General features: G+C 59.5%; 49 protein-coding genes (2 of these 49 running past the window's edge). 43 read left to right on the forward strand and 6 right to left on the reverse strand.

The features are described 5' to 3' along the window. The 9 genes from argS to ROTMU0001_RS01695 all read left to right on the forward strand — a co-directional run. Nucleotides 1-1,092 carry the 3' portion of an arginine--tRNA ligase gene (gene argS / locus ROTMU0001_RS01655; protein ID WP_005506491.1) on the forward strand. 573 nt of this gene lie to the left of the window's left edge, so only the last 1,092 of its 1,665 coding nucleotides appear in the window; its start codon lies off the left edge, out of view; its stop codon occupies nucleotides 1,090-1,092. An 82-nt stretch (nucleotides 1,093-1,174) separates the two neighbouring features. After that, complete coding sequence (locus ROTMU0001_RS01660) at nucleotides 1,175-2,695, forward strand: diaminopimelate decarboxylase family protein (protein ID WP_005507786.1); 1,521 nt, start codon at nucleotides 1,175-1,177, stop codon at nucleotides 2,693-2,695. Nucleotides 2,696-2,997: 302 nt separating this feature from the next. Further along, nucleotides 2,998-4,287 (forward strand): homoserine dehydrogenase, encoded by a 1,290-nt coding sequence (locus tag ROTMU0001_RS01665; protein ID WP_005507787.1) that lies wholly within the window; start codon nucleotides 2,998-3,000, stop codon nucleotides 4,285-4,287. A gap of 157 nt (nucleotides 4,288-4,444) precedes the next feature. Further along, complete coding sequence (gene thrC, locus ROTMU0001_RS01670) at nucleotides 4,445-5,545, forward strand: threonine synthase (RefSeq protein ID WP_005507788.1); 1,101 nt, start codon at nucleotides 4,445-4,447, stop codon at nucleotides 5,543-5,545. A gap of 122 nt (nucleotides 5,546-5,667) precedes the next feature. Continuing rightward, on the forward strand, nucleotides 5,668-6,636 hold the full coding sequence (gene thrB / locus ROTMU0001_RS01675; RefSeq protein ID WP_005507789.1) for a homoserine kinase: 969 nt from the start codon (nucleotides 5,668-5,670) through the stop codon (nucleotides 6,634-6,636). Between the two features lie 511 nt (nucleotides 6,637-7,147). Next, on the forward strand, nucleotides 7,148-9,280 hold the full coding sequence (gene rho / locus ROTMU0001_RS01680) for a transcription termination factor Rho (protein ID WP_005507790.1): 2,133 nt from the start codon (nucleotides 7,148-7,150) through the stop codon (nucleotides 9,278-9,280). A gap of 143 nt (nucleotides 9,281-9,423) precedes the next feature. Beyond that, nucleotides 9,424-10,506 carry a peptide chain release factor 1 gene (gene prfA / locus ROTMU0001_RS01685; protein WP_005507792.1) on the forward strand — a complete coding sequence of 361 codons (1,083 nt, stop codon included), beginning with the start codon at nucleotides 9,424-9,426 and terminating at the stop codon, nucleotides 10,504-10,506. A 134-nt stretch (nucleotides 10,507-10,640) separates the two neighbouring features. Beyond that, nucleotides 10,641-11,549 (forward strand): peptide chain release factor N(5)-glutamine methyltransferase, encoded by a 909-nt coding sequence (prmC, locus tag ROTMU0001_RS01690; RefSeq protein WP_005507794.1) that lies wholly within the window; start codon nucleotides 10,641-10,643, stop codon nucleotides 11,547-11,549. A 169-nt stretch (nucleotides 11,550-11,718) separates the two neighbouring features. Next, nucleotides 11,719-12,906, forward strand: a complete 1,188-nt coding sequence (locus tag ROTMU0001_RS01695; protein ID WP_005507795.1) for an L-threonylcarbamoyladenylate synthase — start codon at nucleotides 11,719-11,721, stop codon at nucleotides 12,904-12,906. A gap of 174 nt (nucleotides 12,907-13,080) precedes the next feature. Here the strand turns inward: ROTMU0001_RS01695 and ROTMU0001_RS01700 are convergent, their stop codons facing one another. After that, on the reverse strand, nucleotides 13,081-14,082 hold the full coding sequence (locus ROTMU0001_RS01700) for an NAD-dependent epimerase/dehydratase family protein (RefSeq protein WP_005507796.1): 1,002 nt from the start codon (nucleotides 14,080-14,082) through the stop codon (nucleotides 13,081-13,083). Nucleotides 14,083-14,511: 429 nt separating this feature from the next. Here ROTMU0001_RS01700 and ROTMU0001_RS01705 point away from each other — a divergent pair, with 429 nt between their 5' ends. The 13 genes from ROTMU0001_RS01705 (at nucleotide 14,512) to ROTMU0001_RS01765 (ending at nucleotide 28,117) form a co-directional block, all read left to right on the forward strand. Continuing rightward, nucleotides 14,512-16,476: a glycosyltransferase family 2 protein gene (locus tag ROTMU0001_RS01705; RefSeq protein ID WP_005507797.1), complete on the forward strand. Its 1,965-nt coding sequence runs from the start codon at nucleotides 14,512-14,514 to the stop codon at nucleotides 16,474-16,476. Next, complete coding sequence (locus ROTMU0001_RS01710; protein ID WP_005507798.1) at nucleotides 16,476-18,434, forward strand: polysaccharide biosynthesis protein; 1,959 nt, start codon at nucleotides 16,476-16,478, stop codon at nucleotides 18,432-18,434. The genes ROTMU0001_RS01705 and ROTMU0001_RS01710 overlap by 1 nt, the downstream gene beginning before the upstream one ends. A 253-nt stretch (nucleotides 18,435-18,687) precedes the next feature. After that, nucleotides 18,688-19,974 (forward strand): MraY family glycosyltransferase, encoded by a 1,287-nt coding sequence (locus ROTMU0001_RS01715; RefSeq protein WP_005507802.1) that lies wholly within the window; start codon nucleotides 18,688-18,690, stop codon nucleotides 19,972-19,974. Further along, on the forward strand, nucleotides 19,974-20,546 hold the full coding sequence (locus tag ROTMU0001_RS08940) for a hypothetical protein (RefSeq protein WP_052293944.1): 573 nt from the start codon (nucleotides 19,974-19,976) through the stop codon (nucleotides 20,544-20,546). Before ROTMU0001_RS01715 ends, ROTMU0001_RS08940 begins: the two co-directional genes overlap by 1 nt. Before the next feature lie 28 nt (nucleotides 20,547-20,574). Beyond that, complete coding sequence (locus ROTMU0001_RS01725) at nucleotides 20,575-20,835, forward strand: hypothetical protein (protein ID WP_005506464.1); 261 nt, start codon at nucleotides 20,575-20,577, stop codon at nucleotides 20,833-20,835. 112 nt (nucleotides 20,836-20,947) lie between these two features. After that, entirely contained in the window at nucleotides 20,948-21,739 is a 792-nt protein-coding gene (atpB, locus tag ROTMU0001_RS01730; protein WP_005507804.1) for a F0F1 ATP synthase subunit A, read from the forward strand. Nucleotides 21,740-21,882: 143 nt separating this feature from the next. Beyond that, entirely contained in the window at nucleotides 21,883-22,086 is a 204-nt protein-coding gene (gene atpE, locus ROTMU0001_RS01735; protein ID WP_005506461.1) for an ATP synthase F0 subunit C, read from the forward strand. Nucleotides 22,087-22,137: 51 nt separating this feature from the next. Continuing rightward, nucleotides 22,138-22,695, forward strand: a complete 558-nt coding sequence (locus ROTMU0001_RS01740) for a F0F1 ATP synthase subunit B (protein WP_005506460.1) — start codon at nucleotides 22,138-22,140, stop codon at nucleotides 22,693-22,695. Then, nucleotides 22,695-23,507, forward strand: coding sequence for a F0F1 ATP synthase subunit delta (locus tag ROTMU0001_RS01745; RefSeq protein ID WP_005507806.1), 813 nt, complete (start codon nucleotides 22,695-22,697; stop codon nucleotides 23,505-23,507). Before ROTMU0001_RS01740 ends, ROTMU0001_RS01745 begins: the two co-directional genes overlap by 1 nt. 187 nt (nucleotides 23,508-23,694) lie before the next feature. Continuing rightward, nucleotides 23,695-25,320 (forward strand): F0F1 ATP synthase subunit alpha, encoded by a 1,626-nt coding sequence (gene atpA / locus ROTMU0001_RS01750; protein ID WP_005507807.1) that lies wholly within the window; start codon nucleotides 23,695-23,697, stop codon nucleotides 25,318-25,320. 75 nt (nucleotides 25,321-25,395) lie between these two features. Beyond that, complete coding sequence (locus ROTMU0001_RS01755; RefSeq protein WP_005507808.1) at nucleotides 25,396-26,337, forward strand: F0F1 ATP synthase subunit gamma; 942 nt, start codon at nucleotides 25,396-25,398, stop codon at nucleotides 26,335-26,337. A 56-nt stretch (nucleotides 26,338-26,393) separates the two neighbouring features. Next, on the forward strand, nucleotides 26,394-27,857 hold the full coding sequence (gene atpD / locus ROTMU0001_RS01760; protein WP_005507810.1) for a F0F1 ATP synthase subunit beta: 1,464 nt from the start codon (nucleotides 26,394-26,396) through the stop codon (nucleotides 27,855-27,857). Nucleotides 27,858-27,859: 2 nt separating this feature from the next. Next, nucleotides 27,860-28,117, forward strand: a complete 258-nt coding sequence (locus tag ROTMU0001_RS01765) for a hypothetical protein (RefSeq protein ID WP_005507812.1) — start codon at nucleotides 27,860-27,862, stop codon at nucleotides 28,115-28,117. 200 nt (nucleotides 28,118-28,317) lie between these two features. Here the strand turns inward: ROTMU0001_RS01765 and nucS are convergent, their stop codons facing one another. Both nucS and ROTMU0001_RS01775 read right to left on the reverse strand, forming a co-directional pair. Further along, a complete protein-coding gene (gene nucS, locus ROTMU0001_RS01770; RefSeq protein ID WP_005506450.1) occupies nucleotides 28,318-29,031 on the reverse strand; it encodes an endonuclease NucS in 714 nt (237 codons plus the stop codon). A 56-nt stretch (nucleotides 29,032-29,087) separates the two neighbouring features. Beyond that, on the reverse strand, nucleotides 29,088-29,495 hold the full coding sequence (locus tag ROTMU0001_RS01775; RefSeq protein WP_044142111.1) for a hypothetical protein: 408 nt from the start codon (nucleotides 29,493-29,495) through the stop codon (nucleotides 29,088-29,090). Nucleotides 29,496-29,639: 144 nt separating this feature from the next. Here ROTMU0001_RS01775 and ROTMU0001_RS01780 point away from each other — a divergent pair, with 144 nt between their 5' ends. The 3 genes from ROTMU0001_RS01780 to ROTMU0001_RS01785 all read left to right on the forward strand — a co-directional run bounded on the left by ROTMU0001_RS01780 (nucleotide 29,640) and on the right by ROTMU0001_RS01785 (nucleotide 31,377). Further along, nucleotides 29,640-30,104, forward strand: coding sequence for a hypothetical protein (locus tag ROTMU0001_RS01780; protein ID WP_044142118.1), 465 nt, complete (start codon nucleotides 29,640-29,642; stop codon nucleotides 30,102-30,104). 43 nt (nucleotides 30,105-30,147) lie between these two features. Continuing rightward, on the forward strand, nucleotides 30,148-30,474 hold the full coding sequence (locus ROTMU0001_RS08995) for an ATP/GTP-binding protein (protein WP_080548151.1): 327 nt from the start codon (nucleotides 30,148-30,150) through the stop codon (nucleotides 30,472-30,474). 84 nt (nucleotides 30,475-30,558) lie between these two features. Next, entirely contained in the window at nucleotides 30,559-31,377 is an 819-nt protein-coding gene (locus ROTMU0001_RS01785; RefSeq protein WP_005507816.1) for an alpha/beta hydrolase, read from the forward strand. Nucleotides 31,378-31,548: 171 nt separating this feature from the next. Here ROTMU0001_RS01785 and ROTMU0001_RS01790 read toward each other — a convergent pair whose 3' ends face one another. Further along, entirely contained in the window at nucleotides 31,549-32,835 is a 1,287-nt protein-coding gene (locus ROTMU0001_RS01790) for an AI-2E family transporter (RefSeq protein ID WP_005506447.1), read from the reverse strand. Between the two features lie 294 nt (nucleotides 32,836-33,129). On the opposite strand from ROTMU0001_RS01790, the gene ROTMU0001_RS01795 reads away from it, so the two are divergent. From ROTMU0001_RS01795 to ROTMU0001_RS01830, 8 genes are all read left to right on the forward strand, one after another. Then, complete coding sequence (locus ROTMU0001_RS01795; protein WP_005507817.1) at nucleotides 33,130-34,146, forward strand: co-chaperone YbbN; 1,017 nt, start codon at nucleotides 33,130-33,132, stop codon at nucleotides 34,144-34,146. A 271-nt stretch (nucleotides 34,147-34,417) separates the two neighbouring features. Next, entirely contained in the window at nucleotides 34,418-35,416 is a 999-nt protein-coding gene (locus ROTMU0001_RS01800) for an ABC transporter ATP-binding protein (RefSeq protein WP_005507818.1), read from the forward strand. Then, on the forward strand, nucleotides 35,392-37,068 hold the full coding sequence (locus ROTMU0001_RS01805; RefSeq protein ID WP_005507819.1) for a hypothetical protein: 1,677 nt from the start codon (nucleotides 35,392-35,394) through the stop codon (nucleotides 37,066-37,068). Before ROTMU0001_RS01800 ends, ROTMU0001_RS01805 begins: the two co-directional genes overlap by 25 nt. A 295-nt stretch (nucleotides 37,069-37,363) precedes the next feature. After that, entirely contained in the window at nucleotides 37,364-37,663 is a 300-nt protein-coding gene (locus tag ROTMU0001_RS01810) for a DUF3039 domain-containing protein (protein ID WP_005506434.1), read from the forward strand. A gap of 330 nt (nucleotides 37,664-37,993) precedes the next feature. Further along, nucleotides 37,994-39,781, forward strand: a complete 1,788-nt coding sequence (locus ROTMU0001_RS01815) for a DEAD/DEAH box helicase (RefSeq protein WP_005507820.1) — start codon at nucleotides 37,994-37,996, stop codon at nucleotides 39,779-39,781. 319 nt (nucleotides 39,782-40,100) lie between these two features. Beyond that, complete coding sequence (locus tag ROTMU0001_RS09000) at nucleotides 40,101-41,546, forward strand: hypothetical protein (RefSeq protein WP_005507821.1); 1,446 nt, start codon at nucleotides 40,101-40,103, stop codon at nucleotides 41,544-41,546. Nucleotides 41,547-41,996: 450 nt separating this feature from the next. Continuing rightward, nucleotides 41,997-43,388: a hypothetical protein gene (locus ROTMU0001_RS01825; protein WP_005507822.1), complete on the forward strand. Its 1,392-nt coding sequence runs from the start codon at nucleotides 41,997-41,999 to the stop codon at nucleotides 43,386-43,388. Nucleotides 43,389-43,435: 47 nt separating this feature from the next. Continuing rightward, entirely contained in the window at nucleotides 43,436-43,648 is a 213-nt protein-coding gene (locus ROTMU0001_RS01830) for a hypothetical protein (RefSeq protein WP_155115029.1), read from the forward strand. A gap of 173 nt (nucleotides 43,649-43,821) precedes the next feature. On the opposite strand, the gene ROTMU0001_RS01835 is transcribed toward ROTMU0001_RS01830, so the two are convergent. Continuing rightward, entirely contained in the window at nucleotides 43,822-44,448 is a 627-nt protein-coding gene (locus tag ROTMU0001_RS01835; protein WP_005507823.1) for an isochorismatase family protein, read from the reverse strand. 74 nt (nucleotides 44,449-44,522) lie between these two features. Then, nucleotides 44,523-45,821 (reverse strand): nicotinate phosphoribosyltransferase, encoded by a 1,299-nt coding sequence (locus ROTMU0001_RS01840; protein ID WP_005507824.1) that lies wholly within the window; start codon nucleotides 45,819-45,821, stop codon nucleotides 44,523-44,525. A 195-nt stretch (nucleotides 45,822-46,016) separates the two neighbouring features. On the opposite strand from ROTMU0001_RS01840, the gene clpS reads away from it, so the two are divergent. The 10 genes from clpS to cydB form a co-directional block, all read left to right on the forward strand. Next, nucleotides 46,017-46,337, forward strand: coding sequence for an ATP-dependent Clp protease adapter ClpS (gene clpS / locus ROTMU0001_RS01845; protein WP_005507825.1), 321 nt, complete (start codon nucleotides 46,017-46,019; stop codon nucleotides 46,335-46,337). Next, nucleotides 46,337-46,963, forward strand: coding sequence for a DUF2017 domain-containing protein (locus ROTMU0001_RS01850; protein WP_005507826.1), 627 nt, complete (start codon nucleotides 46,337-46,339; stop codon nucleotides 46,961-46,963). The genes clpS and ROTMU0001_RS01850 overlap by 1 nt, the downstream gene beginning before the upstream one ends. Before the next feature lie 154 nt (nucleotides 46,964-47,117). Further along, nucleotides 47,118-48,170, forward strand: coding sequence for a glutamate racemase (gene murI / locus ROTMU0001_RS01855; RefSeq protein ID WP_005507827.1), 1,053 nt, complete (start codon nucleotides 47,118-47,120; stop codon nucleotides 48,168-48,170). Continuing rightward, on the forward strand, nucleotides 48,161-49,054 hold the full coding sequence (locus tag ROTMU0001_RS01860) for an MBL fold metallo-hydrolase (protein ID WP_005507828.1): 894 nt from the start codon (nucleotides 48,161-48,163) through the stop codon (nucleotides 49,052-49,054). The genes murI and ROTMU0001_RS01860 overlap by 10 nt, the downstream gene beginning before the upstream one ends. A gap of 142 nt (nucleotides 49,055-49,196) precedes the next feature. Beyond that, complete coding sequence (gene rph / locus ROTMU0001_RS01865; protein WP_005507829.1) at nucleotides 49,197-49,928, forward strand: ribonuclease PH; 732 nt, start codon at nucleotides 49,197-49,199, stop codon at nucleotides 49,926-49,928. A gap of 38 nt (nucleotides 49,929-49,966) precedes the next feature. After that, entirely contained in the window at nucleotides 49,967-50,623 is a 657-nt protein-coding gene (locus ROTMU0001_RS01870) for a non-canonical purine NTP pyrophosphatase (RefSeq protein ID WP_005507830.1), read from the forward strand. 309 nt (nucleotides 50,624-50,932) lie between these two features. Then, nucleotides 50,933-52,162: an RDD family protein gene (locus ROTMU0001_RS01875; RefSeq protein ID WP_005507831.1), complete on the forward strand. Its 1,230-nt coding sequence runs from the start codon at nucleotides 50,933-50,935 to the stop codon at nucleotides 52,160-52,162. 355 nt (nucleotides 52,163-52,517) lie between these two features. Beyond that, nucleotides 52,518-54,620 carry a DNA gyrase/topoisomerase IV subunit B gene (locus tag ROTMU0001_RS01880; protein WP_005507832.1) on the forward strand — a complete coding sequence of 701 codons (2,103 nt, stop codon included), beginning with the start codon at nucleotides 52,518-52,520 and terminating at the stop codon, nucleotides 54,618-54,620. A 490-nt stretch (nucleotides 54,621-55,110) separates the two neighbouring features. Further along, nucleotides 55,111-56,682, forward strand: coding sequence for a cytochrome ubiquinol oxidase subunit I (locus ROTMU0001_RS01885; protein WP_005507833.1), 1,572 nt, complete (start codon nucleotides 55,111-55,113; stop codon nucleotides 56,680-56,682). 21 nt (nucleotides 56,683-56,703) lie between these two features. Then, on the forward strand, nucleotides 56,704-57,671 hold the 5' portion of the coding sequence (gene cydB, locus ROTMU0001_RS01890) for a cytochrome d ubiquinol oxidase subunit II (RefSeq protein WP_005507834.1). The gene runs 103 nt beyond the window's last position; the window shows 968 of its 1,071 coding nt (coding positions 1-968); the start codon lies at nucleotides 56,704-56,706; the stop codon falls past the right edge of the window.

Genomic DNA, 57,671 nt, shown 5'->3' on the forward strand with positions numbered 1-57,671 from the left:
ACCCCCGAGGACGGCTACGCTGGCGCGTACATTGTTGACATTAAGGACCAGATTCTGGCTCAGCGCCCCGACGCGCTTGAGGCTGAGAACCCCGAAGAGATTTTCCGCGAAATCGGTACTCACCTGATGTTCGATCAGATTAAGGAGTCCCTGGCGGCATTCGGCACCCACTTCGACGTGTTCTTCCACGAGAACTCCGTGTTCGAAGGCGGCAAGGTGGACGCCCTGCTTGAGACCATGCGCGAGAACGGTCAGCTCTTCGAGGCTGACGGCGCCTGGTGGATGCGCACCACCGACTACGGCGACGACAAGGACCGCGTGGTCATTAAGTCTGACGGCAACCACGCCTACGTGGCGGGCGATATCGCCTACTACCAGGACAAGATGACCCGTGCAGTAAACCCCGCCGACGTGGCGATCTACATGCTCGGTGCTGACCACAACGGCTACGTGGGCCGTCTGAAGGCTATCGCCCAGATTCTTGGCTACCGCGCCGACCAGATTGAGGTCATGATCGGTCAGCTGGTGAATCTGGTCAAGGACGGCAAGCCCGTCCGCATGTCCAAGCGTGCCGGCACCGTGGTCACCCTCGAGGACCTGGTCGAGGCTGTGGGTGTTGACGCGGCCCGCTACGAGCTGACCCGCTACTCGGTGGACACCCCCATCGACATTGACCTGGGCCTGCTGACCTCCAAGAGCAACGAGAACCCGGTCTACTACGTGCAGTACGCTCACGCACGTACCGCCGCTGTGGCACGTAACGCCGCGGAGGCTGGCGTGAAGGTTGAGGACGGCGTGGACACCTCCCTGCTCGACTCGGCTGCTGACGGCGAGCTGCTGGCTGTACTCGGCCAGTTCCCCGCTGCTGTGCGTGATGCCGCGAAGTTCTACGAGCCGCACCGCGTGAACCGCTACCTGGAGCAGCTCGCTTCGGCCTACCACAGCTGGTACGGCGTCTCCCGCGTGGCCCCCAAGGCTGATGAAGAGGTCACCGACCTGCACCGTACCCGCCTGCTGCTGAACAACGCGGCACAGCAGGTGCTGGCTAACGGCCTGAACCTGCTGGGTGTGAGCGCACCCGAGCGCATGTAATACTCTCGTTTCAACCCCCGACCCGGTGCTACCGGGGCGGGGGTTGAGCGTATGCCGGCAAGATAGCTAAGAAAGAGACACGATGAGCGAAGCCCGCACCCTCTACGCCCCCGAATGGCTCACCTACCCCGAGCACCCCGAAGCCCTGTCCCGCACCATCTGGACTGACTCCTTCACCCGCAATGAGCAGGGCGAGCTCTGCATTGATGGCGTGACCGTCAGCGACCTGGTTGATGAGCACGAAACCCCGCAGTACGTCTTCTCCGAGACGACCTTCCGTACCCGCGCCCGCGCCTACCGCACCGCTTTTGAGCAGGCTTTCGCCGCGCACGGTGCGAAGGTAAGCGTCTACTACGCCGGTAAGTCGTTCCTGTCCACTGCCGTGGCGCGCTGGGCGACCGAGGAGGGCCTGTGCCTGGATACCGCCTCCGGTGGTGAGTTGGCATTGGCTCTGCGCGCACAGGTGCCCGGTGCGAACATCGCCCTGCACGGTAACAACAAGTCGGAGGCTGAGATTGCCCGCGCGATCCGTAACGGCCTGGGCCGCGTGGTGGCTGACTCGGTGGACGAGCTCAAGCTCATTGAGCGCGTGTACGCCGAGCTTGCCGCCGAGCGTGTGGCTGAGGGCGAGGAACCCTACGCTCCGGTTCCGGTGCTGATTCGCATCACCCCCGGCGTGCACGCCTCGACCCACGAGTCCATTGCGACCGCACACGAGGATCAGAAATTCGGCATGTCCCTGCAGCTCGGCACCGCCGCGCTCGCCGGTCTGGAAGAGGCAGAGATGGAGCACTGGGGAGTTGAGGCGACCGACTCTTACGCGGCGCTGGCTGCCGCGATTTTGAACGCGACCGATTCCCTGGATTTCCGCGGTATTCACTGCCATATTGGTTCGCAGATTTTTGAGGCGGAGGGCTTTGAGCAGGCGGCTACTACCGCCCTGGAGTTCATGAACCGTCTCAACCGTGACCTGGGCGTGACCCTGCCGGAGCTGGACCTGGGTGGTGGCTACGGCATCGGCTACACCGAGGCGGATCACCCCCGCTCCATTACCGAGGTGACCGAGTCGATTGCCGCTTCCGTCGCGGCGACCTGCGAGCGCCTGGGCATGGCGATTCCGCATATGTCGTTTGAGCCGGGCCGTTCCATTTCTGGTCCTTCGGGTGCGACCCTGTACACGGTCGGCACCATTAAGAACGTGAGCATTGAGGATGAGAACGGCGAGATTCGTGTGCGCCGCTACGTTTCGGTGGACGGCGGTATGAGCGATAACGCCCGCCCGGTGCTGTACGAATCGGATTATTCGGTGACCCTGGCGAATCGTGCTCCGGCGGGGGAGCAGGTGCTCTCTCGCGTGGTGGGTAAGCACTGCGAGTCTGGCGATGTGGTGGTTCGTTACTGCTACCTGCCGGCTGACCTGCAGGCTGGCGATATTCTGGCGGTTCCGGCGACCGGCGCGTACTGCTATGTGCTGGGTTCGAACTATAACTTCTTGACTCGCCCGCCGGTGATTGCGACCGCTGAGGGTAAGCCTTCTCGCGTGATGATTCGCCGTCAGCGTGAGGAGGATATGTTGGCGCTGGATATGGGTTCGGATATCTAAGAGCCCTGTCTGACATCATGAAAAGCCGTGAAGTTCCCGTTTCTGCAATGGACGCCGTGAGGTGGCGGTTGCGGGCGGGGTCTTCACGGTTTTGTGCGTTCACAACATGGCAGAAGATAAGGTTCACCTCATAACTGTGAGGGATACCTCATCTCAGAGAGTAAAAGTCGCAGCTTGAGGCTGCTGAGCCGTCCCCGCCTCTTGATAAAGTGGTTGTTGAGTGCGTGCTCTGCGCCGCATCCACGCCGTAGCCCGAAGAGATACCGGGGCGAACCCGGAACAGACCGTAGAAAGAGACTATCGTGGCTGAAAAGATCAAAGTAGCACTGCTTGGTGCCGGTAATGTCGGTTCCCAGGCTGCTCGCATCCTGGTCGAGGATAACGCCGTCCTTGAAAAGCGCATTGGCGCCCCCGTGGAGTTGATCGGTATTGCTGTGCGCGATACTAATGCATCCCGCCACTGGAATGCGGACCCCTCGCTGTACACCACCGACGCTGAATCCCTGATTGATGCGGCGGATGTGGTCATCGAGCTGACCGGCGGTATTGAGCCGGCTCGCACCCGCATTCTGCGTGCTCTGAAGGCTGGTAAGTCCGTGGTTTCCGGTAACAAGGCGCTGCTGGCTAAGCACGGCGTGGAGCTGCAGGCTGCCGCTGATGAGTCTGGCGCTCAGCTCTCTTACGAGGCTGCTGTTGCGGGTGCTATCCCGATTCTGCGCCCCCTGCGTGACTCCCTGGCTGGTGACCGTGTGACCCGCGTTCTGGGCATCATGAACGGCACCACCAACTACATTCTTGACCAGATGGACACCACTGGCGCATCCTTCTCGGACGCGCTAGCTGAGGCTCAGAAGCTCGGCTACGCGGAGGCTGACCCGACCGCTGACGTTGAGGGCCACGATGCCGCGTCGAAGGCTGCGATTGTTGCTTCGCTGGCGTTCCACTCTGACTTCACCATCGATGATGTGCACACTGAAGGCATTACCTCCATCACCGCTGATGATGTTGCGGCTGCAGATGCTGATGGTTACGTCATCAAGCTGCTGGCTATTTGCGAGCGTGAGGGTGAGAACGGCGCTAACATTCGTGTGAACCCGACCCTGATTCCGCGTCAGCACCCGCTGGCGGGCGTGCACGGTGCGTTCAACGCTGTGTTCGTTGAGGCGGAGAACGCTGGCGAGCTGATGTTCTACGGTCCCGGTGCGGGTGGCGCTCCGACTGCTTCGGCTGTTCTGGGTGACTTTGTGTCTTTGGCTCGTCGCCTGGTGCTGGGCGGTCCCGGTGTTCCGGAGACTTCTCACGCCCAGTTGCACGCAACTAGCCTGGACAACGTGATTTCTCGCTACTCGGTGGGTGTTCTGGTGGAGGACCGTCTGGGCGTTCTGGCGAATATTACCCGTATCCTTGCCGAGCACGGTATTTCGGTGGATTCGCTGCGCCAGTCCACCCCGAAGGAGGGTGCGGCTCAGATTCGTATGGTGACTCACTCGGCGAAGGATTCTGATCTGCGCCGTGCGATTGCTGTGATTGATGCTCTGGACACTGTGCGTGAGGTGAACTCGGTCATCCGCGTGGAGTCCGAGAAGCACTAAGGCTCAAAAGCATTATCTATGTGCGGCACGCGCCGCTCACTAAACGTGCGATGTTCGCTTGCGGGTGCATCGCTCACTAACTAACCCGCGTACCCGCTACCGCGCCGGACCTATGGGAGGTCCGGCGGGCGGGGCGCCAAGATTGAAGGAGAAGCCAATGGCACACGTGTGGCAGGGCGTTATCAATGAGTACCGTGACCGTCTGCCCTTCGCAGACGATGTGAAGGCTGTGACCCTGGGCGAGGGCGGTACCCCGCTGATTCACGCGCCGGCACTGTCTGCTGAGACCGGTAACACCGTTTACCTGAAGTTTGAGGGTATGAACCCGACCGGTTCGTTTAAGGACCGCGGTATGACCAGCGCGATGACCGCCGCTAAGCGTGACGGTGCGAAGGCTGTTGTGTGTGCTTCGACCGGTAACACTTCCGCGTCGGCTGCTGCGTACGCTCTGCAGGCTGGTATGCGCTGTGCAGTGCTGGTTCCGGACGGCAAGATTTCTATGGGTAAGCTGTCTCAGGCGATTGCTCACGGTGCTGACATCATTCAGATTGACGGCAACTTCGATAACTGCCTGGAGATTGCTCGCAAGCTCAGCGAGAACTACCCGGTGTTCCTGGTGAACTCGGTCAACCCTTACCGTATTGAGGGCCAGAAGACCGGTTCGTTCGAGGTCGTTGACACCCTGGGTGACGCTCCCGATTACCACCTGCTGCCGGTTGGCAACGCGGGTAACATCACCGCGTACTGGAAGGGCTACAAGGAGTACTCGGAGCCTTACACCAACCGTGACGGTAAGGTGCTGGAGCCGGTTGCGACCAAGCGTCCGATTATGTGGGGCTTCCAGGCTGCTGGTGCTGCACCGATCGTTGCTGGTCACCCGATTGAGGCTCCTGAGACCATTGCGACCGCGATCCGTATCGGTAACCCCGCGTCGTGGGAGAAGGCTGAAGCTGCTCGTGACGAGTCCGGCGGCGTGATTGAGGCTGTCACCGATGAGGAGATTCTGGAGGCGCACCGCTGGCTGTCTTCCCGCGAGGGTGTCTTCGTGGAGCCGGCTTCGGCTGCCGGTGTTGCGGGTCTGCTGAAGAAGCACCGCGCCGGTGAAGCTCCCGAGGGTAAGACCATCGTCATCACCGTGACCGGTCACGGTCTGAAGGACCCGCAGTGGGCTCTTGAGGCTGTGAACGGCGTGAAGGTTGAGCCGACTAAGGCTCCCTTCGACGTGGTTGCTGTGGCAGATATTCTCGATTTGCACTAGCCTATTCATACTACGTTGTGCACTCCGTCCCGTGTTTGCGGGGCGGGGTGCACCTGCATGACAGCCCTTTTTGTATCTTTCACCTATTCACTCATTACGTCACCGATCGCGAGGTTCTTCTCATGTCTTCCCTGCATATTTCTGATATTCCGGTGGGCGCGTCCGTTAAGGTTCGCGTTCCCGCTACGAGCGCTAACCTGGGTCCCGGCTATGACAGCATGGGTTTGGGTCTTGGCTTCTATGATGAGCTGGTTGTTGAGCGTATTGAGTCCGGTCTGGAGTTTGAGCTCAGTGGTGAGGGTAGCGCGGATGTTCCTCGCGATGAGAGCCACCTGGTTTTGCAGGCGATGAAGGCTGGTTTCGCGGCGGCTGGTTTGGATGAACTGCCCCCGGTGAAGCTGATTGCTGATAATAAGATTCCGCATTCTCGCGGTATGGGTTCTTCGGCGTCGGCTATTGTGGCGGGTGTGGCTGCGGCGAGCGGTCTGCTGCCGGAGGAGCACCGTCTGAGCCGTGAGCAGATGCTACAGGTCGCCTCCGATATGGAGGGCCACCCGGATAACGTGGCTCCGGCGATTTACGGCAACCTGTCGGTGTCTTGGGGTGAGATGGGTAACTGGAAGACCCTGATTATTCCGGTGCATCCTGATGTTCACCCTGTGGTGGCTGTGCCCGATTATGAGGTGTCGACGAAGCTTGCTCGTTCGCTGATTCCTGAGGAGATGCCCCACGTTGAGGCGGTGGCGAACTCCGCTCGTGCGGCGTTGCTGGTGCGCACTCTCTCTGATGCTCCCGAGTACCTTATGGATGCGACCGTGGATTACCTGCATCAGGGGTACCGCGTGACCGCGATGGAGCCGTCCGCTGTGCTGGTTGCGTACCTGCGCAGTCAGGGTTTTGCTGCGGTGATTTCTGGCGCTGGCCCTACTGTTTTGACCTTTGCGCACGGTGACGAGCAGGTGCAGCAGGTGCAGGAGGCTATTGCCGAGTTCGCGGCGACTCACCCCTGTAGCGCTATTGTGGATCGTCGCCTGAACTGGCGGGTTCTTCCTCTTGAAATTGATACTGAAGGTGTTATAGTTACTCAGTAGGACGTTATTAGTTCGTCCTATGTTGAGGTTCGCCCGTCGTTCAATGTAGACCGTCGATACTATCCTTCGTAACGTACTTCCGTTTCCCCTTATGCCTCAGGTGCTTTTGTATCTGGGCGGGAGCCGGCAGGGTTCGGGGGAGTGCCTTTGGATTCCACGTCTTTCTTTGTTTCTGACGCATAGGGGAAGACTTTTCTGGGGGTTCGGTTTCGCGGCGGGTGCCCTTTCAAAGTGACCAATCCATCCTCTTCATCTCGTGTAGATGGTTCTATAGATGATGGTTTGGGCTTGCCCACATTTGTGATAGAGCGCCTTATCTTCCGTGTGTGCTCGCTGTGTCTGAATCAGCGGGTACGGTAAGAGACGCGAACCGCCTCCAGCGCGGTTCGAGGGAGTCGAAGGTGCAGACTGCTGTTTTCTTTCGGCAGTGTCTAAACCTTTGACCGCGCTATAGCGCCCGCCCGATCTTTATTCTGAAGATTTTCAGGGCTTATAACCAAAGGAATTGTAGTTGGCAAAGAATATTGTTGTCACCGATGAGTACGGTACGGCGGCTGCCGCACCGGAACTTGCAAACTTGAAGGTCGCGCAGCTGCGTGTCCTCGCCCAGCAGCTTGGTATCCGCGGCTATTTGAAGTTGAAGAAGGCTGAGCTGGTTCAGGCTCTTGAGGAGCATCAGCGTGGCGGCGCCGTAGCCGCTCCTGCTGAGCCCAAGGCTGAGACTCCCGCTGCTGAGAAGGTTGAGGAGTCTAAGCCTCGCCGTACCCGCCGTACTCGCGCCCAGAAGGATGCCGAGGCGAAGGTGGAGAAGGTTGAGAAGACCGAAAACACGGAGGCTGCTGAGGCTCCCGCCGAGGGCGCTGAGAAGGCTGAAAAGTCTGAGAAGCGTACCCGCTCTTCCCGCCATGAGACTCCCGCTCAGAAGCGTGCGCGCGCTCGCCGCGCCGCTGAGGGCGAGGACGCATCGGCTGAGAAGTCCGAGAAGACTGAGAATAACGAGAAGCCGGAGAAGCGTACCCGCCGCACCCGCACCCGTAAGGAAGAGAAGCCCGCTGAGCTTCCCCCGCTGGATGTGCGTGCTGAGCTGGCTGCTGAGCGTATTGGTGAGCGTTCGGAGCAGGTTGACCTGCCCGGTAACTCGGCTGAGCTGAAGGCTGCTACCGCTGACGGCACCGCGAGCCTGGACAGCCTGAACGCTGCCCTGGACATGACTTTTGGCACCCCTGACGGTGAGAAGAGCTCGAAGCGTACTCGTACCCGTGAGCGTCGCCGCGACCAGGAGGGTGAGCGTACTGAGCGTCGTTCCAAGCGTGACCGCCAGGCGGAGCGTGCAGAGCGCAATGCTGAGCGTAGCGAACGTGCCGAGCGTAAGGCTGCTGAGCGTGCAGAACGCGCAGAGCGTGCCGAGCGCACTGAGCGCCGTTCCAAGCGTGACCGCCAGGCTGAGCGTGCTGAGAAGCAGGCTCGCCGCCGCGAGGAGAACGAGCCTCGTCTGAGCGAAGACGATGTGTTGGCACCGATTTCCGGTGTTCTGGACATCCTTGATAACTACGCTTTCGTGCGTACCACCGGCTACCTGCCCGGCACCAATGACGTGTACGTCTCCCTGGCTCAGGTGAAGAAGTACAACCTGCGTAAGGGCGACCACGTGCTCGGCGCGATTCGCGTGCCGCGCGAGGGTGAGTCGAACAACCGCCAGCGTTTCAACGCCCTGGTTCAGGTTGAGGCGATTAACGGTCAGAGCGTTGAGGAAGCAGCGAACCGCCGCGTGTTCTCGAAGCTGACCCCGCTGTACCCCAAGGAGCGTCTGCGCCTGGAGACCACCCCGAAGAAGCTGGGCACCCGCGTGGTTGACCTGGTGTCCCCGATTGGTAAGGGTCAGCGTGGTCTGATTGTGTCCCCGCCGAAGGCGGGTAAGACCCTCATGCTGCAGTCCATCGCGAACGCGATTACTGTGAACAACCCGGACGTGTACCTGATGATGGTTCTGGTGGATGAGCGTCCTGAAGAAGTGACCGATATGCAGCGCACCGTCAAGGGTGAGGTTATTGCCTCGACCTTCGACCGTCCCGCTGAGGATCACACCACTGTTGCTGAGCTGGCTATTGAGCGTGCGAAGCGTATGGTGGAGCTCGGCTACGATGTGGTCGTGCTGCTGGACTCCATGACCCGCCTGGGCCGCGCATACAACCTGGCGGCTCCCGCATCCGGTCGTATCCTGTCTGGTGGTGTGGATTCTGCCGCACTGTACCCTCCGAAGAAGTTCTTCGGCGCTGCCCGCAACATTGAAGAGGGCGGCTCGCTGACCATCCTGGCTACCGCGCTGGTTGAGACCGGCTCGAAGATGGACGAAGTGATCTTCGAAGAGTTCAAGGGCACCGGTAACATGGAGCTGCGCCTGTCCCGTCAGCTGGCGGATAAGCGTATCTTCCCGGCGGTTGATATTAATGCTTCTGGTACTCGCCGCGAGGAGAACCTGCTCTCCCCGGATGAGATTAAGATTATGTGGGGTCTGCGCCGTGCCCTGGCGGGTATGGAACCCGAGCAGGCTCTGGGTGTTCTGACCAACCAGCTGCGTAAGACTGAAAGCAACGTGGAGTTCCTTCTGACGGTTCAGAAGAACGGTCTGCGTCTGGTCGACTAAGGCTCGTATCTCACGCGCCCCACCTCCTCATTGTGGGTGGGGCGCGTGAGCCGTTCGTTTTGTGCATCCCCGTTGTGAGGGGTGTGAGATGTCTAGTGCCTGCCCGTGCGGCGTAAAGTGCGGGAGATGGAAGAGAGAACAGAATGTTTGAATCTATTCAGGTTCTGCTGGATGAGCACGCTGACCTGCAGAATCAGCTGGCTGACCCCGCCGTGCAGGCGAATCAGGGTAAGGCACGCCGTGTGGGCCGCCGCTACGCGGAGCTGACCGGTATTGTGACTGCGTACAACAAGTACACTTCGCTGAAGGATGACCTTGAGGCTGCTCGCGAGATGGCTGATGAGGATCCGGATTTCGCGGCGGAGATTCCCGGTCTGGAGGAGGAGCTGGAGGTTGCTCAGGAGAAGCTGCGCCGCCTGCTGATTCCGCGTGACCCGGATGATGGCCGTAACGTCATTCTTGAGGTGAAGGCTGGTGCCGGTGGTGACGAGGCGGCTCTGTTCGCTGGTGACCTGCTGCGCATGTACATGCGTTACGCCGAGCACAAGGGCTGGAAGACTGAGATTATTTCTTCGACCAGCACCGATGTTGGCGGTTACAAAGACGCCCAGATTGCTATTAAGGGCTCCTCGAATGAGCCGGCTGAGGGCGTGTGGGCGCATCTGAAGTATGAGGGTGGCGTGCACCGTGTGCAGCGTGTTCCGGCGACTGAGTCTCAGGGCCGTATCCACACTTCTGCCGCTGGTGTTCTGGTGTTCCCCGAAGTGGACGAGCCGGAAGAAATCGAGATTAACCAGAATGACCTGAAGATTGACGTGTACCGTTCTTCGGGCCCCGGTGGTCAGTCGGTGAACACCACCGACTCGGCGGTGCGTATTACCCACCTGCCGACCGGCATTGTGGTGGCGATGCAGAATGAGAAGTCTCAGCTGCAGAACCGTGAAGCTGCGATGCGCGTTCTGCGTGCGCGACTGCTGGCTCACCAGCAGGAGCAGATTGACGCTGAGAACGCGGCACACCGTGCTTCGCAGGTGCGTACCATGGACCGTTCGGAGCGTATCCGTACGTACAACTTCCCGGAGAACCGCATTGCGGATCACCGTACCGGCTACAAGGCGTACAACCTGGATGCCGTACTGAATGGTGACCTGGAGCCTGTGGTTCAGTCCGCTATTGAGATGGACGAGGCGCACCGCCTCGCTCAGGTGGGCCAGGAACAGAAGTAATTCTGTATTTGCCCGTGCCGATTCTTTGAAACGGTATGAGATGTTGGTGAGGGGGCTCGCCGCTACGGCGGTGGAGCCCCTTAGCCATATGCTGTGACAGGTTTTGAGCTGTTGAGAGAGCGTAAGGAGAGCTCATGAAGGTGAATGTGCACGACCCGCGCGGGGAAGAACTCGCGCAGGTACTCGCGCGCGCCACCGCGGCACTGGCGCAGGTGCCCAGCCCCCGCGTCGACGCCGAGCTACTCGCAGCGCACCTGCTCTACGACGGCTCACGCTCACGCCTACAGCACGCCGCGCTCATGGGGGAGCGGCTCACCCCCGAACAGGTCGCAGAGTACGAGGCGCTGGTCGCCCGCCGCGCCTGCCGCGAACCGCTGCAGCACATCACCGGCTCCGCTCCCTTCTACCGCCTAGAACTGGCAGTCGGACCGGGCGTGTTCGTACCCCGCCCCGAGACCGAGCTACTCGTCGAAGAAGCTCTCAAAGTGCTGGCCCCACGCACCAATTCGGCAACCGGTCAGCTGCGCATCGTCGACCTGTGCACCGGCTCCGGGGCTATCGCCGCGGCAATCAAGAGCGAACTGCCGAACGCCCAGGTGTTCGCGGTGGAACTCTCCGAAGACGCCATCCCCTACACCCGCAAGAACCTGGAGCCGCTCGGCGTGCACCTGGTTCAGGGGGATGCCCTCACCGCCCTGCCCGAACTTGCCGGAACCTTCGACGCGGTGCTCTCGAACCCTCCGTACATTCCGCCGGCGAACGTACCCGCTGACCCGGAAGCCGCCCTGCACGACCCGGACATGGCACTGTACGGCGGGGGAGAGGACGGCATGCAGATGCCCTCCGCAATTGCCGCCCGCGCCTTCGAGCTTCTTATCCCCGGCGGCCTGTTCATTATGGAGCACGACGACACCCAGGAAGACGCCGTCGCCGAGCTGTTGGCGCGTGTCGGTTTCGAGGGCTGCTACCCGGTGCGTGACCTGAATAATCGTCCGCGTCATAGCGTCGGTTATAAACCGCGCCCACTAGAGCCTTTAGACTAGTAGATGCACCACCTAGCCCGTGCCGGGCTACGTGAAGGCAACGCGTCCGCCTCCTCAGCCAGCTCAGAGCCGGTGAAATATGGTGAACCCCCGGAAGAGTGCTTCCACATGGCGCGTTGTGGGTGCCGGTGTCTCGCCGCATCCAGAAAAACATGAGAGAATAAGACCCGTGACTGCAAAGCTGTACCCCGTAACGACTGAAACTGAGACCCGCGAGGCCATCGAAGCTGCCCGCGAGGCGCTGAAGGCGCACGACACGATTGTGATGCCCACCGATACCGTCTACGGTATTGCCGCCGATGCTTTCTCGCATCAGGGCGTTGCCAAACTGCTGGCAGATAAGGGCCGCGACCGCACCATGCCGCCGCCCGTGCTGATCTTTGATCTTGCTGCGCTCGCTGGCGTGGTCGACGACGTTCCGGACGATATTTACGATCTGGGTGGTCGCTTCTGGCCCGGCGCGCTGACTATGATTCTTCACGCGTACCCGTCGCTGAGCTGGGATTTGGGCGAGACTCGCGGTACTGTTGCCGTGCGTGTTCCCGATGATGAGTTCGCCCTGAAGCTGCTGACTGAGCACGGTCCGCTGGCGGTGTCGAGCGCGAACAAGACCGGTCAGGAAGCCGCTCTGGACGCACAGACCGCCATGGATTCCCTGGGCGAGGACGTTGCCGTGGTGATTGACGGTGGCGCTCGTCCTAAGCCGCTTGAGTCTGAGCCGAATGAGGACGGCGTGGTTGTGGTGACTGAGCGTGACCCGGCACCGTCCACGATTCTGGATTGCACCTCCTTCCCCTACGTGGTGGTTCGTGAGGGCGCAATTTCTGTGGAGGAGCTGCGCGAGGTCGTTCCGACCATTCTGACTCGTGCGGAGGCTGACGAGCAGGCGGCTCGTAAGGTTGAGGAAGCTGAGGCTGCTTCTTCTGCGTCGTCTGAGTCGACTCCTTCTGAGCGTGCTCTGGATGAGCAGGCTGACCTGGATGAGGCGTACGAGCAGTGGGACAGCACCCACACTGTGAGCGGTGAGCCTGCTCGTCGCGCTTCGGCGCCGGTTGCCGGTTCTGTCGCTGCGTCTCTGCTGGGCGCTACTTCGGCTCTGTCTTCTGCTTTCAGCACTGGCGTGGATCAGGAGCGTTCGCGCGGCTACCGTGACAACACTCCGAAGCCGGTTCGTGCGGATGAGCCCCAGACCCACCCGGTTCCTGCTGATACTGCTCGCGCGCTGGTCTTTGGCGAGTCGAAGATTGAGACTGCCGCTAAGGATGAGGCTAAGTTGGCAGAGGCTAAGACTGAGGCTACCAAGACTGAAGCTGAGGCAAAGACCGAGCAGAAAGACGCCTCGGAGGATCACCTCTAAACCCCTGCGGGTTATAGCGCTCGGGCATAAATCTCGGAGCATAAAAACGTATAGGGAACCCCCGATATATCGTTCAGATATATCGGGGGTTCCCTTGCGTTATGAGCCCTCTAGAGGCGCGCCACTAGGCTGTGTGCTTCAGGCCGTGCACCTCTAGGAGAGTACGCGCGCTACCTAGTTCTTCTCGAAGCGGTGGTCCTTCTTCTTACCCAGCGCGGTGTGGGCATTGCGCAGTACTTCACGCACGCGCGGGGTGGGCAGAAGGTTGTTGTCACGTGCCCAGGAGTCGTCGATGCCCTGGCCAAACCACATGACCTCGACCTTACGCACGGATCCTGCGAACTTGTCATTCATCAGTTCGGAGACGGTGTAGCCCGCCTTGACGGCTGCGCGGCAGAGCCACTCGGGCAGGCGGTGCGGGTGGCGGCGACCAGCATCCACGGATGCGGAGGCGACGGTTGCGCCTTCCCAGGGCTGCAGCACGATGGTGGGTAGCTCGCCGGGGAAGGTGCCGAGCATGACCACGAATTCTGCGAGGGCGTGCACGCTGGAAACCGGGGACTTGCCGGTGCCTGCACCCGCAACGGATGCGAAGGGGGAGGATGCCATCTTGGCGAAGAGTTCGGTGGTGCGTCGGCCGCGGCCCTGCACGCTGGTTGCGCGCAGGATGCACAGTTCGGGTGCGCAGTCGGGGTGCTCTTCGAGGAAGTAGTCCTGCAGGTCGAGCAGCGCTTCTTCGCCGAGTGCCTTGGAGAAGGAGTAGGCGCTGAACGGGTTGGTCTCTTCGGAAGCATCTAGCACGAGGCGCGGGCCCTGCACAGCTGCGGAGGAGAGGTGGATGACGCGGCGCACACCGGTACGCTGTGCAGCGATTGCAATCACTGCGGGTAGCAGGGCGTTTGCGCCGACGAGCGGAGGTAGATCCTGCATATTGGGCGCTGCGAGGCCCGCAGCGTTGACGACGACCTGCGCGCCTGCGAAGGCTTCTGCGAGGGAGTCGATGATGCCTTCAAGCTGGTCTGCTTCGTCGATGATGCTGTCTACGTCGAGGGCTCGGGTTGCGAGTCGAGGTGCCTCAATGGGGTCGACGCTGATACCTTCTGCGTTCAGACGCGCGACGATGGAGGAACCAACGAAGCCGCTGGCGCCAATGACTTTCCACTTGGATTCGGACATCTCTTTTACCTCTCACGAGCCCGCGTACGTTGCGGGGAAAAATGGGGTCATTTCAACTTTCCCATATTTGAACAGTTTATGGGGAATTTGTGGGGTTTTATTCGGCCTCTGGTCGTTTTTTCGCACGGGGTGCACAGCGCAAACACAGGCTGTGAAGCTGATAGCTTGATAGACACCCAAAACTGGGTGTGCCGGTACGTCCGCTATGCGGATAAATCAACTGAATTCGGTTGTTTATTTGTCATAAAGTGCGTCTTTTGGGGTGATGGTTCACTCTCTAGTGGAGACCGCAGGTAGAATGTTTTCTTTGAGTGATATATCCACACGGTTGAATGCCGCGGGCGCGAGAAACACCAGAAGCGCCCTGTACGGTATGGGTGTATCGCGTACCGGCTGATTCAGGCGCATCGCGCCGCGGAGGGAGAACTTATGGCAGAAAAGTACAGCGACGTGACCGCTTTTGCCCAGCCTTCTTCCGATCAGTCTTCTTCTCACGATTCTTTGAACGAGTACCCCCGCACGGTCGCCGTGGTGGTGACTTATAACCGTGAGGACCTGCTGCCGAAGACCCTTGCTGGTATCGCTTCTGGTGAGCGTGTGCCTGCGGCGGTGGTAATCGTTGATAACGCCTCCACGGACGGTACTGCCGAGTATTTGCGCGCCCTCGACTATGAGCTGCCGGTGGATTGCATCCGTCTGGAGAGCAATATGGGCGGCGCTGGCGGTTTCGCGGTGGGTATTGACCGCGCCCTGGAATGCCATAACCCGGATCTGGTATGGGTTATGGATGATGACACCGAGCCGACCGAGAACACCCTGTCGGAAGCGGTTGCCGCCTGGCTGAACTATTCGCCGGTGCCTTCGCAGCGCCCCGCGGTGGTGGCCTCTCGTGTGGTGTGGACGAACGGCGAGGACCACCCGATGAACACTCCGCGCACGATGTTTGCGGCGGGGGAGCAACGTCATGCTCGTGCGCAGGCGGTGGGTGCCCGTCCGATTCGTAGCGCCTCGTTCGTGTCGATTCTGATGGATGCGCAGGCGATTCGCCGCAACGGCGGCCTGCCCATTGCTGAGTTCTTCATTTGGAATGATGACTTCGAGTTTTCGACTCGTCTGATTCATCACCGTGACGGCATTGCGGTTCCTTCCTCCGTGGCTAAGCACCACACGAAGACTTTTGGCACGACGAATGCTGACCCGGGCCCGCGTTTCTATAACGATGTGCGTAATAAGCTGTGGGTCTTTACCCGTTCGCGTACCCTGAACCCGCTGGAGAAGCTGCTGTACGGTGGCTCGTCGGCGCGCCTGTGGATTTCTACTGTTCTGCGCACTGATGACCGCCACACCTACCTGGGGTATTTCCTCAATGGTGTGCGTGATGGCTTGCGCGCGCCTCGCCCTAATGCTCAGGTGCTTGAGGGTGTTTACCCGCTGACCTTCCCCGGCCGCTACGGTGTGCCGGCTACTGCTAGCGCCGTTGAATCTGAGAAGGCGCGCAGTTGCGTGAGCTCTGTACCCGATTTCTCGGTGCTGATGAGCGTGTACGCGAAGGAGAACCCCGCCTATCTGGATCAGGCGTTGGAGTCGAATCTTCTGAACCAGACGGTGCGTCCTTCCGAGCTGGTTTTGGTGAAGGATGGTCCGCTGACCCCCGAGCTGGATGCCGTGGTGGATCGCTGGGTTCAGCATGCCGAGAATCTGGATTGCCCGCCGATTCAGGTGGTGGATCTGGCTCAGAATGTTGGTTTGGCGGAGGCGCTGAATGCCGGTCTGCAGGCGTGTTCGTATGAGCTGGTGGCTCGTGCTGATTCTGATGATCTGTCTGAGCCGACTCGTTTTGCGCGTCTGATTCCTGCCCTGGTGCAGGGTGGCTACACGGTGCTGGGCTCTGCCATGCTTGAGGTGAATGAGAGCAATACTGCGGTGGAGTCGACTCGCGAGGCGATTGTTGATTCCGAGCGTCTGCTGCGCGCGATGGATTCGCGCAACCCGATTTATCACCCGTCCGTGGCGTTCGTGAAGAGCGCCGTGCAACAGCTGGGCGGTTACGAGTTCGTGCCCGGCGCTGAGGATTGGTGGCTGTGGATGCGTCTGCGCGATGCCGGCTACCGTCTCGGCAATATCCCCGAGGCGCTAGTGCGTTACCGTGTGGGTGCGGGCGCGTACACGAAGCGCGGGGGAGTGGACGCCTGGTTGCAGGATGTGGCGATTCAGCGTCGACTGTACACCGGTCACAGTATTTCTAAGCTTCAGTGGGCTCAGAATATGGCGGTGCGTAGTGTGTACCGTTTTGTTCCTGAGCAGGCGCGCCGTTCGGCGTTTCGTGCGTTGTCGTCTTTGACGGCTCGTGCTTCTTCTCGTTCTTCTGGTACCGCATCTGAAGGAGGCATGTAGTGGCTCAGTTGAAACCTCACGCTCATGTGGTGATGCGGAAGGCTGCTCAGCGCGGCACGATGGTGACGGAGGGTGACTCTGGCACGATGCTGGTGAACCGCCTGTATGAGCGTAAGCCGTGGTGGTTGATTGCGCAGGCGCTGATTGATTCGAGCGCCTGGGTTCTGGCGGTTTTGTTCGCGTACATGCTCCGCTATAGTGTGCTGCTCAGTAACGGTTCGGTGTTCGATATTATTCACCCGGCGTCGTTGACGATGACCGCTACGTTGGCTGTGGTGTTGCACCTGGTCATTGGTCTGGCGGGTGTGAAGATTTATAACGGCGTGTATTCGTACGGTTCGTTTGACGAGTCGTGGCGTGCCGGCGCGGCTGCTTTGAGCGCGGGTGCGGCGTTGACTGCTTTCTCCTTTGTGGATGAGCTGTTGGGTCTGCCGCATATGCCGCATAGTGTGCCTGCAATCGCGGCGGCATTTAGCCTGATTATGATGGCGGGCGCCCGCATGGCGAAGCGCGTCTACACTGAGCGTGGTGCGGTGCGTGAGCTGACCGGTGAGCCGGTGATTGTGTACGGTGCCGGTTTTATTGGCGGCATGGTCATGGATTCGATGCTGCACGATGAGGATGCGAAGCTTCGCCCGGTTGCGGTCTTCGATGATGACCAGCTGAAGGCTGGTACGAAGTTCCACGGCATTTCGGTGATTACGACTTACCGCGAGCTGGAGCAGGTGATTCGTGAGTCGGGTACCCGTAAGATTCTGGTGACGATTTCGGATATGTCGGAGGATTACTTCGAGTCCTTCTGCAACCGCATGCGTAAGCTTAAGGTTGAGGTTCAGCGTATTAGTAGCGCGAATGCTCGACTGATGGGTGAGCGTCTGATTACCGCGAGCGATAACGACCTGATGCGCGTGATTCGTGGCGAGATTAACTACGATATTGACCGCGATATTCTGCGTTCGTACCTGCACGGTAAGCGCGTGCTGGTTACGGGCGCGGGCGGTTCGATTGGTTCGGAGCTGTGCCGTCAGATTAGCGAGTTTGGCCCTGAGACTCTCATGATGCTTGATCATGATGAGACTCTGCTGATGGAAACGAAGGTTTCGATTACTCACGAGTCGAGCCTGGACGATGACCGCATCATCCTGGCTGATATTCGTGAGGGTGATAACCTGCTGGAGATTTTCCGTGACCGTCGCCCCGAGGTGGTGTTCCACGCTGCGGCTTTGAAGCACGTGTCGGCGCTGGAGGCGTACCCGCAGGAGGCATGGAAGACGAACTCCTTGGGTACTCTGAACGTGCTGCGTGCCGCAGAGGCGGTGGGCGTGAAGACCTTCGTAAACGTTTCGACCGATAAGGCGGCGGATCCGAAGACTGCGCTGGGTCAGTCCAAGCGCGTGGCGGAGCGTCTGACCGCGTACTTTGGCGAGAAGACCGGCAATACCTACGTGTCGGTTCGTTTCGGTAACGTGTTTGGTTCGCGCGGTTCGATTAAGCCGCTCTTTACGAAGCAGATCCTTTCGGGTGGTCCGATTACTCTGACGGATAAGCGCGCGACCCGTTACTTCATGCTGATTACCGATGCCTGCCTGCTGGTGATGCTTGCCGGTGCGATTGGTCGCCCGGGCGAGGTCATGGTGCTGGATATGGGTCAGCCGGTCAAGATCCTGGACGTTGCGAAGGCGATGCGCCAGGCATATGAGCGGTATGACGTGGAGATCAAGGAGATTGGTCTTCGCAAGGGTGAGAAGCTGGATGAGGCTCTCTTCGGTGGCACCGAGAAACTGGTACCTAGTGAGGAGAACCGGTATATTTCCCGGTCGAGTGCCCCGGCACTTGACCCTGATGAGCTCGATTATGAGCTGTGGATTCAGAACTATCGGGAGCACAGCGGCTATGAGCGTCATGGCCTGGAGCGTGCCCCTGATCCGCGTACTCTGGCGGATGCACAGACGTTCTAATCTTTACGGAAATGACACCGGATGCTGCACTTGCGTGGCGGGTGCGGTATCCGGTGTTTTCTCTTTCTCGGGTGTAGAACATTTCAGGACGCAGAATATGCAGAACGTATGGAGAGAATCTGTAACGTTTAGTCCCGGGCTACTGAAGAGTTCTATAGAATACGAAGTAAACACACACTACGCACACATCGTCCTTTAGCTGCGATTCTGGAGCTTGCGTCCAGGGGAGCGGCGCCAATGCCTTGGAGCTGGTATGACCTCCTTTTCTGAGCTGTTGAGTATTTTTGCTCTTGCTTTTGTTTTGGGTGCCCTTTTGCCGTTTGCGGTGCGCCCAATTTTGCACCGCTACGACATGGTGGATGTTCCTAATGAGCGTTCTTCGCATACTGCTCCGACGTACCGCGGTATGGGTTTGGCAACGGCTGTGGCGACTCTTGTAGCGTTTGTGGCGGCTACCCTGTTCGGCTGGACGTACCGGTCTGCTGAGTCTTTGCAGCTGGCGGTGACGATTGCCGCGGCGATTCTGTGTGCTCTCGCCTTGGGCTGGCTGGAGGATATTCGCGGCGTGAGCATTGTGCGTCGTGCGGGCCTGCAGCTGGTAATTGGTGTGCTGGTGAGCGTGAGCTTTGCGACGGTGCAGGGCACGAACATTCTGCTGCTGATTCTGGGCGCGATTTTTATTGCCGGATACATTAACGTGGCGAACTTTATGGACGGCATTAACGGCATTTCTGGTGCTCACGGTCTGGTGGCTGGTTTGGCGTATGCGCTGACCGGTTGGATGGTGAACCTTCCGTGGCTGGCTTTGGCTGGTGTGGCTGTTGCCGGTGCTTTTGCGGCGTTCCTGCCGTGGAATGTGCGCCCGGGTAAGAACGTGTTTTTGGGCGATGCGGGTTCTTATGTTTTGGGCGCGGCGCTGGGCACGTTGGCTGTGGGTGCGTGGTTTGCGGATGTTCCGTTCCTGCTGGCTTTTGCTCCGCTGATGACTTATCTGGCGGACGCGGGTACGACTCTGTTCCGTCGTTTTATGGCGGGGGAGCAGTGGTACAAACCGCACCGCACTCACACGTATCAGCGTCTGACGGATGTTGGTTTCAGCCACCTTGGTTCGACCGCCGTGGTGACGGGTACGACCATTCTGGTGTGGGTGCTGTTGGCATTTGCGTCTGATCTGTATGCTGCAGGATCTGTGGTGGCGACCGTGGGTGTGGTGCTTGTGGCTCTTGCCGTGCTGGTGGTGTACCTGCGTATGCCGCAGCTCTTTGGTGGAGATGCTCCTACTTCTACGATTGACCTGTCGAAGCGTTTTGCGGCGAAGCCGAAGGACTCGGCGCCGAAGGCAAAGCCGACGGCTTCGGAGCCTGCTACCGGCTCGTTGACCTCGGCGACTGGCGTTCCGGCGACTCCGGAGCGTGTGGAGCCGACCTCGCTGCATCCGGAGCCGATTATGCCGGATTCTGTGAAGGATCGTGCGGGTCTGCACTCTTCTGTTTCCTCTTCTTCGACTCAGTCGAATCAGAACCGTGGGGAGAAACACTAATGGTTTCTGAACGCTCTAAACCTTCGGCTGAGGCTCATGTAGAGCCTCTCTGGAGGCGCGTAGTCGACGTTCTCTGGTATCCGCCTGCTGAACGCAAGAAGCAGCAGAAACACCGCCGAGAGCGTGCTCAAGCAGGTTTAAAGGTATCTTCCTTCGAGAGTCAAGAGCTTTCCTGGAAATTTTTGTTCTACAGAGTATCGACTTACTCTCTGCTGGCTTGGTTGGGCGGTATGATGAGTGCGTACCTGTTTGCGGGCCCCGTGGGCGCGCTAGGAATAACATTGGGCTTTCTGATAATCTATATATGCTTCACTCTGGGCGTATTAGTTATGTTGGTTGCTCCCATTTTCGACTGGGGTGTACCCAAATCGCTGGTGGTGAGCTACCTCGTGAAGATTGCTCTGCTCGGTCTGGTATTGATGTTTGTGCCATTCCCCGAGAATCTGAGGCACGGTTGGACTCTCGCAGGCGCATGTACCGGCGTGATTCTGTGGATTGTTATTGAAACAGTCAGCATCGCACGACTGAGAATTTTGTACTTCGACACCGACTCGGAAGACCATGGTCGGTAACACGATTGGTGTTTGAAAGGAAAAACGTTTGGCCGAAGAGAAGAAGTGGTGGGACGGAGATAAAAAGCTCCGCACCACCGGAGAATTGGTATCTGACGGAGGTCTCTCCGGCGCCGTCATGTCGATTCTCTATCTGATCATCGGTGTAGCGGTGTGGGGAGGCATCGGTTACCTCGGTGACCTGGTCTTCTCCACCACCTGGCTGGTGTGGGTTGGCGTCTTGATTGGCGCTGTCGGAGGTTTGACCCTCGTCTTTACCCACATGACCAGGCAGAATAAAGACCGTTAGGTCATTGAACGCGGACCGCTAGGTCACACATTCATCCATGTAGTTAGCATGTCAGTCGTTTATAGGCAGACATGGGCTCTTGATAGCCACTAGTAGCAAGAAAGGACTTGCTTTGATCGAGAACGGGTTGATCCTCGCGGAAGCCTATGTGCCGCCGACCCCTGAAGACATGCATCTGCCCCCCTTCTTCACCATTGGTGATTTCGCTTTCGGTAAGCAGAACGTACTGATTCTGCTGTCCGTGGTGATTATTGCGGTCTTCTTCCTCACCGCAGCACGTAAGCGTGCCATGGTTCCCGGCAAGACTCAGTTCATTGCTGAATCCGGCTACATGTTTGCTCGTAACTCCCTCGGCAAGGAAACCCTGGGTGTTCAGCACTACAAGCCTTTCGTGCCGATTCTGTTCGCCTCCTTCTTCTTCGTTCTGGTGAACAACCTCTTCGGTTCGATTCCGTTCGTTCAGCTGCCCTCCTTCTCCCACCCCGGTAGCGCCTACGCACTGGCTGGCGTAGCGTACCTGACCTGGGTTGGTGTTGGCATCAAGCGCAAGGGCCTGGGCGGCTTCTTCAAGGACATCACCATGCCTTCGGGTCTGCCGGTGTGGATTTACCCCATCCTGATCCCGATCGAGTTCTTCTCGAACCTGCTGATTCGTCCCGCAACTCACGCACTGCGTCTCTTCGCGACCATGTTCGGTGGTCACCTGGCGCTGATGGTTGCATCCAGCATGGTGACCTACATGGTTGAGACTCTGGGTGGCATCGGCTACCTGGCTGCTATTGCTCCTGGTGCTCTGGGCATGTTCCTGTACTTCCTGGAATTCATGATTCAGTGCATCCAGGCTTATGTGTTCGCTCTGCTGCTGGCTGTGTACCTGCAGGGCTCGGTTTCCGAGGGACACTAAACTCTTTAGTTTTTTAGGTTTTCACGTTCGTCATTGGGCGTGAATAAAGCAACCCACACGTTCACTGTGCGGGCTATTAACTCAAATCAAACTCTGTTCGGTCCGGGTATGTTCCCGGTCGAACACTGTTGAAAGGAAAAATAATGGTTGGTTCCATCACTGCGGTTGGCTACGGTCTGGCAGCTATTGGCGGCGGCATCGGCGTGGGTCTGATCTTCGCGGCATACATGACCAGCGTTGCTCGTCAGCCCGAGTCCCAGAAGACCCTGCAGCCCATGCTGTTCCTGGGCTTCGCACTGGTCGAGGCACTGGCAATTCTGGGCCTGGTTCTCGTCTTCATCAAGTAACCGGCTCTGCCACATCCTAAACGACCCATCCCATAGAACAGGATTCCCTCCATGATTTATCTGGCAAGCGACGGGGGAGCGGAGGCAACTTCGAACCCCCTGATTCCCGACGTCGGGGAAATTGTCATTACCCTCATCGGATTCCTGATCCTCTACTACATCGTTGCTAAGTACGTTGTCCCGGCGTTCGAGAAGATCTACCAGGACCGTAAGGAAGCAATCGAAGGTGGCCTTGCCAAGGCCGAGAAGGCACAGGCAGAGGCTGCAGCGGCTCGCGATGAGTACACCCAGCAGCTCGAAAGCGCTCGACTGGAGGCTCAGAAGATTCGTGAAGAGGCACGCGCAGAGGGCGAGGCAATCATTGCCGACGCTCGCGAGCGTGCAACCGCTGAGGCTCAGCGCATTAGCGATAATGCAGCAAAGGCTATCGAGGCAGAGCGTGCGGCAGCAGCAGTGTCCCTCCGTTCCGAGGTTGGCACTCTTGCTACGACCCTTGCCGGCAAGATTGTGGGCGAAGCCCTCAACGATGATGAGCGATCGGCCCGTGTGGTAGATCGTTTTCTTGCTGACCTTGAAACCGAGAAGCAGAACGCAGGTGCGGCTCGGTAATGGCAGGAGTATCTACTGAATCACTGAGCAAGGTGGAAGAGGTGCTGGAAGCTCACGCTTCCCTGCAGCCCCTGAACCTGGCGAGCGAGCTTTTCGCTGTGGTTGATGTTCTCGACCACAACGGCACCCTGCGCCGTGCTGTCACCGATTCTTCGCGTGATGCAGCAGCACGTCAGGGTATCGCTAACACCGTCTTCGACGGTAAGATCTCTTCGCAGGCTATGGCTGTGCTCACCAATGCGGTGACTCAGCGCTGGTCTGATGATGCAGATCTGGCGAACGCCCTGGAGCGTGCAGCAGTGCTCGCCGTGACCGCATCGGCTCAGTCTCGCGGTGGCGTGGATGCCCTGGACGAGGTGCTCAACGAACTACTCACCTTTGTGCGTACCGTTGATTCCAACGCTCAGGCGCAGGAAGCGCTGTCCGACCATCAGGCAAGCAAAGAAGCAAAGAAGAAGCTCGCCGTGGCGCTCGGTGGCCCCGCCACCACCGCCGAAGGTGTGCTTCTGCTCGAACGAGTTGGCTCCAACCCCCGCGGCCGTCACGCTGCACGGGTAGCCGATGAGTTCGCAGAAATCATCGTCACGCGACAGAACCGTTACATTGCGCGAGTAACTAGCGCGATTGCGCTGTCGCAGGCACAGCTTGAACGTCTCGGTCGCGCGCTCAACGCCGTGTACGGCCGTGAGCTGAAGCTCGACGTTTCGGTGGACCCCGCCGTTCTGGGCGGTCTGCGTGTTCAGGTGGGCGACGAGGTGATCGACGGTACCGTCGAGACCCGCATGTCCGACCTGACTCGTTCCATCGGCTAGCGGCTCAAGCTAGCGACGCTGAACCGTTCGTCGCAACGGTGATTTAGAAGATACCTCGGGTAGCGGGTGCGTGGCTGATGCCTCCTTCGCAGAAGTGGCGGCATTGCCCGCCCGTTCAACCCGAATTGCAAGTTTCGGTTGGTTCCGTTGACGGAACGCAACCACAATGAGAGAGCAGGGACACAAGATGGCCGAACTGACCATCAATGCCGAAGATGTCCGTAATGCGCTGAACGAGTTTGCAGCGTCTTACGAACCCGGCAATGCAGAACGTGTTGAGGTGGGTCGAGTTGTATCGGCCTCCGACGGTATCGCTCGTGTCGAGGGCCTTCCCTCGGTTATGGCGAATGAGCTGCTTCGTTTCGAAGACGGCACCCTCGGCCTCGCACAGAACCTGGATACCCGCAATATTGGTGTGATCGTCCTGGGTGACTTCACCGGTATTGAAGAGGGCCAGGTCGTACACCGCACCGGTGAGGTCCTCTCGGTGCCCGTTGGCGACGCGTACCTCGGTCGCGTTGTTGACCCCCTCGGTAACCCGATCGATGACCTGGGCCCCATTGAGGCTGAAGGTCGCCGCGCACTGGAGCTGCAGGCTCCCGGCGTGACCCAGCGTAAGTCGGTTCACGAGCCGCTGCAGACCGGTCTGAAGGCAATCGACTCGATGATTCCGATTGGTCGCGGTCAGCGTCAGCTGATCATTGGTGACCGCCAGACCGGTAAGACCGCTATCGCGATCGACACCATTCTGAACCAGAAGGACAACTGGGCTTCCGGTGACCCGGACAAGCAGGTTCGATGCATCTACGTGGCTGTTGGCCAGAAGGCATCCACCATCGCAGCTGTCCGCCACACCCTTGAGACTCGCGGCGCGCTGGAGTACACCACCATCGTGGCATCTCCCGCATCCGACGCAGCAGGCTTCAAGTACCTGGCACCCTACACCGGTTCGGCTATCGGCCAGCACTGGATGTACGGTGGCAAGCACGTCCTCATCATCTTCGACGACCTGTCGAAGCAGGCAGAAGCATACCGCGCTGTGTCCCTGCTGCTGCGCCGCCCGCCGGGACGTGAAGCATACCCCGGTGACGTCTTCTACCTGCACTCCCGCCTGCTGGAGCGTTGCGCTAAGCTCTCTGACGACCTGGGTGCAGGCTCGATGACCGGCTTCCCGATCATTGAGACCAAGGCAAACGACGTTTCCGCCTTCATTCCGACCAACGTCATCTCCATTACTGACGGCCAGATCTTCCTGCAGTCCGACCTGTTCAACGCTAACCAGCGTCCGGCAGTCGACGTCGGTATCTCCGTCTCCCGTGTTGGTGGTGCCGCACAGACCAAGGCTATGAAGAAGGTCTCCGGTACCCTGAAGCTGGAGCTGGCACAGTACCGTTCGATGGAAGCGTTCGCAATGTTCGCATCCGACCTGGACGATGCAACCAAGGCACAGCTGACCCGCGGTTCTCGCCTGACCGAGCTGCTGCGTCAGCCGCAGTACACCCCGTACGCAGTTGAAGAGCAGGTTGTCTCCATTTGGGCTGGTACCTCCGGTCACCTCGACGACATTGAGATTTCCGATGTGCTGCGCTTCGAGGCAGGCTTCATCGAGTACCTGCGTCACAAGACCTCGGTACTGACCGATATCGCTTCCTCCGGCAAGCTTGAGGATGACACCGTTGCAGCTCTGAAGTCCGCAGTTACTGACTTCAAGCAGGGTTTCAAGTCTGAGGGTAGCAGCCACCTCGTCGACGCAGGTCACGAGGAGCACAAGGCAGCTCGCGATAGCGACATCACTCAGGAAACCATCGGTTAGCGATTAGTCCTCGCCTTCTCCCCGCCTCAGCTATGAGGCTGGGGCGGGGCAGAAAGCAAGGAGAAAGGAAGCTCTATGGGAGCCCAGATTAGGGTTTACCGACAGAAGATTGCTTCGACGTCGTCTATGAAGAAGATCTTCAAGGCGATGGAGATGATCGCGACCTCCCGCATTAACAAGGCTCGTAACGCTGCTCAGGCAGCCGGCCCTTACGCGAACGCTCTGACCCGCGTGGTGACCGCGGTTGCGACTCAGCACGGCATTAAGCACCCGCTGATTCACAAGCCGCACGAGTTCGGAACCTACGAACACCGCCGCTCCGCAATCCTGGTTGTTACCAGTGACCGCGGTCTGGCAGGTTCGTACTCCTCCGCTATCCTGCGTCGTACCGAATCTCTGATTGAGAGGCTACGCTCTAACGGCCAGGAGGTACAGCTGTACCTGGTTGGCCGTAAGGCAAAGGCTTACTTCGAGTTCCGTGAGCGCCCCTACGCCCGTGCGTGGGAGGGCCACACCGATGCACCTCGCGTCGAAACTGCCGTCGAGATTCGTGACGCGTTGCTCGAAGCCTACGAACTGCCCTTCGAAGAGGGCGGCGTGGACGAACTGCACATCGTGTACACCGAGTTCAAGTCGATGGTTGTTCAGGAACCCAAGATCCTGCGCCTGCTGCCCATCCATGTGGGCGATGCAAAGGCTATGGGCGAGGAAATCGTTCCCGACCAGGAACTGACCAAGGCTGAGTACGAGCAGGCGGCATCCTTCGAGTTCGAGCCCTCCGCTGAGGAAGTGCTCAACGAGCTGCTGCCGCGCTACGTTGCATCCCGTATCTTCTCCTGCCTCCTGCAGGCAGCAGCAAGTGAGCTGGCATCCCGCCAGCGCGCAATGAAGACCGCAGGTGACAACGCTGAGACGCTGATTACCAAGTACACCCGTTTGATGAACAACGCACGTCAGGCGGAAATTACTCAGGAGCTCTCCGAAATCGTGGGCGGCGCAGACGCCCTCGGCTCCTAGTACTTGTACGCCAACGAAGCCATCAACTGTCCAAACTTTCTAAGTAAGTGAGAAATATGACTGCCACCTACAACGAATCGGTCTCCGCACCGACTCAGGGCGCAACGGGTCGTATTGCCCGCGTCATCGGCCCCGTGGTCGACGTCGAGTTCCCCGCCGGTCAGGTCCCTGAGATTTACAACGCTCTGACCACCGAGCTGACCCTCGACGGTCGCACCCGCACCATCACCTTCGAGACCGCACAGCACCTGGGCGACTCGATCGTTCGCGCTATCTCCCTGCAGCAGACTGACGGCCTGGTCCGCGGTCAGGCTGTAGTCGACACCGGCGCACCGATCTCCGTCCCCGTTGGTGACGGCGTGAAGGGCCACATTTTCAACGTTCTCGGTGACGCACTCGACGTGCCGAACTCCGAGATCAAGGCTGACACCTACTGGCCGATCCACCGTGCCGCTCCCGGCTTCGCAGAGCTGGAAGGCTCCACCGAAATGCTGGAGACCGGTATTAAGTCCATCGACCTTCTGACCCCCTACATCAAGGGCGGTAAGATCGGTCTGTTCGGTGGTGCAGGCGTGGGTAAGACCGTGCTGATCCAGGAAATGATTACCCGTGTGGCTCGTAACTTCGGTGGTACCTCCGTGTTCACCGGTGTTGGCGAGCGTACCCGTGAGGGTAACGACCTGTGGGTCGAAATGGAAGAAGCAGGCGTTCTGAAGGACACCGCTCTTGTGTTCGGCCAGATGGATGAGCCCCCGGGAACCCGTCTGCGCGTGGCACTGACCGGTCTGACCATGGCGGAGTACTTCCGCGATGTTCAGAACCAGGACGTGCTGCTGTTCATCGACAACATCTTCCGTTTCACTCAGGCAGGTTCTGAGGTTTCCACCCTGCTGGGCCGCATGCCCTCCGCAGTGGGTTACCAGCCGAACCTGGCGGACGAAATGGGTCTGCTGCAGGAGCGTATTACCTCCACCCGTGGTCACTCCATCACCTCCATGCAGGCAATTTACGTGCCTGCGGATGACTACACCGACCCGGCGCCGGCAACCACCTTCGCGCACCTGGATGCGACCACCGAGCTCTCTCGTGAAATCGCATCGCGCGGTCTGTACCCGGCAATTGACCCGCTGTCCTCCACCTCCCGAATTCTGGACGCACAGTACATCGGTCAGGAGCACTACGACACCGCAATTCGCGTGAAGGCTATTCTGCAGGAAAACAAGGAACTGCAGGACATCATCGCGATTCTGGGTGTGGACGAGCTCTCCGAGGAGCAGAAGATCGTCGTGGCACGTGCACGTCGTATCGAGCAGTTCCTCTCCCAGAACACCTACACTGCAAAGCAGTTCACCGGTGTCGAGGGTTCGACCGTTCCGCTGAAGGACACCATCGAGTCCTTCCAGATGATCTGCAACGGCGATGTCGACCACATCCCCGAGCAGGCGTTCTACAACATTGGTGGTATGGACGACGTTATGCGCCGCTACGAGGAAATCAAGGCACAGACTGGAGCTAAGTAATCATGGCTCTGAAAGTTGAAGTTGTTTCCCGCGAACGCGTCGTGTGGACTGGCGAAGCGAAGTACGTTCGTGCACGCTCCGTCAGCGGTGACCTCGGCATCCTGCCGGGTATGATCCCCACCTGCACGCTGCTGGCACAGGACGGCGAGCTGCTCATTGAACCTGTTGAGGGTGAGCCCATTAAGACCATCCTCAACGCAGGTTTCTTGACCGTCTCGAACGATCACGTGACCATCGCTGCAAAGCACGCAGAGATCTAAAGCCGGTTCCCCGCAAAGGGAATTGACCACTGTGTACACCTCGCCGGTGTTCTTCCCTGAAAGGGGAGGGGCACCGGCGATTGGTGTATCCGGGGGGGCAGGTCGTGTGCGCAGAAAGATCGGTATACGCAGAAAAGGGGCGCCTCCCATGTATCGGGAGGCGCCCCTCAAGCTATCTATAGCCGCCTAGCTAGAGCCGTTTAGAACAGACGGTCAGCTGAATCGTCCACGCCGCGCATCGCGTCGTAGTCCAGGCTCACGCAGCGGATACCGCGGTCCTCAGCTAGGGTACGAGCCTGCGGCTTAATCGTCTGCGCCGCAAACACGCCGCGCACCGGTGCCAGCAGGGGGTCACGGTTGAGTAGCTCCAGGTACCGGGTCAGCTGCTCCACACCGTCAATATCGCCCACACGCTTGAGCTCGACCGCCACGGAGACGCCGTGCGCATCCTTCGCCATGATGTCTACCGGACCGATAGCGGTCGGGTACTCGCGGCGTACCAGCGAATAGCCCTCACCGAGAGTGTGGATCTGCTCGGCGAGCAGACGCTGCAGGTCAGCCTCCACACCGTCCTTGATGAGGCCGGGATCAACACCCAGGTCGGTGGCGTGCTCGTGCTCGATCTTGTAGATACGAATCATGAGGCGGTCATCGCTCTTAGCTGCCTGAACGGTCCACAGCTGCTGAACATCGGATTCCAGGTCCTCACGGATGCTCTGCGGAACGTCCTCACGCTCAGCCACCAGCAGGGAACAGGGAGGGCTCATCCAGTTCAGAGGCTTGTAGGAACCGCCGTCGGAGTGAATGAGGACGGAGCCGTCATTCTTGACCATCAGCAGGCGGGTAGCGCGGGGCAGGTGGGCGCGGAGGCGGCCCTCATAATCTACGGAGCATTCAGCAATGACAATACGCATCCGTCCACTTTACCAGTAGTGGGTCATTGTGCACACGCCGTCTGCGGGTTGGTTATTTATAGTCTCTCCCATGTGTAGGGTAGGCCCACGTGGGAGATACACCCAGTCTTGAAATACTGTACCGCACACTCAAAAGCCTGCTCTTGAGTCACTAATTCGTGTTCCGTGAAGAGGCTCAGCTGCCCACCCACCAGTATCTTAACTGTTGCTGTGTCACTCATCTGTGGGTTTCTGACGTTTAGAATGGTGCCCTCTTCACATCCGGTGAGTACATACCGTTGGGGACCTCCGCCGATCATGAGGTGGTTGTTATCGGGGTCTTTACTGGGATGATACAGGCTGAGCAGGGTGTGGTGGTTGGTGCCCAGACGTTTCAGTAAGGCCAGCAGTTCCCCCGTTGATGCGATGGTGTGCTCTGTATCCTCGCTGCGGTTTCCAACCCAGTGATCAAGAATAGCTTCCATGCGGCATTCTCCTAGGTGCGCTCATCATGATGTGGGTGATACATGAGTATATTTTATAGTGTATGCGGGGGCAGCGTTGTTTCTTTGCCGCTGATAGCCCGGTGAGAAAAACCGAATACTTGAAACAATCAGAAAGTGCAGGCTATGAAAGATTTTGCGTATGGTCAGCCATTAGAAGCAACTGAGGCGGAAAAAGTAGTGCAGCGTCTTATCCGTGTCTTTTTCAGAGGACATATGCTCTGCTCAACACCTAATAGCTCAAACGAAAATACAGTAAGTTTCTCGTATAAGCGACCATTCGGATGCGAAAGCGGCCAGCCTCAGCTGGTTCGCCCCCACCGGCTGGGTGAGCTTTTTCCTCACCAAATGCTTTATGTGCTGCGGCATTATGTGTATGACGGTCTTCAGTTGCCTGTCTTCACTGCTCTCAGCAGCGAGATCCAGCACGATTTAGAAGACGTGGATTCTATTAATTTCTACGAGCACGCCTATATTTTTGATAAAAATTTTTCGCGCTGTTTTTACGTTATGGATTCTTGCAATCTTTACGGCAATACATATGAGGCTATCCTCACCGAGTATGCTCCTTTAGACGAGACCCTGGTATAACCTTTAAAACTGGAATGGGTAGTGGCGCGGTAGAATAGGGCTCATGGCACGTAAGAATCATCCCGGCAGGCGAGCATCCGGCACCACCAGCGATAAGTGGCACCGTCAAGCACCCGCAGGGCGTGATATCAGCAGGATTCTCGACCCTGCGCCCCGATTGGAACGTGACCGATACGGTGACTGGCTGGTGCAATACATTCCCGCCGTCAACGCCCAAAAAACCTACACCTGCCCCGAATGCTACCGCCCGATTCAGCCCAGAACAGCACACCTGGTGGTGTGGCAAGAAAGCCACACGATGGGCCGTAGCCGCGCCATCGACGAGCGCAGGCACTGGCATCAGCATTGCTGGCGCACCCGCCGTAAATAGGCTGAACACTGCACTTGAGGTGCAGCCTAAGACCACATTTTTGACCAAGACCACATTCTCGAATCCATTTCTTGAAGGAACGCAATGAGCAACACCGCCGATATCACCCGCGAGCAGGAATTCGACCCCGCCCGCTACGTCTTCAGCACCGCCGCTGAGCCCACCCCCATTAAGGCACGTACTGTGCTTCCGGCACGCCGCGAGAACTTCACCGTCACCACCGCGGACGGCAAGCGCCTCGTCGGTGAACTCGCCCTGCCCGAAGGCGAAATCAAGGCAACCCTGGTGACCTTCCACCCGCTGCCCACCCACGGCGGCTACATGGACTCGCACGTATACAAGAAGGCGTCCTTCCGCCTGCCGGCGCTGTCGAACATCGCGGTACTGCGTTTCAACACTCGCGGTACCTCCTCGATTCGCGGCACCAGCGAAGGCGTCTTTGACGGCGGCTTTGCCGAGAAGAAGGACTTCGACGCAATCCTGAAGTTTGTACGCGAGCGCGCCCTGCCGAACCCCTGGCTGGTCGGCTGGTCCTTCGGCACCGAGCTGGTGCTCAAGTACGCGCCCGAATACGCTAACGAGTTCACCGGCGCTATTCTGCTCTCCCCGCCGCTGCACCGCGTGCACCCGGCTGAGCTGGACGAGTGGAACAAGATCTCGAACCCGCTGTACGCGCTGGTGCCCGAGCACGACGACTACCTGCAGCCTCCGGCGGCGCGTGAGCGTTTTGCGGCTGTACCGCGCACTCAGGTGATTCCCTTTGAGGGGTGCAAGCACCTGTGGGTGGGCGAGAAGTCCGTGCAGCAGGTCCTCAACACCGTGGTCAGCATCGTGACCGGTGTTCCCACCGAACTGCCCACTGAATACAGCGGCCCGGTGGCAGAAGAAATCACTGAGCTCTAAAGGTTCGGCATAAAAACGCTGCATAAAAATATCAAGGCGGCGGCTTTGGATAGAACATCCAAAGCCGCCGCCTTCGTATCTATACGCGATGCGTGCCCCGCGGGAAGAGTAACGAGAGTGTAGAGAACCTACAACTGTTTACAGCTGGAGGTGACTACAGTTGGGCGGTGACTATAACTGGTCTTGGCGAGGAATGAACACCTCACGCACCAGAATCAGCATGGAAGCCGCCGCCGGAATAGCGATCAGCGCGCCCAGCACGCCCCAGAGCGCGCCACCGGCAGCCACCGAAATAATCGCAACACCGGCAGGGACCGATACAGCGCGAGCCATAATACGCGGAGAAATCAGGTACGCCTCCACCTGCAAGTACAGGAAGTACGCCACCGCAAACCACAACGCAAGGCTCCAGCCCTGGGTCAGCAGAATCAGTGAGGTCAAAATCAGCGCAATCACGCCACCAACCAGCGGAATGAACGCCAGAATCATGACGACCAAAGCCATCAACTGCGGGAAGCTGAAGCCCACAAACAGCATAATAAAGAACGCCACAAAAGCATTCAGAACAGCAACCAGAGCCTGACCCATCACGTAGTTACCCACCGACTCGGTAATCTTGTCGGTAATGTACTTGACACGCACACGCTTAGACGCCGGCGCCAGGCGCACACCCCACGCCTTGATGGTGTCCATTGAAGTGAGGAAGTACAGGGACAGGAACAGCACAATAATCACGCCGGTCACGCTCTGCGCCAGGGTAGAGCCCGCAGAAACCAGGCTCGACATGAAGCTATTGACCTGCGAAGAGGAGAACGTTGTCTCCAAGAACTTCGGGATGTTCTCATTCACCCAGGTGCTGATATTAAAGCGCTGATCAAGCTCGTGGTACCAATCAGAATCAATCGTGTTCTGATAAATACCCGGCGCATACTGGATAAATTTAGAAGCCTGCTCGCTAATAACCGGGCCAATCGTCATGACCAAACCGGTCACGGCGCCAGCAAAACCAGCAAGCACAGCAATCACGCCGATACCGCGCTTAATGCCCCACGACTCCAGGCGGCGCACAATCGGATCCAGACCCAGAGCAATGAAAATAGCGCCGGTCACCCAACCCACCAAAGCACCCACATTATTGAAAATGTAGTAGGCGAAAAGCGCCAAACCCACGCCAACGGTCATGAGGAAACCAAAAGCAACCGGGTTGTGCATCATGGAGGTCTTGCCGTTGCCGACCACCTTCGGTGCGGGAGGCGCATCCTCAGAAGCGGCGGGGACCACCGGAATAGTATCCGTAGGAGGCATGGAAGCGCGGCGGCGGTTAGAACGCACCTGGCTAATGCTTTCGGTCAGCTCGCTGAAGGTCTCCGTTATCTGGTCGGTGAGGGATTCCTTCTTGCGTGGCTCGTCGGACGATGTTGTCTCTTCGTGAGCTGCTGAGGCTTTCTTCTCGCTCATGCTCTTCCTTTCCGGATCATTCCGGGTATTTTTCTCTACTGTGCCATTCTACCGGCTGGTTTACTGTGTTACGGCGTCAACGGTGAATCCCAAAGACAGGGGAGCGCATGTGGGAGAGATAATTGCGGGGCGGTTTCAGGCAATAGCCCAAACGCTATCCCCGGCATGAGCTCAGAGCGTAGGCGACAGAGAACGGGCGCTCGCAACGGTGCGTTGTGGGGATAATAGAGGAAGGAACGCGTGAAGGATCTAGCCCGCACGCAACAATAGATACAGAACGTAAAGGAGCCCAGGATGAGCATTATTTTTGATCCGGCAGACCGCGGCGCATCCCAGAACGCGGCACAGGGTAACGTCGCGCAGGGTGGTGCAGCACAGAACGGGGCAGCGCAGGAGATTCCCGCCTCCGTACGTAACGCCATGGAACTGAACCCCAACGCCGGGGCACAGAACGCAGCGGCACAGTCTGCTGGCGAACAGGGCGGCGAGCAGATCCCCTCCGCTCCCACCTGGCGCTACGAGGTCAACACCCCCGAAGAGTTCCAGAAGTTCGTTCAGCTCTCCAGCCAGGGTGCCGTAATTTTTGCGCTCTACGCGCCGCACTCGCCCTCCTCCCTGCAGATGCTCGAAGGCGTGCAGAAGCTCGTTGACTCCGCCGCAGGTAGCATGATTTGCGCCGCCGTGGACGTCACCAAGCTCCCCGAAGCTGCCCAGGCATTCGGCGTGAGCGGCGTGCCCGCGGGCGTTGCCGTTCTGGCGGGCCGCCCGGCACCGATTTACACCGGCCCGGTCAGCGCAGAAGACCTCGGCGATGTGCTCTCCCAGGTTCTGCAACTCGCGGCACAGTACCAGCTGCCCGGCGGCTTCGACCCGGTCGTTCCCGAAGATGAAAAGCCCCTGCCGCCCCTGCACGCAGAAGCTGTCGCCGCCCTCGACCGCGGCGACCTGGAGGGTGCCCGCGCCGCATACCGCAAGGCAATCACCGAGAACCCCGGCGATAAGGAAGCGAAGCTCGGCCTGGAACAGGTTGAACTGCTCGCCCGCGTGAAGGACCTGGACATGGCAACCGAACGTGCGGCCGCCGCGGCAGACCCCATGAACATTGACGCCGCGTTCAACGTAGCCGACCTGGACCTGGTCGGCGGCCACGTGGAGGACGCGTACAACCGTCTGCTGCGCCTGTTCAGCGCGGTAGGTCCCGACGATAAGGCGCGCGTGCGCGAACGCCTCGTGCAGCTCTTTGACGTGGTGGGTGCATCTGACCCACGCACCGTCAAGGCGCGTGCGGCACTGACCATGGCGCTGTTCTAAAGAGGCTCCCCGGTGTGGCAGGGGAAACTTCCACGAGAGATACCCTCCGGAAGATTTGCTCCGGTATATCCGGGATGATGTGTCACGGGCGGGCCGCCGCCTCGTTCGACCCATAGGGTCGGCGGGGTGGCGGCATCTTCACTGTGGGGCGCCCTGCGAACGGCTTCTCTGCGAATGGTCTTGAACGCCCGGACTGTGAACAAATGACATTTTTGAGTATCTTTCAGGAAAAGGTATTTTGGCTGATGGGGGGGGGTGGTAGGGTGAAAATATGAACACTAGTCACTTTCCCCAGAACCCGAATCCGCAAGAACCAGGTTCAGAACAGAACCCGGTACAAGAGACCGCAGTAGAGGCAACCCCCGCCGCAGCAGTACCTCAAGCTAGAGTCCCCGAATCTGCAGCTCCGGAAGCTACAAACCTCGAGCCTGCAGCTCCGGAAGCTGTAGTTCCCGCATCGGTAGCACCGCAGCTACCCGTCACCCCGCAGGCCGCACCGACCGCTGGCGCCCGCCCCGCCATCGAAATCCGCGGCCTCACCAAGGCATTCGGTCAGAAGGTCGCCGTCGACCGCATCAACCTGGATATCCCCTCCGGATCCTTCTACGGGCTGGTCGGCCGCAACGGTGCCGGTAAAACCACCACCATCTCCATGGTCACCGGCATGCTCATGCCCAGCGAAGGTACCGCATACGTGCGAGGCATCGACATGTGGACCGAACCGCTCAAGGCGAAAGCACACCTGGGTGTGCTGCCCGACGGTGTGCACCTCTTCGACAAGCTCACCGGTGAGCAGCTCATCACCTACTCCGGCTACCTGCACGGAATCGATAAGGAAACTGTCGCCTCCCGCGTCAAGGACCTGCTCGTGGCCATGGACCTGACCGACGCTGCGGGCCGCGCCGTTGCAGACTACTCCGCCGGTATGACAAAGAAGATTGCGCTCGCGGCCGCCCTCGTTCACGCGCCCTCCGTGCTGATTCTGGACGAGCCCTTCGAGGCGGTCGACCCGGTTTCCGCCGCTAATATTCAGGACATTCTGCGTGGCTTCGTTGCCTCCGGCGGAACTGTCATTATCTCCTCGCACGTGATGGACCTTGTCCAGCGCCTGTGTGACCACGTGGCCGTCATGGACTCCGGCCGTATTCTCGCCGCCGGAACCGTCGACGAAGTACGCGCCGGCATGAGCCTTGAAGAACGATTCGTGCAGCTGGTCGGCGGCCGCACCTCCTCGGAAGGATTGTCATGGTTGGGCACCTCGTCTCACTAAAGTGGCAGTATGTGCTCGCTTCCTTCCGCCGTAGCATCTGGGCGCTCATCGGCTTGATTTTTGCGGCGCTCTACGCGGGCGGCATGCTCTTCGGTCTCGGCTCCACATACGTGATTGCTAATTCGAAGGTCCCCGAATACGGTCAGCTCGGAACCCTCCTTGTGGGCACCGTTGTGGCGCTCGCCTGGGCAGTCGTCCCTATCTTCTTCAGCGGACTGGACGGCACCCTGGATGAGAGCCGATTCGTGCTCTTCCCCATCAAGCCCTCCACCCTGCAGAAGGGTCAGTTCCTCGGCGGGTTCGTGGGTATCCCCGGCATCGCGAGCATCATTGCCGTGCTGCTGGGTGCTATCGCGTTTATATCGCAGCCGCTCGCGCTGGTCGTGTACCTCATCTGCTGCGTGCTCGGCCTTGCGAACCTCATGGTGTGGGCGCGTCTCGCCAACCGCCTGGGCATGGTGCTGAACGATAACCCGCGCATCGCCAACACCCTGATGATCGTTGCCGCAATGCTACTGATGAGTGCCGGCTTCATCTTCGGTGGAACGATGATTTACCTGACCAATCATTGGGAAGAAGTGCTGCCCTACCTGCCCTGGCTGGGCGTGACCCCCTTCGGTTCCGCTTTTGCTGTGCCCTACTTTATGGCGACCGGCAATATGGGTGCAGCCCTTGGCTGCCTGGCTCTGACCCTCGTCTACCTGGTTGGTGGATGGTGGCTGTGGGGTAAGAACCTCGCACGCTCCATGGCGAATGTGGGTGGTGGCGCCCACCACGCGAGCGCAGCTGAAGTCGCCGCAGGTGACCTGGGCTTGTTCGCTCGCTTCCCCGCAACTCCTCGCGGTGCCGTAGCGGCACGAACCCTGCACTCATTCCTGAAAGACAACCGTCTGCAGATGCTGACCGCAAGCACCGCCATGATTTACCTGATGCTGACAGTGGCCATGCCGCTGTTCCTGAGCTCGGTAGGCTCCTTCGAAAGTCAGGTCAATTTCAACGGTGTTAACGCGGCTGAAGCCAACCAGATTATCAATAGCGGCGTTATGCAGCTCTTCGGATTCTGGATGTACTTCTGCACCATTTTCACCGGCTACTACATGTGCTACCTCGTCTCCTACGACAACACCGCATTCAGCCTGCACGTGCTCTCCCCGCTGCGCGGTATTGACGACCGTCTTGGTCGTCTCTGGGGCTACAGCATCCTGACGGTTCCGGTCGTGGTGGTGATGGTGTTCGTCGCCTGCGTAGCAAATGGACACCTGGAACTTTTCCCCATCGTGCTGATGCACCAGCTGGGCGTGTTCGCTGCGGCTGCAGGTATTGGATGCGTACTGGATACCTTCATTAGTCCGCCCGTGGCGCCTCCCGGGGCTAACCCGTTCAAGAACCCGAAGAACACTGACGGCTTCGCTAAGCAGCTGCTGCTGATGCTCTCTATAGTTTTGGTGATGCTCAGCGCGCTGCCCGGCGGTATCTCTGTTGTCGTGTACATTTTCCGCACGCAGGATGTGCTGACCCTCGTCTACGGTGGCTTGATTCAGCTGCTGATTGGTGCTGCACTGCTCGTGGGCGGCGTGGCGTGGGGCGGCCACCGCTACGACAAGGTCAGCTCCAAGATGCTGGAACGTGTGGCACGCTTCCAGGCGAACTAACAAGAGTCGAAGCTCCAGCACATCAGGAATAAACGAGAGGGGTTCCGTGTTAGGTACTAAGCCTGGCGCGGAACCCCTTTTCTGTGCCGCACGAATTTCTAGCCCTGAACTTCTAGCGGAAAGAAGCTCACTGCAATACCTAAGAGTCTATGGTTGAGCTGTGGCCTGCCTCCATATTGACCGCCCGTGGGCTCAGTACCTCCCAACTGCTACTAAAATAGAGAAGGCGCCGATCACCCAACCGTGCAGCGGCGCCCCTCACCCTATGTATCCCACCTCATCATCAAGGAGAAACATGAGCTCGATCGAAGGCATCGAAGACCCCTTTGGCCCCGGAACCGCAGGCGGCACCGCCCTGCTCGAACGCGAAGAAACCCAGCTTTCTGAGCCCGGCGACCACGAGCGCTTCTCCCACTACGTACGCAAGGAAAAGATCCTCGAATCGGCGCTGACCGGTGAACCCGTACGCGCCCTCTGCGGCAAAATGTGGGTACCCGGCCGTGACCCGCAGAAATTCCCCGTCTGCCCCCAGTGCAAGGAAATCTACGAAGGCCTCGCACCCGGCAATGACGGCGACAACGGCTCCGGCGAATAATACGCGCCAGGCGACACGCCTCAGACAATACATCTCAGACAATACGCCTGAATAAATACGAATAAATAACACGCCGCAGCAACAAGACTCAACGGTCCAACACCGCTCATGAGACTTTGCTGACGAGCACCAAATTCTTGCACCACAGCCCGGCAACAACCTGCGGATGTGGTGCTAGAATTTAACCTCGCTGTGCCCGGACCGCCAGAGGCTAAGAACACCAGAGCGCTAGGAACACCAGAGTGCCCACCACCTCCATACGGGGGAGAAGCGCCCCTGCGCTGAGTCGGCGGAAGGAATCAGTAGAGGTAGACGAGGAAGAAGGAGAGAATGAGCGCACCCGCAGAGGAACCCACACTATTCGACAGTATGGTGAAGCCGAAGCTCTCCCCGGCATACCCCGACCGCGCCCCCTGGGGTACTTCCGTCAGCCTGCGTGCCTGGCAGGCAGAAGCCATGCAGAAGTACTTCGAAACCAACCCCCGCGACTTCATGGCAGTCGCAACCCCCGGCGCGGGTAAAACCACGTTCGCGCTCACCCTCGCGAAGGAACTATTCAACCGCGGCACGGTCCGCCAGCTCATTGTTGTGGCGCCGACCGACCACCTGAAAAAGCAGTGGGCAGACGCCGCCGCGAAGGTCGGTATTCCCATTGACCCGAACTTCAAGAACGCGGATGTGACCATCAGCCGTCACTACAAGGGTGTGGCGCTGACCTACGCGCAGGTGGCGAATAAGCCGCAGCTGCACGCCCGCAACACCGAGGAAACGAAAACCCTCGTGATTTTTGACGAAATTCACCACGCCGGTGATTCCCTTTCCTGGGGTGACGGCCTGCGTGAAGCGTTCGACGACGCGACTCGCCGCGTGGCGCTGACCGGTACCCCGTTCCGTTCGGACACCTCCCCGATTCCGTTCGTCACCTACGAGGTTGATAATGACGGAATCCGCCGTTCTAAGGCAGATTACTCTTACGGTTACGGCCCAGCGCTGAAGGACCACGTGGTGCGCCCGGTCATCTTCATGGCGTACTCGGGCCAGATGCGTTGGCGTACCTCCGCCGGTGAGGAAATGGCGGCAAACCTCGGCGAAGGTTTCACCAAGGACATTACCTCCCAGGCGTGGCGAACCGCCCTCGACCCCAACGGCGAATGGATCCCGACCGTACTCGCGGCGGCCGATAAGCGCCTGACCGAGGTGCGCCGCACCGTGCCCGACGCCGGTGCGCTTGTCATCGCAACCGACCACGCGGACGCCAAAGCCTACGCCGAACAGATTCAGAAAATCACCGGCGAATACCCCGCCGTGATCCTCTCTGACGACCGTGAAGCCTCCGCAAAAATCGACGAATTCCGTGAAGGCATGCAGCGCTGGATGGTCGCCGTGCGCATGGTGTCCGAAGGCGTGGACGTGCCCCGCCTCGCCGTGGGCGTGTACGCCACCAGCACCAGCACTCCGCTGTTCTTCGCGCAGGCGATCGGCCGTTTCGTGCGTGCCCGCAAGCGCGGCGAAACCGCCTCCGTGTTCCTGCCGTCGGTGCCGCAGCTGATGATGCTTGCCAACGATATGGAAGTAGAACGCGACCACGCCCTCGACCGCGGCGCACCCCAGGAAATCGACCCCATGGTTGAGGGCCTGGACGATCACCTCCTCGAAGAAGCAAACCGCGAGGAACGCGCCTCCGAGCAGCTGGCACGCGGCAAGTTCGAGGCGCTCGGCTCCGAGGCGTCCTTCCACGGTGTGCTGTTCGACGGCGCCGAGTTCGCCTCCGGCAACCTTGCCGTGGGTAGTGAGGAGGAGCAGGACTTCCTGGGTATTCCGGGTCTGCTGGATGCCGAGCAGGTCGGTACGCTGTTGCGAGCGCATCAGCGTGAGCATGCGGCACGCCGCCCGGCGACTGCGGCGCCTTCGGTGGTGGATCACCGCCAGTTGAAGGAGCTACGCAATAAGTTGGCGAAGAATGTGGCGGCGTGGTCGATTCGTTCGGGTCAGCCGCACGGCGTGATTCATAATGAGCTGCGTAAGATTTGTGGCGGCCCGGCGGTCGCGCAGGCTTCTGCTGAGCAGATTCAGGCGCGTATCGATAAGCTGTCGGACTGGTTCGTAGGCCGACGCTAGAACGTGGATAGAACGTAAAGAGAAGCCCCGCGGGTGTGTGCGCGCTCGTGGGGCTTTTCGTGTGCATAAAATGCAAAAATGTTGGGTTTGCGGCACGATAATCATGGCAGCGCGGAGATAGAACGTGTAGCCTAGTGGGGGTAAGTTCTTTAGAAAACACGGCATGGTCGCCGGGCTCAGGGAACTTTCCATTGATGCGCAGCATGTAGGTCTATGCTGGGTCATCAAAACTTTAAGAAACACCATGCAACCAACCCAGGATGGCGCGCCCCGGGATAGTGCGCACTGGGACGGTTGCACCAACCATTGAAGGACAGTGATGTCTCATATTTCTCGCCGTAAGGTCGTGAAGGGTGCCGCCTGGGCAACCCCTGTCATTGCGGCCTCTTCAGTAGTGCCAGCTTACGCTGCGTCTCCTGAATGTACTACTTTTTCAGACACGCCTTTTATCTCTATCAACGGCGATAATACCCGCCGTGTGGAAGAACAAGAATACGTTCACCGCCGCTACTCAGGTGTAAAGCTTCGATTTGAGTTGATTGGCGGCGCTGGGGCCACACTTCACGGAAAGAGCACTCGAGGGGGATCGGGCGCGAAAGTTACCGGAATCATAGATCTTGACACTCCAGCTATTGTCGAAGTTGTCGCGGGCGGCGGTGGTATGTTTGGGCTCCGCGGTTATGGACATGGTAAAGAGGAGGATTACAGCGAATATCGACTTGATGGTATTCAAGGTGGGGCAGGTTTCGGAGACGGAGGTAGTGTTCCCAGTGTAAGAATTCCTCAAGATATTATGCGTGAGGTCGAATCCCGCTGGGCAGAGGCTGGGCAGTGGGATAACAGTTACAATCCTCAGCTCCCCATGGACGAACTTCACGGTTGCCCTGGCGGCGGTTCGTCTGCTCTTCTCGTCAATGGGGAGGTCATCGCGGTTGCAGGTGGCGGCGGAGGCGGAGCTTTCATCGCGAAAACGTATACCACCCCACCTAACGCGCACCATTTCCCCGGTACTGTAAATGTTCGTATGATTGGTCCGGAAGACCTCACGAGTGGTCCTTCATATAGCGCGGGTGGATCAGCTGAACGAGCACGTGGGGATGATGCCACGGCCGGTCGTATGTACTACGCTCAGGACTCGCGTATTCACCTAAACGTTGAAGGCGGTAAGGGTGGAGGCAACGGCATCGGTGGTGCCGGTGGCATCAAGCCCACGGTGTTGAAGGGCACCCCTAACAGGGTCTTTAGCTTTAGCAGTCAGAATAACCAGGTCATTTATAGTTCTTCGACTGCAGGCAATCCTGGTACCGGTGGACTACAAGGCAAAGGTGGAGATGGCGTAGTTTCTATAAGCTACCAGCTTGATAACAACGAGCCAGAAGACGGATACCAGAAGAGTAACTTGGAAGTTATTGAAACCCCCGATGGTGACCGATACGAGATTGGGTACGAGGACGTAGCCCCCTACTTTAACGGCGCGCAGATTATTGTGTCCGGTGCTGGTGGCGGTGGCTACGGCGGTGGCGGCTCCGGTGCTGCCCTCTCACAGTCATGCATTACGATTGCCCAGAAATGGAATAACAACCCGAAGGGTATTCGACAGAGTGTGGGATATACATTGATAGCTGGTGCTGGAGGTGCAGGAGGGTCCTACCTTGCCCCAAATGTTATAGAAGGGGAAATTTCCAGCGCTAACAACGACCATGATGGACATCAGTTCGCATCTGACGGTAGCGCGGCAGTGTACCTCTGTGATCTTGGCTGGTAGTAATTTAGACGTCTATAACGGGTAGTCTTTGTCTGATGCGAAGCCCCGCGAGTGTGTATGCGCTCGCGGGGCTTTTCGCGTGCTCGTAATATTTGGTCGCATAAGCAGAGATGACCCTCAACTAGAGCCTTATGCCTGTAGGGTAGAAGAGGAGGCGATATCCACCACCGAACGCAATCTTCGGCACGGATACCTCCCCGTTCTTAGACACCGGCCAGAATGAATAAAAGGGCAGTGCTGAGTGCATGAGCGGTGCACATATAGAGAAACACCAGGTCACCGTTTCCCAACCACGCACACCTGAAGCACCACATTTTCCGCTTCACAGCTGAGGCAGCAGTGTAGCACCTGATGAGCCCCGCCTCCGGGGAAGCATCAGCCCGGCACAGCCTGCCGCCCCGCGCGCGGTAGGGGAGCGAGCACCTGAACTAACCACACCGAAGGACATTGATGTCTACTTACATTTCTCGCCGCAGGGTCGTTGCGGGTGCCGCGTGGGCCGCCCCCGTCATTGCCACCTCGGCTGCTGTTCCCGCGTTCGCTGCATCCCTGGACTGCGTCTTTGCTGACAGCCCCCACAAGTTCTTGAGGGGATATAGTGACTATCGTGTAGAAGAGGAATTCACCGTCCCCGCCAACGTGAGTAAGCTTCGCTTCGATATTTTTGGTGGTGGCGGAGTCAGCGACACCGGCCACGAAAGCGGCTCGGGCGCCCGAACCACCGGAATCGTTGAAGTGAAGCCGGGACAGACGGTTCGTATCATTGCGGGCGGCGGTTCTGGGGGAAACTACCACCGCCGGGGCAGGCTTACGACTGACGGGCCCGGACGAGGCGGTCGTGGCTACGGCGACGGCGGCGACGCACCCCGATTCACTATGCCTGCCGAAGTGGTGGCTGAAGTGACCAAACGTTACCCGGGCGCCCTCAACTGGAGGGAACTTGAAGACGGTCCTAAAGGTACCGTTGAGGTTTATGGACACCCCGGCGGCGGCGCCTCGGCACTGCTGATTGACGGCGAAGTTATCGCTGTTGCAGGCGGTGGCGGTGGCGGCGGCGTCACCTACTCCTACACCTCAGCGCCTCATGCTAAGCATTTCCCCGCTGTTCTTGATGCGAGCGTGACGAATTTTTACCACCCGACTGATCCTCCCATTCGCAGCTTTGCGGGTAGCGGTTTGAGCACTCGCGGTGGAGACGCCACCACGGGCACCCAGTTCTACACCCACAGCCTGAACACTAAGGTATCTGTTGACGGCGGTAAGGGCGGAAACAACGGCGCAGGTGGAGCGGGTGCTGCTAAGCCCGAGGTGCCGACCGGTAGCCCCAACCATATCTTTAGCTACGACAGCCAGAATAACCAGGTGCTGTACAGCTCTTCGACCGCAGGTAACGCGGGCGGCTCCGGCTTTAAGGCTAAGGGCGGTAATGGTGCTGTCGCTTATAGCTACCAGCTCGACAATAATGACCCGAAGAACCTTGAAGTGCTGACTCTGCCCGGCGGCGAGCGCATCGAATTCTCTGCCGAGGAGACCGCTGCCGAGTTCAACGGCTACCAGTTCGCAATGTCCGGAGGCGGTGGCGGCGGCTACGGCGGTGGCGGTTCGGGCGCTGCGCTGGCGCTGTCTGCTATTACGACCATTCAGAAGTGGAATAACAACCCTGCGGGCATCCGCCAGAGCGTGAGCTACCTGCAGTTCTCCGGTGCCGGTGGTGCGGGTGGTTCGTACCTGTCGCCGCGCGTTATTGAGGGTGAAATCTCTAACTCTATGAACGCGATGAGGACCGGCATTAACGTCCATGATGGCGAGGCCAAGGTGTACCTCTGCGAGACTAAGGGTTAGTCTAACGCCCTCTCAAGATTGAGGGGTAGAAAAGCCTGCGAGTGTATGTGCTCGCGGGCTTTTTCGCGCCCGGAAACGCCGGCTCCAGCTACGCCATTAGCCCGGTCTGCGGCCTGGAATGGGTACGCGGCGGCTCCGGTGGTGCAGGCGGATCCTACCTGGCGCCGAACGTGCGTAACGGCGCAATCATTGGCACTAAGGAGGCGCCGGCCGGCCCGAACGTGCGCGTGAACGGCATGGCGGAGGTTCGCTTTAAGTAAGCGGCTCAATCTGCTACATAACCGTAGAGGTTTTATGACCTCGGCTGGTTGCAGACACGCTAGGTTATGGGCATGCTAGAGGCGGGGAGCCTGGGATGTACATCCCAGGCTCCCCGCCTCTGTGTATTCAACGCCCGCCTGAAAAGGCGAGTCACCGGCAGAGCTAGTGGAGGTTAGAGAACCTCAACCACCTCGACGCCCTCATCTTCAAGTTCGGCAACCACGTCGTCGAGCTTGTCCTCGTGCACGGGCGCGGTCAGGTCAACCAGAACGCGAGTCTCGTAGCCTGCATCGACCGCATCGCGAGCGGTTGCCGACACGCAATAATCGGTGGCGATACCGACAACATCGACGAACTCGATACCGTGCTCATCCAGCCACTCCGACAGGGGAGTCTGCGGGCCGTCCTCGGACGCATCCGCACCAGGCTCGTGCTCGCCGGTTGCGACCTCATCCTCGGGGGCGAGAAGACCCTCAAAACCCGAGTAGGCTGCCTCGAAGCGGCCCTTGCGGAAGTACGCCTCAATGTAGTCGGTGTCCAGGTTCTCGTGAATCTGCGAGCCTTCGCTCTTGGCGACGCAGTGCACCGGCCAGGAGTCAACGTAGTCGGGGGTGTCAGAGAAGTGCGAGCCCGGATCGATATGCCAGTCCTGGGTGGCGACAATCGCGTCGTAGCGGTGGTGGTTGTTCTCCACGTATTCGCTAATCAGTGCGGCAACGTCCGCACCGCGCTCGGTGGCGAGGGCGCCGCCGGCGCAGAAATCGTTCTGCACGTCAACAATAATCAGTGCCTTAGACATGTCTGTCCTTTACAAGTAGGAATGAGTTTTCACTCTGATTCGCCAGGTGAAAAACAGTATCTCAGAAGGGTGGTTTAGATGAATTCGGTCGGAATGATCGGCTCACCCTCCGAGAGGCGGTGGGCAGCTTCGGGAAGCTCAGCCAGGGATGCTACGTGGCGGGCGGTTGCGCGGCGCACACCTTCCTCACCGGTGAAGCCGGGGAGCAGCTCGCCGTTGCGGACGAAGTCCACCATGAGCGGGCGGGTGCCCTCGAGCAGGTTCGGGTCCTCGTGGGTGCCCAGAACCTCGGCGGTCGCAATGCCCATGCTGTTGAGGCGGCGGGCCGCACGCTTGGCGCCACCGATGGACGCCTTGCCAGCCGACGCCTTAGCGACCGGCTGCATTTCACCGGCGGAGTTCTCACGCTCAACGACCTTGTACACCATGGAGGAGGTCGGCGCGCCGGAACCGGTGACCAGCTTGGTGCCCACGCCGTAGGAGTCCACGGGTGCTGCCGCCAGGGATGCGATGGCGTACTCGTCCAGGTCGCTGGTGACGGTGATCTTGGTGTGGGTGTTGCCGAGCGAGTCGAGCAGTTCACGCACACGTGCCGCGGTGGCGACCAGGTCGCCGGAGTCCAGGCGCACGCCGCCAAGCTCTTCGCCCGCGAGTTCCACGCCGAGGCGGACCGCCTCGTCCACGTTGTAGGTGTCGACGAGCAGGGTGGTGCGGGCGCCGAGGGAACGCAGCTGCGCCTCGAACGCTTCACGTTCGCTGTCGTGCAGCAGGGTGAACGCGTGGGCGCTGGTGCCGATGGTGTGCAGGCCGTAGCGCAGGCCAGCCTCCAGGTTGGAGGTGCCCGCGAAGCCGGCAATCACGGCGGCGCGTGCGGCGGAGACGGCGGCGCGTTCGTGGGCGCGGCGCGAACCCATTTCGAGGCAGGGGCGGTTGCCAGCGGCTGCGCTCATGCGGGAGGCGGCGCTCGCCACGGCGGAGTCAAAGTTCAGGATGGACAGCAGGTAGGTTTCGAGGACGCATGCTTCGGCGAAGGTGCCTTCGACCTGCATGACGGGGGAGTGGGGGAAGAACGCTTCGCCTTCTGCGTAGCCGCGGATGTTGCCGCTGAAGGTGAAGGATTCGAGGTAGGAGAGGGTTTCTTTGTTGACGATGTTGCGGGAGGAGAGGAAGGAGAGTTCTTCGTCGTTGAAGCGGAAGTTAGCGAGGCCTTCGAGGAATCGGCCGGTGCCTGCGAGGACGCCGTAGCGGCGGCCTGCGGGCAGGCGGCGGGTGAAGACTTCGAAGGTGCACTTACGGTTGGCTGCGCCGGAGGCGAGTGCCGCCTGGAGCATGGTCAGTTCGTAGTGGTCGGTGAGAAGGGAAGTAGTAGCCATGTGTTTATTGTAGTGGGGGATTAGGGTATTTTTCCTCTTGAGTCGGCGTGTCAATCACTACATAAAGTATTCTTGACTCTAAGTGCTGTAGTATGACAAATTACCAGCACTCTGTGCGGGAGCAACACCGGAGCTACACAGGGGCAACACATACCCGCCCGTATAATCAAAGGGAACCGGCCGCAAAGGAAACCAATGAACACTACCGCCGTGACCCTCTCCACCGGAACCCTCGAGGACACCGACCTCGACACCGCCCTGGAGAACATCCTCGCCACAGACACCCCCTGGAAAGTCATCGTCTGGAACGACCCCGTCAACCTCATGACCTACGTGTCCTACGTCTTCCGCAGCCATTTTGGCTACTCCCGCGCCCGCGCAGAAGAGCTCATGCTGCAGGTGCACAACAACGGCAAGGCAATCGTCTTCACCGGCTCGCGCGAAGACGCCGAAAAACACACCCAGGCAATGCACGCCTGGGGTCTGCTGGCAACCTTCGAGAAAGTAGAAAACTAATGGCGCGACCCTTCCGCCGCACCCCCGGAGGCTACACCGCCTCCTTCGAACCCGCCGAACGCGACCTGATCCGCGAACTCGCCGAAGACGTGCGCGCGCTACTGCGCCCGGCAGATACCACCGCCGACGGCGGCACCGTCGACCCGCTGGAGGCGCTGGTCGGCATCACCGAAAACCCTACCATCCCCGCTGATAGCGCCGTAGCACGCCTGCTCCCCGCCGCAAGCAGCGACGACGAGGCCGCCACCGAATACCGCCGCTACACCGAACGCGACCTGCGCGAAACCAAACGCGCGAACCTCGCCATGCTCGCCTTCGACATTGAATCCAGCGACCTGCGCCTGAACGAAGAACACGCCCGCGCCTGGGCTGCCGCGCTCGGTGATATTCGCCTGGTGCTCGCCGACCGCCTCTACATTGTGGACGAAGACACCGCAGAAGATATTGCGGCGTTCACCGACCCTTCCGAGATCGAGACCCAAGAAGAGTACATGGCTGTGGTGTACAACTTCGTCTCCTGGGTTCAGGACTCGCTCATGCTCGCCATGCTCGACGGGCTGGACGACGAAGAAACGACCGGCGGAGTATTTGGCGGGGCAAATGGCGGGGAAAAAGAGCAAGAATAGAACGAATTTTTCGAATTACCCCTCAAACTATCGTCATATACAACCACATAATGGTGGTTCTCGACTCATCTAACCGCTCAACGGACTAAAAGGGTAACCTTAGCGAGTTAGCATAGAACGTGGTACCCGACCGATAACGAAGTGTAGGTGACACATGAGTGACAGCATCGACGCAACAAATCCCTACCGTGCCCGCACCCCCTGGGGAAGCCCCGCGCCCGTAGGCCCCACCGCCGCGGCACCCATCGGCGTCTTCGACTCCGGCGTTGGCGGACTCACCGTGGCACGCGCCATCATGGACCAGCTGCCTCACGAACGCATCATCTACGTCGGCGACACCGCCCACGGCCCCTACGGCCCCCTCAAAATCGCAGAAGTACGCGCCAACGCCCTGCGCATCATGGACGAACTCGTCGACTCTGGCGTGAAAATGCTCGTCATCGCCTGCAACACCGCCTCCGCAGCGGTGCTCCGCGACGCCCGCGAACGCTACACCCGCCAGTACGGCATCCCCGTCATCGAGGTGATTCAGCCTGCCGCCCGCCGTGCGCTCGCCGCAACCCGCAACCGCAAGATTGGCGTGATTGCGACGGAGGCGACCGTCACCTCCCGCGCCTACGAGGACACTTTCGCGATCACCCCGAACCTTGAGGTGCACTCGGTGGCGTGCCCGCGCTTCGTGGAGTTCGTGGAGAAGGGCATTACCTCCGGCCCCGAGCTGCTGGAGACCGCCCGCGAGTACCTGCAGCCGCTCAAGGACGCCGGCGTGGACACCCTTGTGCTTGGCTGTACTCACTACCCGCTGCTGGCCGGCGTGATTTCCTACATTATGGGCGAGGACGTCACCCTGGTTTCCTCCGCGGATGAGACCGCGAAGGACGTGTACCGCGAACTGCTCAACCACGCCATTGAAAGCCCGGTCCCCGCGGAAAACCCGCACCACGAATTCCTCGCCACCGGCGAATCTGAGACGTTCTCGCAGCTAGCACGCCGCTTCCTCGGCCCCGAGGTCACCAACGTGCGCCACACCAGCTCCGTGGCGGAACGCTACCCGACCGGCTCGCTGGCGGCACTCACCCCCGAAATGCTTGCGGCACACCGCAGCATCACCCTCGACGAATCGGCAGATCCTGCAGAGGCAGCACACACTGTCGCGGGCACCGAATTTTCTGGCACCACCCCTAAGGACGACACCTCATGCGTCTAACCGTTATCGGTTGCACGGGCTCCTTTCCCGGCCCCGTCTCACCGGCTAGTTGCTACATGCTCACCGCCACGGACTTCGCGGGTCGAACCTGGCGCATCATCATGGACATGGGCAACGGCTCCCTCGGCATGCTCCAGCGCCATATCGATCTGAGCGATATCGACGCGATTCTGATTTCGCACCTGCACCCGGACCACTGCATCGACCTGTCCGGTCTGCACGTGGCGGTCAAGTGGGATCCGCGCGGCTGGCCCAAGGGCCGCATTCCGCTGTACGGTCCCGCCGCGATTAACGAGTACCTTTCAGCGACTCACGGCCTGGACCCGGATCCGGGCATGAGCACCGAGTTCGAGTACCACACCTGGACTGAGGGTGAGCCCGTGCAGATTGGCCCCTTCCGCGTGGAGCCGTTCCGCGTGGTTCACCCCTCGAAGGACCCGTACGCCCTGCGCATCACCTGCAACGACCGCGAGGGCCACACCGTGTTCTCGTACTCGGGCGATACCGACCTGTGCGAGGGCCTGGTCAAGGCTGCGCGCGGCGCTGACCTGTTCCTCTGCGAGGCAGCCTACCAGGAGGGTCGCGACGACGCCCTGCGCGGTATTCACCTGACCGGCAAACGCGCCGGCGAAGCCGCCACGGAGGCGGGCGTGCGTAACCTGCTACTGACCCACTTGCCCGTGTGGAACGACCCGGACATCGCCCGCGCGGAGGCGCGCAGTGCCTTCTCCGGCCCGGTCGGCATTGCCGAAATGGCGGCAAGCTACCGCATCTACCCGCGCCCGACAGAGGCTCACCCGGTCACGTCCACCCTGAACGTGGTGGAGGTGCTTGACCCGCCGCTGAACACCGCGATTGCGCTCCCTAAACCAGAGCTGGACTAGGCGAAGCCCAAGCTGGACTAGACCAAACCCGAGCTAGGCTAAAACAAACTGGACTAGTGCAAACTGCACTCAGCCTCGCCCACTTTTCGACATAGATTCAACAGACAGACACAGATCCCGCAGACAGATTCAAGGAGAACCCATGACTGCAACCCGCGAAGACGGCCGCGCCCTCAACGAACTGCGCCCCATCACCATTACCCGCGGCTGGTCCCGCAATGCTGAGGGTTCCGCCCTCATCGAGTTCGGCAACACCCGCGTGCTGTGCACTGCATCCTTCACCGAGGGTGTGCCGCGCTGGCTCAAGGGCGAAGGTAAGGGCTGGGTGACCGCCGAGTACGCGATGCTGCCGCGCGCCACCAACACCCGTTCTTCGCGCGAGTCGCTGAAGGGCCGCGTGGGCGGCCGCACCCACGAGATTTCTCGCCTGATTGGTCGCTCCCTGCGTGCGGTCATCAACATGGATGAGCTGGGCGAGAACACCATCGTGCTCGACTGTGACGTTCTGCAGGCTGACGGCGGCACCCGCACCGCTTCTATTACCGGCGCGTACGTGGCGCTGGCTGACGCTATTTCCTGGGCGAAGGAGCAGAAGATTCTGCCCGCTAAGGCGAACCCGCTGATTGATTCGGTGTCCGCAATTTCGGTGGGCATTATTGACGGCACCCCCATGCTGGACCTGCCCTACACCGAAGACGTGCGCGCCGAGACCGACATGAACGTGGTCGTCACCGGCAGCGGTAAGTTTGTTGAGGTTCAGGGCACCGCCGAGGGTGTGCCTTTCGACCGCGACGAACTCAACAGCCTGCTCGACCTGGCGCTGGAAGGCACCGCTGAGCTGGCTCAGATTCAGCGTGAAGCACTGGCACACTAACCCGTCCCAGTAACTAGTTCCGTCAACAAGGAGAAACTATGGCAGACGCAAAGATTGTTCTGGCAAGCCACAATAAGGGCAAGCTCAAGGAACTGCGCGAAATTCTGCGCGGACGCATTGACGGCCTGGACGTTGACACCCAGGTGGTTGACGCCTCCAGCGTGAACGCCCCCGATGTTCCCGAGACCGGCGTGACCTTCGCTGAGAACTCCCTGCTGAAGGCGCGCGCTGTTGCCGAGGCAACCGGCCTGGTCGCTATTGCTGACGATTCCGGTCTGTCTGTGGATGTGCTCAACGGCGCTCCCGGTATTTTCTCGGCGCGCTGGGCGGGTCGCCACGGCGATGATTCCGCGAACCTGAATCTGCTGCTGGCTCAGCTGAGCGATATTCCTGCCGAGCACCGCGGCGCGAAGTTCTGCTGCGCGGCGTCGGTTGCCGCCCCGAGCGGTTTTGAGGCGGTTGAGTACGGCGAGCTGCCCGGTGAGCTGCTGACCGCACCGGCGGGGGAGGGCGGCTTCGGTTACGACCCGATTCTGCGCCCCGTGGAACTGAACGGTGAGAACGCCCTGTACGAGGGGCAGTACGCTGGCAAGTCTTGCGCTGAGATTCCCGCCGAGATTAAGAACTCGATTAGCCACCGTGCGCGTGCTTTTGAGGCGCTGATTCCTCAGATTGCGGCGGCGCTGACCTCCTAAAATCGCTGTCTAAAACCGTCGCTGAGGTGCCAGAGCATACTCACTGTGCCGCTCTGTTGGGTGAAAACGCGGGGGTTGGGTACGATTTTTTCGTGCATCCCCCTAAAATCCCCCACAGGGATACCAATTAAGGGCACAATAGGTAGAGAAGCTTTACCTCAAGGTTAGTGGCACCAAAGAAAAACTCGTCTGCTGAAGGTACCTTCGGCAGACGAGTTTTGCTATTGAAGAGCCTTTTAGCGGGGCATCTGCCCGACGCTTGCTGTCACCGACCGCGGTAGAAAAACCTGCAGCGAAAGAGACACACCGATGCTCATCCTTCTTCTGCTGATGGCACTCGCCCTTGCCGCCGGATGCTGGGCGTACTCCTACGTGTGGCGCGGACTGAACCGCCGCGTCATTGCCGCCGTGAAGGTGGTCGATCCGATGATTACGCTCGGCCCGTACGTCATGGCGGCGTGGGTGGCGTTCATGGCTCTAATCGCCACGAATATCTGGGCGACCGGCACCCTGCACACTGTGCTGACGATTATTTTCTGCGTGGTTGCCGCAGGTTGCCTCGGCTGGGCTGGATTCTGGTTGCTCATGCACTGCCTGGGCGGGCAGACCCCGGGCAAACGCCCGATGTGGTGGCGCGAGGCGGTTGCCGCGAAGTTCGCCTGGCGTAACCTCTCGCGCATGCCCGCCTACCTGGGTGCTCGCACCAGCATCCTGCCGGTGGAGAACCCGCACCTGACCAAGCCGTATTCGGGGTCGTGGACTCGCCCGCTCGGTGCGACCATGCCCGGGTACAGCTCCAACGGCGAGTTTATTGAGGGCTTTGACGAGTTCGGTCGTAAGATGCCTCATATCTACCCTGTAGGCCCTGAACCGACCATTTTTGAGATGGCGCGCTGGGGTAAGTCGGTGAGCTCCGATCAGTTGCTGACGACCTTCCTGCCGACCGCTCCGTTCGAGCGTCTGCGTCTGCCCGGCACCATGACGGGCCCCTTCACCTTTGCGGGGGAGGTGCCGCACGGTGCGGTGACGAAGTGGCCTCGCCGCAGCGGTGCAAACCGCGCCTTTGGCTCCTACGCTCGTCTGGGCGAAATCACCGAACGCAAGGTGGAGCTGCTGGTCGACCACCGCCTCATTGCGGCACTGCAGACCACCCGTGAAAGCTACGAACGCCGACACAGCTGGATGCTCGCCTTCACCGATATCGCAGACGGCGACTTCACGATGGACGCCGATGAGAACGGCAACCTGCGCATCACCTTCGGCATGGTCACCGAGGGCTACGAGACTCCGTGGGTCTTCACCAGCACCCTGAAAGACAGCCCGCGCCTGCGCCGCAAGGTACGCCACGCCATGAGGGAACGCCGCGTCCTCAAGCAGAGCAGCGGCGAGCTGATGGACTGGTACTTCGTGCCGAAGCTCAGCGAATTCCCGCACGGCCCGGTCACGAATGAGCTTCCCGAAGAGTTCTACTTCAAGTCCAATATCATGGTCACGAACCGTCACGAGAGCTCCTCGCGCGCCTCGGGTGAGGCTCACTAGGGCAGTGCCACTGCTATGAGGCGCCCAGAGTGGACATCTCAGAAATGCATCCTAAAAATTCAGACATCCACAGATACTCACACGCCGGCTGCTACTCCATAGGGGAGTGGCAGCCGGTGCTTTTCTGCTGTTTCATTCTCTCGGCAGCGTCTAATAACGGTACAGAGAGCCTCATGACGGCGCAGGCAGAAGCGGGCAACAAGCCACGATAGAATAGAAACTTAGAGCACTATGAGCGCAAGCCCGGGGCATTTTTTCTCCCTTCTGCGAGCTTGCCGTGCTGAGACCTCTGCAGAGCATATTTGCAGAGACACCTGCAGAGAACACACAGTCATCACTTGCCGAAAGGATTCCCGTGGCGTCTTCGAACTACACCGCCCGTCACCTCTCCGTGCTGGAAGGTCTGGAAGCTGTACGCAAACGCCCGGGCATGTACATTGGCTCCACCGACTCCCGCGGTCTGATGCACTGCCTCTGGGAGATTATCGACAACTCGGTGGATGAGGCGCTCGCCGGTTTCGGCCAGTCCATTCAGGTCATTTTGTACCGTGACGGTTCGGTTGAGGTGCGCGATGATGGCCGCGGTATCCCCACCGACATTGAGCCGCGCACCGGCCTGTCCGGTGTGGAGGTCGTGTTCACTAAGCTGCACGCCGGCGGTAAGTTTGGCGGCGGCTCCTATAACGCGTCCGGTGGTTTGCACGGTGTGGGCGCTTCCGTGGTGAACGCGCTGTCTTCCCGTCTGGACGTGCAGGTGGACCGTGGCTCGAAGACCTACCAGATGTCCTTCCGCCACGGCATTCCCGGATTCTTCGAGTCCGGCCGCACCCCCAAGCCCGAAGATCCGTTCACTCCCGCAACCGAGGGCACTGACGCCCTGCAGATTGTGGGTCGCGCTAAGCGTGGCGTGACCGGCACCCGTGTGCGCTATTGGGCTGACCCGCAGATTTTCACCCCCGACGCTAAGTTCAGCTACGAGGACTTGGCTGCTCGTGCGCGTCAGACCGCGTTCCTCATTCCGGGTCTGCGTATTTGCATCCGCGATGAGCGCCGCCTGCCCGGCACCCCCGGCGAGTTGGAGCCCCACGAGGAAGTTTTCCAGTACGACGGCGGCATTAGCGAGTTCGTCGAGTTTCTGGCGCACGATGAGCGTATTACCGACACCTGGCGTTTTAGCGGCAGCGGATCTTTCACCGAGACCGTGCCCGTGCTCGGTGAGGACGGCCGCTCGCAGCTGACCGACGTGGAGCGCGATTGCGAAGTGGACGTTGCGTTGCGCTGGGGTATTGGCTACGAGACGACGGTCCGCAGCTTCGTGAATATTATTGCCACCCCCAAGGGCGGTACTCACACGACCGGTTTTGAGCAGGGCCTGCTGCGCGTGATGCGCAAGCACCTTGCCGATAATGCCCGCAAGTACAAGGTGGGTAACGACAAGATTGAGAAGGACGACGTGCTCGCCGGCTTGACCGCCGTGCTGACCGTGCGTCTTGCCGAGCCGCAGTTTGAGGGTCAGACCAAGGAGATTCTGGGTACCCCGGCGGTTCGCCAGATCGTGTCGAAGGTCGTGGGTGATGCGCTGAAGGCTCGCCTGGAGTCGACCACCCGTGCGGAGAAGGCTCAGGCGACTGCTCTGTGCGAGAAGGTCGTCTCTGAAATGAAGACCCGCGTCTCGGCGCGCATCCATAAGGAAACTCAGCGCCGTAAGACCGCGCTGGAGTCTTCGTCCATGCCCACTAAGCTGGTGGATTGCCGTTCGACCAATGTTGAGCATTCTGAGCTGTTCATTGTGGAGGGTGACTCGGCACTGGGTACTGCGCGTCTGGCGCGTTCTTCTTCGTATCAGGCTCTGCTGCCGATTCGCGGTAAGATCCTGAACACTCAGCGTGCTTCGGTGACTGATGTGCTTGCGAATGCTGAGTGTGCGGCGCTGATTCAGGTCATCGGTGCAGGCTCGGGCCGTACTTTTGATCTGGACTCTGCTCGCTACGGCAAGGTCATTATGATGACCGATGCGGACGTGGACGGCGCCCACATTCGTACCCTGCTGCTGACTCTGTTCTACCGTTACATGCGTCCGCTGATTGAGGCGGGTCGCGTGTACGCTGCGGTTCCGCCTCTGCATCGCGTGGAGGTGGTGCGCCGCGGTAAGCCGAACGAGATGGTGTACACCTACTCGGAGAAGCAGCTGCATGAGCTTCTGGATTCTTTGCAGGAGCAGGGTGTGTCCTATAAGGAACCCATTCAGCGTTATAAGGGTCTGGGTGAGATGGACGCTGACCAGCTGGCTGAGACGACGATGGATCCGCGTCATCGTATGTTGCGCCGTATTCGCATTGAGGATGCGGAGGCTGCCGAGCGTGCGTTCTCCTTGTTGATGGGTTCTGAGGTGGCTCCGCGTAAGGAGTTCATCATTGCGGGTGCTCATCAGTTGGATACTGAGAGCATCGATATGTAGCTTGCGGCACTTTGCGGGGGAGCGGTGCCTGGCGTGTCACAATTCATGATTTTTTCGTGATAATAGTCACACTATTTCTTGGAAATCTCAGTAAAATCGGTATAATTTAGGCAAATTTAAGCTTTGAGCACTACTTGAACCACCTGTCATATTCCGGGAATCTGTCACCAAAATTTTGCAGAAATAATATAAAAATGCAAAGTTTCACCGTGGTTCCGAAACTGCCTCGCAACCCTGCAATGCACCACAGCGTTTCGCCCCTCAATCCACTCGCACAGTGGGGGATAACGTTCAACGTACCTTTAGCGAAACGTCAAACAATAAACGTCCATACTATGCACAGCCTACTCACAGCTCCTCAGGAAAACCCTGTACCTTAGAAGCATGAGAGACAGTGTGTCAGTAACTCTCGTATGCCCTCCATCGATGGCGGACTACCCGAAATCTGGCACAAACACACATTAAGTACACACATAGTAAGGACCTATCAATGGATCCCCTTGATTTTGGTAGGTGGCAGTTCGGTATTACCACCGTCTACCACTTCTTCATGGTTCCGCTGACTCTGGGTCTGGGCCTTGTTGTGACCTACCTGTACATTCGCTACGTTCGTACCAAGAAGGACGAATACAAGCGCATGACGAAGTTCTGGGGCAAGCTGTACCTCATTAACTTCGCAATGGGTGTGGCCACCGGTCTGGTTCAGGAATTCCAGTTCGGCATGGCGTGGAGTGAATACTCCCGCTTCGTCGGCGACGTCTTCGGCGCTCCGCTGGCAATGGAAGGCCTCTTCGCCTTCTTCGTTGAGTCGACCTTCCTGGGTCTGTGGATCTTCGGTTGGGATCGCCTCAAGCCTGCTGTACACGCATTCTCGCTGTTCATGGCAGTCCTCGGCTCCTGGATTTCTGCATTCTTCATTCTGGTTGCAAACTCCTGGATGCAGCACCCCGTTGGTGCAGAAATGATTGACGGTCGTCCCCGTATGACCGACATCGGTGCTGTGCTGCTGAACCCCCTCGCATGGGTGACCTTCACTCACGTCATCACCTCCGCTATCCAGGTTGCTGGTGGCTTCCTGGTTGGTATCGCATGGTACAAGCTGTGGCGCCGCCGCAAGGACGGCATCGACAAGGTCGTTGACGGCAAGGTTGTTGTTGGTGAGTCCGACAAGGGCGCACGCGACAAGGCCGACTTCCAGGTCTGGTTCAAGTCCCTGCGCCTGGGTGCTGTTGTGGGCCTGCTCGCCTTCGCAGGTATCGGCGCGTCCGGTCACATTCAGGCACAGATGATGATTCACGAGCAGCCCATGAAGATGGCTGCTGCAGAAGCTGCGTGCCACGACGGCACCTCCTTCTCCGTTCTGACCGTCGGTGAGCTCGGCGCTCAGAGCTGTGACAAGATTACCCCCGTCATCGAGGTTCCCGGCGTGCTGTCCTTCCTGGCACACGACAACTTCGACACCCCGGTGAAGGGCATCCAGACCCTGCTGCCCGAGTACGAAGCTAAGTTCGGCACCAACCTGCCCAACAACCCGCTCTACGGTGAGCGTGCAGGTCAGAAGATTGACTACCTGCCCTCCCTCGAGGTCTCCTACTGGGGCTTCCGCGGCATGATGGGCCTCGGCGGAATCGTTCTGCCCTTCTACCTCTACGCACTGTGGGTAACCCGTAAGAAGGGCGTAGGCACCGTCCCCGAGTCCAAGCTGCTCAAGAACGTTGCTGTCTGGTCTATCCTGGCTCCCTTCTTTGGCATCGCACTGGGCTGGATCTTCACCGAAATGGGCCGCCAGCCCTTCGTTGTGGCTCCGAACCTTCAGGGTGATCCCTCGATTCACCTGTTCACCGCAGCAGCTATCTCCCCGGGTGTTTCCGGTGAAGAAATCCTCTTCTCCCTGCTCACCCTGGGCCTGCTCTACGGTGTGCTGATGGTGGTTGAGGTTTACCTGCTCATTAAGTACGTCAAGGCCGGTGTTGTGGCAGCAATGCCCGAGCTGGTTCAGTCGCACCACGAGGACGAGTCCAACGACAAGTCCAAGCGCGATGTGCTGGAGTTCGCCTACTAGGCGGGTAAGGATTGATTCACCATGAACTTTGATTTCAATATCTTTGCCGGTCAGCCTGGCCTGCCCACCCTCTGGTTTGTCGCCATTGGCGTCTTCCTCATCATGTACCTGATTCTCGACGGCTTCGACCTGGGCGTCGGTATGCTGATGGGTTCCAAGTTCACTAAGAACGAGAAGGAACGTCGTCTGCTGCTGAACATCATCGGCCCCGTCTGGGACGGTAACGAGGTGTGGATTGTGTCCGGCGGTGCTGCTATCTTCGCAGCATTCCCCATCTGGTACGCAGCCCTCTTCTCGGCTCTGTACATTCCTCTGACCCTCGCGCTGGTCTTCCTGATTCTGCGCGTGGTCGCAATTGAATACCGCGGTAAGAAGAACGACGAGAAGTGGATCCGTAACTGGAACATCGCTCTGTCTGTTTCTTCCTTCTTCATCGCACTGCTCGTCGGCGCTCTGCTGGGCCTGACCTCCATGGGTCTGCCCATCAACGACAATGGTGACCGCGTCGGCGGCGCCTTCGCATGGGTCTCCCTGCCGGTTCTGCTCGGCGGTCTGGGCTTCGTTGGCTTCTCCCTGGTTCAGGGTCTTGCCTTCATCGCCCTGAAGACCGACGGCGATATCCGCGACCGTGCCCGCAACACCCTGGTGCGCTGGGCTCCCGTCCTGCTGCTGCCGATCGTTGCATGGGTTCTGGCTCTGGACTTCACCACCGGTAACGGCATCTCCTGGCTGTGCACCATCCTGGCTGTGGTTGCTGTTCTGATTGCTTGGATCTCCGCAAAGGGTGGCCGTGAGGGTCGCGCTTTCGCTGGTCTGTCCGTGTTCCTCGCATTCGGCGCGCTGGCAATCTTCACCGCAATGTACCCGAACGTTCTGCCCTCCACCCTGGACCCGGCATACTCGCTCACCATTGCGAACGCATCCAGCTCCGAGTACACCCTGGGCGTTATGACCTTCGTGACCTGCCTTGGTCTGCCGGTCGTCTTCGT

The sequence above is a fragment of the Rothia mucilaginosa ATCC 25296 genome, from assembly GCF_000175615.1.
Taxonomy (GTDB): Bacteria; Actinomycetota; Actinomycetes; order Actinomycetales; family Micrococcaceae; genus Rothia; species Rothia mucilaginosa.

Excerpts from the sequence above, each read along its gene's own strand:
- ROTMU0001_RS01790 (WP_005506447.1), bottom strand. The coding sequence starts at position 32,835 with ATGAGCGAGAAGAAAGCCTCAGCAGCTCACGAAGAGACAACATCGTCC.
- rph (WP_005507829.1), top strand. The coding sequence starts at position 49,197 with ATGACTGCAACCCGCGAAGACGGCCGCGCCCTCAACGAACTGCGCCCC.
- ROTMU0001_RS01840 (WP_005507824.1), bottom strand. The coding sequence starts at position 45,821 with ATGGCTACTACTTCCCTTCTCACCGACCACTACGAACTGACCATGCTC.
- ROTMU0001_RS01810 (WP_005506434.1), top strand. The coding sequence starts at position 37,364 with ATGAGCTCGATCGAAGGCATCGAAGACCCCTTTGGCCCCGGAACCGCA.
- ROTMU0001_RS01740 (WP_005506460.1), top strand. The coding sequence starts at position 22,138 with ATGATTTATCTGGCAAGCGACGGGGGAGCGGAGGCAACTTCGAACCCC.
- thrB (WP_005507789.1), top strand. The coding sequence starts at position 5,668 with ATGTCTTCCCTGCATATTTCTGATATTCCGGTGGGCGCGTCCGTTAAG.
- clpS (WP_005507825.1), top strand. The coding sequence starts at position 46,017 with ATGAACACTACCGCCGTGACCCTCTCCACCGGAACCCTCGAGGACACC.
- ROTMU0001_RS01775 (WP_044142111.1), bottom strand. The coding sequence starts at position 29,495 with ATGGAAGCTATTCTTGATCACTGGGTTGGAAACCGCAGCGAGGATACA.
- ROTMU0001_RS01885 (WP_005507833.1), top strand. The coding sequence starts at position 55,111 with ATGGATCCCCTTGATTTTGGTAGGTGGCAGTTCGGTATTACCACCGTC.
- ROTMU0001_RS01660 (WP_005507786.1), top strand. The coding sequence starts at position 1,175 with ATGAGCGAAGCCCGCACCCTCTACGCCCCCGAATGGCTCACCTACCCC.
- ROTMU0001_RS01870 (WP_005507830.1), top strand. The coding sequence starts at position 49,967 with ATGGCAGACGCAAAGATTGTTCTGGCAAGCCACAATAAGGGCAAGCTC.
- atpD (WP_005507810.1), top strand. The coding sequence starts at position 26,394 with ATGACTGCCACCTACAACGAATCGGTCTCCGCACCGACTCAGGGCGCA.
- ROTMU0001_RS08995 (WP_080548151.1), top strand. The coding sequence starts at position 30,148 with ATGGCACGTAAGAATCATCCCGGCAGGCGAGCATCCGGCACCACCAGC.
- ROTMU0001_RS01860 (WP_005507828.1), top strand. The coding sequence starts at position 48,161 with ATGCGTCTAACCGTTATCGGTTGCACGGGCTCCTTTCCCGGCCCCGTC.
- ROTMU0001_RS01700 (WP_005507796.1), bottom strand. The coding sequence starts at position 14,082 with ATGTCCGAATCCAAGTGGAAAGTCATTGGCGCCAGCGGCTTCGTTGGT.
- ROTMU0001_RS01800 (WP_005507818.1), top strand. The coding sequence starts at position 34,418 with ATGAACACTAGTCACTTTCCCCAGAACCCGAATCCGCAAGAACCAGGT.
- atpE (WP_005506461.1), top strand. The coding sequence starts at position 21,883 with ATGGTTGGTTCCATCACTGCGGTTGGCTACGGTCTGGCAGCTATTGGC.
- ROTMU0001_RS01785 (WP_005507816.1), top strand. The coding sequence starts at position 30,559 with ATGAGCAACACCGCCGATATCACCCGCGAGCAGGAATTCGACCCCGCC.
- ROTMU0001_RS09000 (WP_005507821.1), top strand. The coding sequence starts at position 40,101 with ATGTCTCATATTTCTCGCCGTAAGGTCGTGAAGGGTGCCGCCTGGGCA.
- ROTMU0001_RS01835 (WP_005507823.1), bottom strand. The coding sequence starts at position 44,448 with ATGTCTAAGGCACTGATTATTGTTGACGTGCAGAACGATTTCTGCGCC.
- ROTMU0001_RS01780 (WP_044142118.1), top strand. The coding sequence starts at position 29,640 with ATGAAAGATTTTGCGTATGGTCAGCCATTAGAAGCAACTGAGGCGGAA.
- nucS (WP_005506450.1), bottom strand. The coding sequence starts at position 29,031 with ATGCGTATTGTCATTGCTGAATGCTCCGTAGATTATGAGGGCCGCCTC.
- atpA (WP_005507807.1), top strand. The coding sequence starts at position 23,695 with ATGGCCGAACTGACCATCAATGCCGAAGATGTCCGTAATGCGCTGAAC.
- ROTMU0001_RS01815 (WP_005507820.1), top strand. The coding sequence starts at position 37,994 with ATGAGCGCACCCGCAGAGGAACCCACACTATTCGACAGTATGGTGAAG.
- ROTMU0001_RS01850 (WP_005507826.1), top strand. The coding sequence starts at position 46,337 with ATGGCGCGACCCTTCCGCCGCACCCCCGGAGGCTACACCGCCTCCTTC.
- ROTMU0001_RS01825 (WP_005507822.1), top strand. The coding sequence starts at position 41,997 with ATGTCTACTTACATTTCTCGCCGCAGGGTCGTTGCGGGTGCCGCGTGG.
- murI (WP_005507827.1), top strand. The coding sequence starts at position 47,118 with ATGAGTGACAGCATCGACGCAACAAATCCCTACCGTGCCCGCACCCCC.
- ROTMU0001_RS01745 (WP_005507806.1), top strand. The coding sequence starts at position 22,695 with ATGGCAGGAGTATCTACTGAATCACTGAGCAAGGTGGAAGAGGTGCTG.
- thrC (WP_005507788.1), top strand. The coding sequence starts at position 4,445 with ATGGCACACGTGTGGCAGGGCGTTATCAATGAGTACCGTGACCGTCTG.
- prfA (WP_005507792.1), top strand. The coding sequence starts at position 9,424 with ATGTTTGAATCTATTCAGGTTCTGCTGGATGAGCACGCTGACCTGCAG.
- prmC (WP_005507794.1), top strand. The coding sequence starts at position 10,641 with ATGAAGGTGAATGTGCACGACCCGCGCGGGGAAGAACTCGCGCAGGTA.
- ROTMU0001_RS01765 (WP_005507812.1), top strand. The coding sequence starts at position 27,860 with ATGGCTCTGAAAGTTGAAGTTGTTTCCCGCGAACGCGTCGTGTGGACT.
- ROTMU0001_RS01755 (WP_005507808.1), top strand. The coding sequence starts at position 25,396 with ATGGGAGCCCAGATTAGGGTTTACCGACAGAAGATTGCTTCGACGTCG.
- ROTMU0001_RS01795 (WP_005507817.1), top strand. The coding sequence starts at position 33,130 with ATGAGCATTATTTTTGATCCGGCAGACCGCGGCGCATCCCAGAACGCG.
- ROTMU0001_RS01715 (WP_005507802.1), top strand. The coding sequence starts at position 18,688 with ATGACCTCCTTTTCTGAGCTGTTGAGTATTTTTGCTCTTGCTTTTGTT.
- ROTMU0001_RS01705 (WP_005507797.1), top strand. The coding sequence starts at position 14,512 with ATGGCAGAAAAGTACAGCGACGTGACCGCTTTTGCCCAGCCTTCTTCC.
- ROTMU0001_RS01805 (WP_005507819.1), top strand. The coding sequence starts at position 35,392 with ATGGTTGGGCACCTCGTCTCACTAAAGTGGCAGTATGTGCTCGCTTCC.
- ROTMU0001_RS01875 (WP_005507831.1), top strand. The coding sequence starts at position 50,933 with ATGCTCATCCTTCTTCTGCTGATGGCACTCGCCCTTGCCGCCGGATGC.
- ROTMU0001_RS08940 (WP_052293944.1), top strand. The coding sequence starts at position 19,974 with ATGGTTTCTGAACGCTCTAAACCTTCGGCTGAGGCTCATGTAGAGCCT.